We start from the raw sequence: 56869 nt of genomic DNA on the forward strand, positions 1-56869 counted from the left end.
ATGCAGAGGGGAGAGCACCTCGAAGCCACACGCGTCAAGATCATTCCAGGTGGAGCGAAACTACGCGATCACTTCACAGCGAGTGGATCAGAACCAAGAACACGCCCCGGCCGCGGTCAAGGACTTCCACGCCGCCTACGGCGCCAAGTATCCCAAGGCCGTCGCCAAGGTGGTAGATGACCTCGATGAACTGCTCGCCTTCTACGACTATCCCGCGGAGCACTGGGTGCATCTGCGCACGACAAACCCGATCGAGTCCACCTTCGCCACGGTCCGGCACCGCACCAAGGTCACCAAAGTGCCCGGGTCCCGAGCCGCCGGCCTGGCCATGGCCTTGAAACTCATCGAGTCCGCCCAGGCCCGCTGGCGCGCGGTCAACGCACCCCACCTCGTCGCCCTCGTCCGCGCCGGAGCCCGCTTCGAACGAGGCGTCCTCGTCGAACGCGAGCCGGCGACCGCAGCCTGACGTGCGGTGCTAAAACAGAGACACCGTGAGAGAGGCAGCAATGGACCGAGGCACCCGCGGCGAGCTCATCAGTCGGCTGGCCGAGGCGATCAGGTCCGTCACGACCGCGCACCCGCTGCGGGTCGCCATCGACGGGCCGCCCGCCGCCGGCAAGACCACGCTGGCCGACGAGCTCGCCGTCGTCCTGCGCGCGCAGGACCGCGACGTCATCCGCGCGACCATCGACGACTTCCTCTTCCCCCGTGCACAGCGCTACCAACGCGGCCAGTACTCGGCCGAAGGCTGCTACTTCGACGCCCACGACCACGCCGCGCTGTGCCGGGTCCTGCTCGATCCGCTGGGCCCAGGCGGAGACCGAAGGTTCCAACATGCGGTCTACGACAGAGACACCGACACCCCATCGTCCCCGCCGGCCACGACCGCCCCCGCAGACGCCGTACTGCTCTTCGACGGCGTCTTCCTCCTGCGCCCAGAACTCATCGACCGGTGGGACCTGCGCATCTTCGTGTCCGTCCCATTCGAGCAGACGGTAGATCGCGCCCGGGACCGAGGCACAGCGCTGGCCGGATCCACCGCCGACACCGCCGAAATCGAACGGTCCTGGCGCAACCGCTATATCCCCTCCCAACAGCTCTACTTCGCCACAGCCCGCCCAACCGACCACGCCGACATCATCGTGTACAACGATCAACTCCAACTGCCGACCTGGGAAGTCCGACCACACTCATCGATACACAGGATTTGACAATTGCTCAGACGTCGCGGATGCGGCTGGGAAGGTCTAACTAATAACCCTTGAGTTGTTTGAGGCCCTGTGAGCCTCCTCAGCCACTGGACCTGGGCTTATCTGCTGGCAAGAAGGTCTCCACTCTGGAGTGGATGCGTACGGCGGTGACCAGGCTGTCGGGCACCGGGATGGAGCAGGCGCTGGATCGCGCCTCGTACGTGCTGGGGCTGGGCACGGGGGCGGTGGACTGCACCGCGGTGGCGCCGGTGAAGCTGTCCGAGCTGGCCCGCTTCGGGATGATGGCCAAGGCGTTCCGGATCGAACAGCTGGAGAAGGACCGCCGCCTGGCCACCCTGCTGGCCACGGTGCGGCAGTTGGAGGGCACCGCGGTCGATGACGTGCTGCCGCTGTTCGACCTGCTGATGTCGACGGTGCTGCTGGCCCGGGCCGGCCGGGCGGCCGACAAGGAGAAGCTGCGCAACCTGCCCCGGCTGCGGGTGGCCGCCTCCCGGCTGGCAACGGCGTGGACGATCCTGCTGGAGACGCCGCCGTCCGGCCCGGCCAAGGAAGGCGACGGCCCCGAGGACGACAGGCCGGACGGAGAACAGCACGTGCTGCCCCAGCGGTACCAGCAGCCGCCCCGACACCCGGTGCCAGCCCGGCCGCCGGCGGCGGAACCCGCGGGCGAACTGGAAGGCGCCCAGGACTCCGTAGCCGGAGGCGGCGAAGATGTGCAGGATCACGGGGGTCGGCGCGTCGAAGAACCGCGCGTTCGCGGATGTGACCTCCGCACCGGTGAACAACTCGGTCAGCCGGACGGCACCGGCGATCAGCGGGACGACGGTGAGCGCGATCAGCCCGGCGGGCACGAGCCGGCCGTCGCCACGCCGGGAGGCACGCGGACGCGGCCGCGGCGCGGTGGCCGCCACCGGGGAGAGCGTCGGATTCGAGTGCTCGGTCATGGATCGATCCTGCGACGAGAGGCGGGGACGGCTCATCGGGCCACCGGCCCGACCTGCGCCCGCCCCTCGGCCGACCGCGATCTCGTACTTTCGGCCAGGCCCCGGGCCCTGGGCACCCGGCCTCCTCGTCCTACGCCAGAAGGACGATCTTGCCGCGGGCGTGCTCCCGCTCCAGGAGCCGGAGGGCGTCGGCGGTCTCGCTGAGCGGATACGTGCGTTCGATCACCGGTGTCACCTTGCCGTCGGCGACGAAGCCGGCGAGCGTCCGCAGGTCCTCGGCGGTGCTCCGGGAGGTCAGGACGCGGAGCCGCTGCCGGACGAACGGCGTCTGCGCGACCGTGGCCAGCAGCCGGGGAATGGGCCCGAGCACCGGCCCACCCGCGCTGTTGGAGGCGATGTAGATGCCGCCGGGGGCGAGGAGCCGGCGCAGCGCCGAGATCGGGTGGTTGCCGACCATGTCGATCAGGACGTCGAAGCGGCGTGTATCCCGGGTGAAATCCTCGCGGGTGTAGTCGATCACGTGGTCGGCGCCGAGCGAGCGCACCAGCTCGGCGTTGCGGGTGCTGCACACGCCGGTGACCTCGGCGCCGAGCGCCTTGGCGAGCTGCACGGTGAACGTGCCGACCCCGCCGGAGGCGCCGTTGACCAGCACCGTCGTGCCGGGGCGCGCGGCGCCGAGCCGCAGCGCCTGCAAGGCTGTGATCCCGGCCACGGGTAAGGTGGCCGCCTGCTCGAACGTCACCTGCTCCGGCTTCCTGGCCAGGCGTTTCGCCGGGATCGCGACGTATTCGGCGAAGCCGCGCTGGGCCGCCTCGCCGAAGACCTCGTCGCCGGCCTGGAGGTCCTTGACGTCCGGGCCGATCTCCGCCACCGTGCCCGCGACGGCGCGTCCCAGGACGGTGGCCTTCGGCCGCCGCACCCCGAACGCCAGGCGCAGCAGGAGCGGCGTGCCGCGCAGGGTGAGCAGGTCGGCGTGGTTGAGCGCGGCGGCGCGCACCCGGACCAGCACCTCACCCGCGGCCGGGGCGGGACGGTCGACGTCGGCGTGACGCACGACGTCGGGCGAGCCGTACTCCTGATAGACGATCGCTTTCATGCCGGTCTCCTGATTCGTGTGGGTTCAGCGACGCGTGGCTCGGGCGATGCCGTCGATGACGGCGAAGACGATCGTGAGGGCGGACACGACGATGAGCGCGGTGTTGATCCAGGTGGTCGCGCTCTGCGGCCAGGCGGCGGCCTGGGTGAAGCCGGGGTTGAGCACTCGGTCACCGGCGGCGAGCCAGAGCAGCGCGATCGGGCAGGCGATCTCGACCAGTGTCCCGGCCACGGCGAGCGGAACGCTCCACCGGGCGTAGTGCTTGGCGTAGGCGACGGCGAGGTTCAGGGTCACCAGGGCGATGAACGCGTACACGAAGCCGGTCTGCCACAGCCACGGCGCGAACACGCTGATGGGGGCGCCGTGCGCGTCGGTCTCGGTGCTGATCACCGGGGAGAGCAGGATGAGGGTGGTGAACAGCACCATCGCCACGGTGTAGCTGATCAGCTCGCCGTAGCGGGCGCGGCGGGTGGGCGGCTCGGGGAGCGCGTCGGGCGTCCAGCGCCTGGCGGGCGTGCGGCGTCCCGCGGCGCCTCCGGTGACGCGTCCGGCGACGCGTTCGATGGTCGCGAACAGCAGCGTGGTCCAGCAGACCAGGTGCGCGGCGGTGGTGAGCGCCGCACCGAGGGTGTCGCCGATCAGGTCGAGCGCGCCCGCCCCGCGCAGTCCCTGCACGAGCCCCACCGCCACGGCCACGGCGGGCACGATGGTCACGAGCAGGGCGGTCAGTAATCGCGTGTAGTCGAGGTAGAGCGCGGGGCCGATGAGCTGGAGCGGACGGTCCGCGTAACCGGCCGCCAGCCGCGCCGGGTCGCCGAGCTCGGTGAGCACCGCGAACTCGGCCTCGGCCCGGTCGGCGCCGGCCTCCACCCGGTCCTCGACGGCGTCGGCGATGGAGGCCCGCAGCTCGCGTTCGATGTCGATGTCGGGCCGCTGATCCTCGGATCGCCGGCTCCCGCTTCGCCGGCTTCCGGGCAGGTGGCGCAGGACCGCCGCGACATAGCGGTCGGTGAGCGTGTTGGTGGTGGCAGTAGTGGTCATGACGCGCCTTTCAGGGAGCGGAGTACGGTGTCGAGCTCGTCCCAGTCGCGACTGAGCGCGGCGGCGAGCGCGGCGCCCCTGTCGCTGGTGCGGTAGAACTTGCGCGGCCGGGATTCCTCGGTGTTCCAGTCGCTGGTCACCAGACCCTGTTTCTCCAGGCGGCGCAGGAGGGGGTAGAGGGTGTTGGCGTCGACGGCGAGGCCCGCCCGGGTGAGGCGGTCGAGCAGCGCGTAGCCGTAGTCGGGGCGGTCGAGCATGAGCAGGCAGGCCAGGACGACGGTGCCCCGCCGCAGCTCCTGGAGATGGGTGGCAAGCAGCTCATCGTCATCGTGCACATGCCACACGATACTGTGCGGCACACACTATTGCAACGAGTACGGCATAAGCTGAACCATTCAGGGTGGCGCGACAGGGCTCGAAGGGCTCGACAGGGGCTCGACAGGACGAAATAGCTGATAACCCTTGAGTTGCTTGAGGCTTCTTTAGTCTCTAGTCCCTGGACCTGGGCTTATCTGCTGGTGCTCTGGCTTCTTCGGTGATGATGAGATTTCGGGGATTCTGAAGGTTTATCGTCCTGGTCGTTCGTCTTGCTGTGAAGGTGAAGGCGAGGTGGCCGGAGTTGGCGCTGGCTGTGGCGAAGGATCTTCCGGTGGCGCGTGCCCCGGCCACCGCCGAGGACCTGGAGGCGCTGGAGACCGACGTACTGGCCGGGTTCGTGCTGGCCCGGGCAGCGGCGGGGCTGTCGGACGGGACGATCTCCTCCGACGTGGTGCACCTGGAGCAGGTGCGAGCCTGGTTCGGCCGGCCACTGTGGGAGATGGAACCCGCCGACGCCGACGTGTACTTCGGCAAGGCGCTGCGCTCCACCGCGAAGGGGACCCGACTGGCCCGGGCCCAGGCCATCAAGACGTTCTTCCTATTTCTGGAGCTGCGGCACAAGGTCGAGATCCACCAGATGACCGGCCGCGTCATCGAGTGCCCGATCGATGAGATGAACCGGCCGCGCGGCGGCTCGCAGGGCAAGTTGCGCATCCCGCCCACCATTGAGCAGGTGGGCCGGTTGTTCGCCGGGTGGCGGCAGGAGCTGACGACCTGCCGGAAGTTCGTCCCGACCGCACGCAACTACACAGCCTGCCGGCTGATGGCCGAGGTCGGGCTACGCGTGAACGACGCGTGCAAGCTGGACCTGGCCGACCTCAAGTGGGATCTGGGCCGGTTCGGCAAACTGCACGTCCGTCACGGCAAGGGCGCCCGCGGGTCCGGACCGCGCGAGCGGATGGTGCCGCTGATCAACAACGCTGCGGCGACGCTGCGCTGGTTCGTCGAAGACGTGTGGGGCCAGTTCGGCGACGATCACAACCGGCCTGGGGTGGCGCTGCTGCTGTCGGAGCGCAAGAACACCGACGGCTCGGTCGCTCGCGTCGGCGACGAGACGCTCCGGGCCGCGCTGGCCAGGGCCGCCGCCGCTCACTTGCCGGAGTGGGCCGATGTCCTGACTCCGCACGTGCTGCGGCACTTCTGCACCTCACAGCTCTATCAGCAGGGCATGGACCTGATCGCCATCCAGCAGTTGCTCGGTCACGCCTGGATCGCCACCACGATGAAGTACGTGCACGTCACCGGCACCCACATCGAAGACGCTTGGACCGCAGGTCAACAGCGTGCCGCCGCCCGCCTGACGGGATTGCGAAGGGACTGAGACGATGGCCGCACATCCTGCCGAACCAGTCGGCGACTACTGGGAGCGCCACGAGTTGGCGTGCGCGCTCACACTCGGCGCCACCGGACGACCCTGCGTCCAGGCCGGGGTTGAGCTGCTCATCGACACCGACCTCTGGCTGCACCGGCCCGACTTCGTCGACGAGTACATCACCATCGACGCAAGCGTCGCCACCGCGCTGGCGTTCGTCGACTGGGATAAGGCGATCGCGGCCCTGCAGGAGGGCCGCCTGCCCTGCAGTGGCGGCGAACGCGCCGTTCTGCGCATCGCGGCCAGCATGAGCGGCGGCATCCTGGTCGACCTGCGTGACGCGCTCACCAGCCTGGACGGTGTCAACCTCGCCCTGGCCGCGACCGCGATAGGCAACGCCGCCCGGCATCCGGCCGGATCGGCCGGTGCCTGGAAGGAGGCCGAAGACACATGAGATGGAACCTGCGGCTGGCCGCCGCCAATTTTTGACTCACCAGCGCAAATGTCATAGATGGCGGCTGATGAGGCGAACCTTACCGACAGGCCGCTTCCCCGGATCGCCCTGAACCACTAAGGGCCTGTCGGGGAGACCGGCAATCCGTAGGAGCCAGGGCGCAGTCGGCGGCCAGCGCGCCAACTGTGTCGTCGGTGCAGATGCCTTCCCTTGCTGTGCTGGCGTCGGAGTCGGTGATGGTGGGGATCTGACCACCGCGCGCACAGGAGCCCGTCGCTTGTCAGCCAGCTCCGCTACGTTCGGAGAGCCAAACGCCCATCGATCGCATCTCCCCAAGGAGCCCTCCATGACCACCATGACCCGACCGCCATCGTTGTCGACCGCGACCGCACTGGCGAGGACGGCGGGTGGCACTGGGCAGAGGCCGCCACCTCACGGTGGACGACGGCCGCCGAGCAGGCCGGACTCACCGTCGAGGTCGCCTCCGTGGAGGTACCGGATGCGAATCGGGACGCGGTGATCGTCACCGTCAACGGCGCCGGTTACCTGATCACCGTTCGGAATGGCAAGATCCGCGCGATTCGGCAGTAGACGCGTTATCGGTGGTCTCGGCTCTCGTCGAGGTGGTGCGTCGCGGCCACCCTTTGGAAGGATGTACGGGCGAAGCCCGTGCCGTATGGGAGTCGAGCCCCTGCTGCGCTGAGACCAGCTCCCTACCGGCCCGCTGACATGTGCTGCTATCGCAGCTGGAGGATGTGAAGGCCGCCCTGCCGTCGTCAGGGCAGCCGGTCCGCACGAAGGAAGCGCCCAGCCGCACGCTAGGCATCGCACGACCGGGGCCCTACCCGACCCTGAAACGCCCACGCGTCTCTGACGCGCCACCGATGAGCCAACACGCCGCCAAGCCGCGATCGCAGGGCCGCAGCACTAACGGGTCCGAGCATGGGCGTGGTGATCGTAGCGTGGGGCCGTGATATTCCGGATCGCGCATAGTGGCGGTGGCCGTGACTGCTGATCGGCCCCAGACGGAAAGGCGCTGGTGTTTCTCCTGCAAGGCGACGCCCACGAACGCCGAAAGCATGGCCGTGGTGCTTTGGGTGGATAACGGTGTGATCGTCACGCAGGTTCACACCCCAGGCTGCGCAGCCTTACATGCCGTGACGCACCTGCCAGACGGGGTGGACGGCGTCGGCTGCCTCGGCACCAGCCGTGGTTCGTATCAGCCGTAGGCGGGCGCGTTCGGCTCGAGTGCCGCTGCGTAACTGGCGCAGCGTCCGCTGCCTGCCGGGCAGCTCGCCGGTTGTGGACTCGAACAGCTCGCCGGAGTGCCGGCCAGACAGCCGGGGCCAGGCCGGTGCCGGGTCGACGTCGGCTGGCGGCAGAGGCACACCAGCGCGCCAGCAACCTGATGCCGAGGCCACACAGCTGGTCGTTCACCACCAGCGAGACGTCCCCCAGAAACCCGCCGACAGGCAGCAGCGTCCCCGCGGCGCCCAGTCGTGGAGCTGCTGCCACGTTCATGTCAGCGCGTACCGCAACCAGGTCACCCCTGTCCCTCTGCTCGACGGCTTGATCACGGCCAGCGCGAACACCGTGGCGACCTGTTCGGCGGTTGGGCGCGGGCGTAAGTGGGGGCAGACCAAGTACGAGAGAAAGGGATAGTCATGTCGCCGACCAGGGCGATCACACGGCCTCGCCCAGCGTGCCGCACGGCCGCGATGGGTGTGCTCTAGAGCTGACTATGTTCACGCAGGTGCGGCGGAGTCGGCGGGTTGTGGTGACCCACCACCGGCGCAAGGGGGCGGCGCCAGCGCCCTTCGCGAGGGAGCCGTCGGGGTTGCGGTCGGGGGCGCCCAGCAGCTGGCGGGTGATCAGGTCGAGGTCGGCGCGGTGCTGGAGATGGGGGCGGGGTCGTCGACGGGCTGCAGCCAGCGGTAGCCGTACTGGAGCATGAAGGCGATTGACCAGCTCATTTGCTTGACAACCCAAGATAACCATCGAGGCACCCGTTAGTTCGTGGCTACAGCGTCGATGCCGGCCGACGGCCATTGGCGGCGCCCCGCTTCCAGCCGGTCAGCCGAGAACGGCGCCAGCGGTATCCGTGTTGGATGCGCCGTCGGCCAAAGCCCGGTAGACGCTGGCCACAGACGGGTGCCGGCCTTTGTTCTTGCCGGTGGGTATGACGAGCTTGCGGGCGATGTCAGGCACGGCCACGCCGCGCTCGCGCAACGTCCGCGCGTAGGCGATCATGTCGTCGTCGAACACCTTCGGCCGTCCGCCGTGACGGCCACGCTCGCGGGCCGAGGCCTGGCCCTCCAGCGACTTCTCCCGGATGTACTCCCGTTCGGACTCGGCCATCCCGGCGAAGAACGCGAACAACGCCGCCCCGTGCCCGGAGGGGTTGTAGATGCCCTGCAGCGGCCCGGTCAGCAACTCCAGCTCGATGTCGTGCTGGCGCAGTTCCTCGGCGATGGTCAGCAGCTCGGCGGCACCGCGGCCCAGGCGCTTCATCTCGTGCACGGTAAAGATCACCCGCTGGTGCGGGACGGCCTGCTTGATGGTGCGGGCGTACTCCATCGCCTTGGCGAACTCGGGCCGCACCTTGACGCGAGTGCTGATCTTCTCGGAGAAGACCGGCTCGCAGCCCGCCTCACGCAGAGCGTCAAGCTGGCTCTGCAACTCCTGCTGGGCGGTGCTACAGCGGGCGTAGCCGACCCGGGTCGGCTTCGCCTCGGCGGTCGGCAGCGCGGCCTCGATCGCCGGACCTGATTGCCAGGCGCGGCCCGGACCGCGATCAGCGGGCGTCCTGATCTCCAGCGCGGCCCGCAACTGCGGCACCAGCATGAAGCGCGGCGTGTGGTACTTCGGAGCGACCCCGCGCCCTGCGGGCCGGCTTCGGGCCTGGCGGACAGGGCCTGCCACAAGACCTGGATCTGCGCGTCGGTGAACCGGCCACGCAGGTACCCCGTCTTGACGATGAAACGGGAGCCGAGAATCTCCTCACTGTCGCCCGCCGACGTCTGGTTCTCGAGCCAGGGCCGGTACGCCTGCTCAAGGTGATGCGGTGCGCTCGTGCCCGCGGTGAGGGCGGCGACGTAACTCTGTCGCTGTCCCGGCTCCGTCACTGACCGCCCTTGGGGCATGGGCAGGATCGCCGTCGCCGAAGTCATGCTGGTTGAACAGGTCCAGGAGGGCCTGGACGGGGATGGTGCGCTGGCTGGGATGCCGCAAGTGGCGGCCCGGGACGATCCCAATGCCACGACGATGATCTCGGTGCTCATGGGGACGCTGGGGCTGACGGAGCCGGGGCCGACGGCGGGTACCACCCGTTCGCGCAGCGGTTGCGCTGAGGTGTATCAGACTCCGCCGCCCTCGCTCTGGGATGGCGAGGGCGGCGGAGGGAGTGCTCATGTTCGTCGGCAGGACGGCGGAGCTGGCCCTGCTGCGCGCCGAGCTGGCGTGCGGCGTGCGAAGGGCCCGCCAGGAGGGTCGTGGTCGAGGGGCCGGAAGGCATCGGCAAGACGGCGCTCATCCACCGCGTGCTGCGGGGGGACGCGGGTGTGCGGGTGCTGGCCGCCGGCGGCGAGGAGAGCGAACGGCGGCTCAGGCTCGGCGTCCTGCGCCAGCTCACGGACGAGGCGGCCGTACTGGGCCTGCGGGCGGGGCTCGAGCCTGCGGTGGCCGGCCGGCCGCCGGCGGTGGCGGGGGAGGATCCGTGCGTCGCCGGGCAGGTGGTCTGCGACGTCATCGAGGCACTCCAGGCGCGGGGGCCGCTGGTGGTGCTGGTCGACGACGCGCAGTGGGCGGACGGCGCCTCGCTGCGGGCCCTCGGTTACGTGTTGCGGCGGGTGCGGGCCGGACGCGTGCTCGCGCTGGTCGCCTGCCGCGATCTGGCCGGTCCGTGGCTGCCCGAGGGGCTGCGGCGGCTGCTGACCGGCGACGAGACGCTGCGCATCACGCTGTCGGGGCTGAACGCCGCCGACCTGGCCGAGCTGGCCGCCCACCTGCCCGAACACGCCTGTGATCGGGCGCTGGGCGGGCCGGGCGCCGCTTTCGGCTCGAGGTCGGGAGCAAACGACACCGTCGACACCGCCGCAGCCGACGTGCTGTCGGGGGCTCCCGGGGCGCGGGGCCTCGCCGAGCCGGCGGCTGCGCGGTTACGCGACCACACTCTGGGCAATCCGCTGCACGCCCGTGCCCTGCTGGCCACCGTACCCGAGCGGGTGCTGGCCGACCGCGGGGTCCGGCTGCCCGCGCCCGGCACGTACGCGCTCCCCTTCGCCCGCCGCCTCCATGCCTGCACCCCCGCCGCCGGCCGGCTCGTCGCCGCGTGCGCCGTGCTGGACGGGAGCTGCCCGCTGCACGTGGCGGCCGCTGTCGCAGGCGGGCTGGACGGGCCGCTGGAGGCGCTGGAAGAGGCGGTGAACGCCGGGCTGCTGCGGGAGCTGCCCGGCCGTCTGGTCGGCTTCCTCGAGCCGCTGGCGCGGGCGGCCGCCTACGACGGGCTCGGCGCGGGCGTCAGAGCGCGGCTGCACCTGGCGGCCGCCCGCGTGGTCGACGACATCGGTACGGCCCTGCGCCACCGGGCTGCGGCGGCCGGCGGACCCGACGAAGCCCTGGCCGAGGAACTGGCCAGTTTCGCCGCCAAGGCCGCCCAACACGGGCAGTGGCACGAGGCCGCCGCCCACCTCGACCTGGCCGCCGGGCTCACGGAGTCGGCCGCGCGCCGGGACGAGCTGCGTACGGCAGCGCTGGAACACGTCCTCATCGGGGGCGATGTGCTCCGCGCCGCCGAGCTCGCCACCACGCGCAACGCCGATCCCCGCCCGGTGCGCCAGTACGTGCTGGGACGACTCGCGCTGGCCTCGGGACGCTTCGAAGCGGCGGCCGGGCTGCTGGCCGAGGCGTGGCGGCACAGGGAGCCCGGCTTCGCCGCCGACGTGGCCGAGCAGCTCGCGTGGCTGCACCTGGTCACGGGGGACCGAGACGCGGCGGCGAGCTGGGCCCGCCTGGCGATCGACCAGCCCATCGAGGGCACGGTCGGCAGGCCGTACGACGTGCTGGCGCTGGGAGGCGCACCCGGCGCCGGCCCGCACTCCGGCTACGGTGCCGGCCCGCAACCCGGCCCCGGCGTCGATCCAGGATCCGGCCCCCGCGCCAGCGCGCAATCCGGCCCCGGCGCTCCGCCAGACAGCCTCGCGGCGGCCGTCCGGCTCCTGGCACAAGGCGTCCCCGATGAGGCGTGCACGGTGCTCAGGAAGGTCGTGAGCGGGACCGCGACGGCGGGACTGCCGCACCACCGGCTGCTCGCCTCTGGGCTGCTCGCCGTCGCCGAGCACGAGACGGCGCGCTGGGACGCCGCCGCCGCCCGGGCGGAGGGGGCGCTCGCCGAGGCGGCGGCGCTTGGACAGGCTTGGCTGCTGCCGTGCCTGGAGGTGGCGTGCGTGGCACCGCTGGCGGCTCGCGGCGAGCACGAGCGGGCACTCGCGCACGCCATCGCCGCCCGCGCCACCGCCCGCCGCCTGCGCCACGCGATGGGCGAGCGGCAGGCGGACCTGGCCCTGGCCCTCCTCGGCGCTGAGCCCACCTCTTCGGGCGCGGGCGACATTTTCCCATCGGACGCACGACAGCGCCGGACAAGCGGTGCTCCCGCAAAGCAGCCCCGCCGGACCAGCGGCGCGGCCGGGAACGAGCAAGGCCGTGCGGATGAGGCGGCGAGGCCGGATCGGGGCCGTGTGGGTGAGGCGGCAAGGCCGGGGCGAGGCCGCGCAGCGGGTGAGGGGGCCGGGACGGGTCGAGGTCAGCCGCTTGACGTGGCGGAGCGCGAGGCGCGCCCGGTGGGTGACGTGGACGGGCGGGACCCGTGGTCGGGGTGGGCGGGGGACGTCTTCGTGCCCGACCCGCGTCCTGGGCGGGTCGAGGCGCTGGTGGCCGATGGGCGGCTGGAGGAGGCGGAGCGGGCTCTGGCCGCGTACGAGGAGGCCGGACCGGGGCTGCGCGGGCAGGCGGAGCAGCTGAGACTCCACGGGCTCTTGCTCGCCGCCAGGAACGTTCCAACGGAGGCGGAGGAGACCTTCGGGCGCGCGCTCGCGCTGGTGGAAGGGGAGTGGCCGCTGGAAGAGGCGCGCATGCTGCTCGACCTCGGCAGGCTACTGCGCCGCACGGGCCGGCGCAGGGTGGCGGCGGAACGACTGGGCGCCGCCCGCGCCATCTTCGAACAGCTGGGTGCGCGCCCGCTCGCGGACCGCTGCGTGCAGGAGCTGGAGGCGTGCGGGCTGGAACCACCGGCCACGGTACGGCTCGGGCTCACGCCCCAGGAGCTCAGCACCGCCACGCTGGTGGCCGGCGGGCTGACGAACCGGCAGATCGCCAGGGAGCTGCTGATCAGCGTCAAGACCGTCGAGTACCACATCGGCAAGATCTACGCCAAGCTCGGGATCGGCTCCAGAGTGGCGCTGGCCGCCAAGCTCGCCTCCTACGGCCCGGCGAGCTAGCGACCGCGGCCCGGCCGAGTTGGCGCCGCGGTCAGTCAGGCGAGGCGGTGTCGATCCGCCACGCGAGCCGGTGTGCGGCGGCAGGCCACCCGGCTCGCGGCGGTCGGTGGCGCTGCAGGCCCGGGCGTCGGCCGCGCCTCGCCTCACCGGCCACCGAAGCGGTGGTGCCGGTCGCCGAGGCGGTGGCGTCGCCCGCCCAAGCGGTAGCGCCGGTCGCCCAAGTGGCAGCCCCGGCCGCGCATCGATGGGCGAGGTCAGATCAGGATCCAGGTGGTCACCACCGGGCCGCCGCGTTCGGGGCTGACCCGCAGCCGCAGCGGCCCCGGTGCCAGCCGGCCCGTGGTGAACCGGCCCAGCTCGTCGGCGCGCACGCGCGTGCCGCCGTCGCGCCGCTGCACCACGATGTCCGCCGGCCCGCCGCCCGACAACCGCCCCACCAGCCGCCCGCCGGACACCTCCAGCTCGACCACCACCTCGCCCGCCGCGAACGACAGCAGCCGCGCCCGCCCCCCGCCTCGCACCCGGGTCGCCGACAGCTGGTCCCATGAGTCGAACGTCAGCTCGGCCAGCTCGGCGTCCAGTGACCTGAGCGCGTACGCCCTCATGGCCTCCTCGAACAGCTCCGCCGGGACCGGGTCGAGCCGCTCGGCGGCCGCCCGGAGGCGTTCCTCCAGCTCCATGCCGGCGTCCTCCATGGCGCCGTCGATGGCGTCGTCCATGGCGTCCTCCATGGCGTCGTCCATGCCGTTCACCCCCGGATGCCGCTCACGCCGCGCCGGTTCATCAGCGCGCCCAGCCGCTTGAGGCACCGCCCCCTGTTGGGGCCGATGCTGCCGACCGGCATGTCCAGCCCGTCCGCGATCTCCTGATAGCTCGGCCGCGGCGAGGCGATGAGGACGCGCAGCAGCCGCCGGCAGCGCTCGGGCAGCTCCTCGAACACGCTCCACAGCGCCCGTTCGCGCACGGCCTGCTCGCTCTCCTCCTCGGCTTCCAGCAGCAGGAGCTCGGGCGAGCGGTCGTCGACGTCGATCCCGAGCAGCTCCAGGTCGCCGACCGGCAGGGCGCGGCCGCTGGTGCGCAGCACCCGCAGCGCCTCGTGCCTGGCGGTGCTGGCCAGCCAGGAGCCGGCCCGCGCGGGATCCCTGAGCCGGGTCAGGTGCTCGGCGAAGCGGTACCAGGTCGTCTGGCACACGTCCTGGGCGTCGGCGGCGTTCACGAGGTAGCTCCGCGCCACGGCCCACACCAGCCCGCTGAAGCGCTGGTAGAGCTCCTTCCACGCGCCCGCGTCGCCGTCCGCGGCAGCCGCGACCAGAGTTGCGGTGTCGTCCACGGCGGCGGCTCCCTGTGTTCGGGCGGGAAGCCCAATATATTTGGCGTACCGCCGCTGGGCCGCGAACTCCGCGTCATCGGAGAAAACCGCTCAAATTCGGTACGGTCAGCCGCCCCGCCATGAGGTGCGCCGCGGCCACCCGAGACGACACCTTCTCCTGCGACATCCGGGCCGCGACCAGCCCGGCCACGATCGGTGTGGCGAACGACGTGCCGCTCCACTCCGCCAGGCCGGTGAAGGTCGCCTTGTCGCCGTCCTGCAGCGTCGCCAGGCAGGTGCAGCCCGGGTAGAGGCCCTGGCCGGAGAAGCGGCAGGTGGTGCGGTGCGGGTAGCCGTACTGGTAGGAGCCGGAGGTGAAGGCGTTGACCAGGCGCTCGCCCGGCGCGTACATCGTGACCCAGTCCCCGTGGTTGCTGAAGCAGGCCCGGCCGCGCCCGTCCTCGCGCAGCGCGCCCACTGAGATCACCACGTCGCCGGAGGCGTTGACGGGCTCGGCGGCGTAGGCGGCCGGCCAGAACGGCAGCGTGTCGCCGTCGTTGCCCGCCGCGGCCACCAGGAGCGTGCCCGGGTGGGCGGCGAGCTCGTCCATGAAGGCGGCCAGGCCGAGCAGCGCGCCGGCGTTCTCGGTCCTGGTGCCGGCGGACAGGGCGACGATGTCCGGCCATCCGTGGGTGTCCAGGATCCGCAGCAGGGTCAGGCCCAGCTCGTCCTCCAAGGCGGCGCCGGCGTACGGGAAGGCGTTGTGGACGCGAACGTCGGCGGCGGGGGCCACGCAGCGCAGCACGCCGGCGATGAAGGTGCCGTGGCCCACGTACGGCTTGATGAGGCCGTCGGCGTCCAGCTCGTCGCCGGGACCGGTGACGTCGCCGGTCACCGCGGGGATGTCGGGCAGTCCCGAGCTCTGGGCCAGCCACTGGTGGTCGAGGTAGTCGTGGACGAGGCCCGTGTCGAGGACGGCGACGGTCACGTTCGCGCCCCGGTCGCGGCCCGACAGGGGCGGGTTGAGCGGCCCCGCGCTCGGGACCGGCTCGTCGCCCGGGCACAGGTTGACGCCCGCGACGGACACGAAGTGCACGAGGCTCGACTCGATGTCCTCGCCGGCCAGGCGCTCGACGGTGCGGTGGAGATCCCTGGAGCCGACGCGGAGCCTGCGTACGGAGCTTCGGCCCGCGCCCCCCGGATCGGCCACGCGGACCTCGTCGTGGCCCGGCAGCAGGCCCTGGACGGCCGCGGCGGCCCGGTGCGCGTCGGCATCGCGTACCAGGATGTGCCCGTCGAGATGGGCGAAGCGCGGCTGGACGGCGGAGCCGGGGGCGGCCCCCTCCGGGCCGGCCACCGCGCGCATGCCGTCCGGCAGGGCGGCGTTGAGAATCTCCAGCTGCTCCCAGAACCGGGTGTCCGATGTGGCCATGCTCTCCGTCGCTCTCCGTTCAGCTTCGCGTGTACGTGTGTATGAGCGGCCAGAGAGCCCGCTGATACAGCACGGGTCTACCATCGACTCGTGTCCCGTGAAGATCCGCATGACCTGCTGGCCATGGTCTTCGCGAGACCCCGGGAGGCCCTGGCGTCCGCCAGGGCGGTGTTGGCCGCGGGGCGCGGGCCGTACGAGTCGTCGATCGCCAGGCAGGCGCTCGGGATCCTGCACCGCGAGTTCGGCGACCTCGAGGCGGCCATCCGGGAGCTGCGGCAGGCCGTGCGCCTGGCACGGCGCTCGGGCTCGGCCGACCGCGAGGCCGACGTGCTGGCCACGCTGGGCATCGCGCTGCTGCACGCCGGGCGCACCAGAGCGGGACTGACGGCGCTCGACTCGGCGGCGGCGCGGGCGGACGGGAAGACGCGGGCACGGGTGCTGTTCCGCCGCGCGGGGGCCCGCTGGATCCTGGGACGGCACGCCGAGGCGCTCGAGGACCTGCGGGACGCGGTGCCCGCCCTGCTGGCGGCGCGCGACACGGTGTGGGCGGCCCGGGCGCTGACCCTGCGCGGGCACGTCCAGCTCGCCCTGGGCTCCGTCGCCGCGGCCGAGGCGGACTTCCGTACGGCTCAGGAGATGCTGGGCACGACCCGGCAGGAGCACGACTCGGCCGTGGCCGTGCAGAACCGCGGGGTGGCGGCTTTCCGCACGGGGGACCTGCCCGCGGCGCTTGACCTGCTGGACGAGGCGGAGCGGCGCTTCAGCGCGCTGGGCACGCCGATGTTCGACCTGATCGCCGACCGGTGCGCGGTCCTGCTCGCCGCAGGGCTCGCCAGGGACGCCCTGGAGCAGGCCGACGGGGGCCTGCGCCTGCTGGCGCGGTTGCGCGGGCAGGCGACCCGGCGGGCCGAGCTCCTGCTCATCGCCGCCCGGGCCGCGCTCCAGAGCGCCGACCCGGTCACGGCCATGGAACGGGCGGGGGAGGCCCGGCGGTCGTTCGCCCGCCAGCACCGCACCTGGTGGTCCGAGCACGCCCGCCTCATCCTCCTCCAAGCCGAACACGCCACCCTGACGTCATTCAGACCTTCAGGCATGGCTGAGATGCCCCTCGGGGTGCCGGCCGCCGGTGGGGTGCGCTCGCTGGGCGGCGGGGGCGCTGCGGCTCCTGACGGAGTGGGCGCCGTCGCCCCGGACGCGGCGGCCTTCCCGGACGTGGCGGCGGACGGTGCCGCGTGGCGGCGCCTGCTGGGCGAGGCCCGGCGGCTTGCCGGGCGGCTGGCGGGGCTGGGGTCGCCCGAGGTGTGGCAGGCGCACCTGCTGGCGGGCCGCATCGCGCTCGTCCTGGGCCGGCCCGGCGTGGCCGAACGGCACCTGGCCAGGGCCGCGGACGTCCGGCACAAGGGGCCCGCCACGACCCGCGTGGGCGGCTGGCTGGCGCAGGCGCTCAGGGCCGAGGCGGCAGGGGAGCCGCGCCGCCTGCTGCATGCGTGCCGCGCCGGACTGGCGCTCATCGAGGAGCACCGCCTCACGTTCGGGTCGTCCGAGTTACGCGCGCTGGCCACCGCCCAGGGCGCTGAGCTGGTCACGCTCGCGCAGCGGCACCTCCTGCGTGCCGGACGGCCGCGCCGCCTGCTGGCCTGGACGGAGCGGTGGCGCGCCACCGAGCTCGCCGTGCCCGCCGTGTGCCCGCCCGAGGACGACCGACTGCATGCCGAGCTCGCCGCCCTGCGGCAGGCCGAGCACCTGCTGGCCCACGCCCGCCAGGACGGCGCCGCCTCGGCCGCGGCCCTCGAGCGTGACCGCGGCCGCCTGGAGTCCCGCGTACGGGCCACGACACTGCGCACCCGCGGCGGGCGCGAGCGCGGGGACCGCGACGGAGACCGGACGGAACGGCTCCTGGCCGCCCTGGGCGAGGGGCGGCTGGCCGAGCTGGTCGTCATCGACGGCACCCTGCACGTTCTGCTCTGCGGCGACGGCACCGTGCGCCGGCACGCCGTGGGGCCGATGGACCGGGCCGCCGCCGAGGTCGAGTTCGCCCGCTCCAGGCTCCGCCGCCTCGCCTACGAGCGCCACCCCGGCCGGCGCGAGCTGCACGACCTCGGCGCCCGCCTGGAACAGGCGCTCCTCGGCCCGATCGCCGGCCGGCCGGGCGACGGGCCGCTGGTCATCGTGCCGCCGAGCACCCTGCACACCACCCCCTGGGCCCTGCTGCCGTCCTTGCGCCGCCGGCCCTTCACCGTGGCTCCTTCCGCGGGGGCGTGGCTGCGCGCCAGAGCCGCCCGCCGCCCCGACGGCGGCCGCATCGTCCTCGTACGCGGCCCCGGCGTCCCCCACGCCGACAGCGAGATCCGCCAGATCGCCCGCCTGTACGGCGAAGCCCCCGCGAGCGGCCACGACGCGCCTCCGTACGGCGACGTCACCGTCCTGGCGGGTGGCCAGGCCACCGCGCCCGCCGTGCTGGCCGCCATCGACGGCAGCCCGCTCGCCCACCTGGCCGCGCACGGCACGTTCAGGGCAGACAGCCCGCTGTTCTCCTCCCTTCACCTCGACGACGGCCCCCTGACCGGCTACGACCTGGAACGCCTGCGCCGCGCACCCCACCACCTCGTCCTGTCCAGCTGCGACTCCGGCCAGATGGCGGCGGTCGGCGCCGACGAGCTGCTGGGCCTGGCCACCGCCCTGCTCCGCCTCGGCACCGCCGCGATCGTCGCCAGCGTCGTCCCCGTGAACGACGAGACCGCCGTGCCCGTCATGGCCGGCCTGCACGACGGGCTGCGCCGCGGGCTCGGCCTCGCCGAGGCGCTGTGCCGGGCCAGAGGCGACGACGTGTCGTTCATAGCCATCGGAGCGGGCTGATCGGCCACGCTGCTGATACCTTGATCGGAAGCTCGTGATCATGAAACAATTCGCTGAACAGGTGTATATCCGGGGTATTGGGGGACGGTCGCCCATGATCCGCGAGCTCATCGAGCGGCCCTAGGATGCCCGACCATGAGCTGGACGAGGCGTTCGAGCTCGGCAGGACGTGCGCGCTGGCCGCTGAGTGCGGCAGGGACCTGCGGCGCTGCGCCCAGATGTACAGCGGGCTGTTCCCCGCGGCGGCCTTCGGCGCCGACGACTTCAGCGCACTGACCCTCTCCATGGCCTTCAGCGCCCCCTGGGCCAGTGCCGCGCGCCTGAAGGTCGCCAACCGGGCCGCTCTGTGGGTCCTGGCCGTCGACCGGCTCGTGGACCACACGGCGACCACCCGTGAGCAGGTGAGCCGCCTGACCAGCGAATGCCTGTCCGTCGCCGACGGCGCCGTGCCCCGCTCGGCGGTCACCCGGTTCCTGGCCGACCTGCGCGACGAGCTGGCCACCGTCAAGGAGTTCGACGGCCTGCGGTGGCTCTGGCGCGACCAGCTCGCCAGGATGCTGGCGGGCATGGCCAGGGCGTGGGTGTGGCGCGACACGCGCGCCGTCCCCACGCTGGACGGCTACCTCGACAACGCCGACAGCCGCGGCTCGTGCTTCGTGGACGTGTCGCACTGGATCTACACGGCCGACGACTGGGCGAAGGCCAACCTGGAGGAGCTGCGGGCGGTCAGCCGCCGCGTCCAGCGCTACCTGCACCTGCTCGGCGACGTGGCCTCGTACCGCAGGGACATGAGCTGGGGCGACCTGAACGTGCTGGCGCTCGGCGTCAGCCGCGCCGAGGTGAGCGAGGCGATGGCCGAGCTGGCGCGCGAGACGGCCGTCCTCATCGAGCCGGTACGGGCACGCAGCCCCCGCACGGCCGTCTACCTGCGAAGACAGATCGGATTCAACGCCGGTCTCATCGGGATTTCGGGCTACGGTCCGGCCCGCTAAAGGGCGTGTCGGATTCCATGACAGACTCACTTGACAGATTGCCGGTGAGTCAGGCGAATAAGGGTGCGCTAAGCGACAAACCGTGACATTTAGTTTCTTGTAAATGATTGCGGCTTGAGTGGAAAATGTGGCGTTGCTAGGGTGTCTCGATGCCAGGCATGTGGAGCGACCTTCTCGACAACACCTTGACAGGTACCACTGACCACGGCACCTCAGGGGCGGGTTGTGCATGCGCGGGAGATGTACAGGCGGTGCTGGATGGAATTCGGTCGCTCTGACCATTGGCGGCTGCCGACGGCGATCAAGATCTTGATCGCCGGCGGTTTCGGTGCGGGCAAGACCACCATGGTCGGTGCCGTCTCCGAGACCCGCCCGCTGCGCACGGAAGAGGCACTCACCCAGTTAGGGACCCACATCGACGACCTGTCGGGGGTCGAGCGGAAGCTCACCACCACCGTGGCCATGGACTTCGGCCGCATCACGATCGCCAACGACTACATGCTCTACCTGTTCGGCACGCCCGGCCAGGAACGGTTCTGGTTCGTGTGGGACGAGCTGGCCATGGGCGCGCTGGGCGCCGTCGTGCTGGCCGACACCCGCCGCCTCGACGACTGCTTCCCGGCCGTCGACTATTTCGAGAAGCGTGAGCAGCCGTTCATCGTGGCGCTCAACCACTTCGACGGCACGCGGCAGTTCACCGTGGGCGAGGTGCGTTCGGCGATCGGCCTGGAGCCCGAGATCCCCATCGTCCACTGCGACGCCCGCAGGCGCGACTCGGGCAGAGAGGTGCTCGTCACGCTGATGGAGCACGCGATGCGCATGGGCGCCTCGCCCGTCGGGACCATGTCGTGACCATGACCGGCTAACCTTTTGGCGATGGAGGAGATCGACCGCCGGATCGTCACGCTGCTGGCCCGCGACGGCCGCATGAGCTTCACCGACCTGGCCAGGGAGACCGGGCTCTCGGTCTCAGCGGTGCACCAGCGCGTACGCCGCCTGGAAAAGCGCGGGGTCGTGCGCGGCTACGCCGCGATCATCGACCATGACGCGGTGGGGCTGCCGCTGACCGCGTTCGTGTCGATCAAGCCGATCGACCCGGCCGCGCCCGACGACGCCCCCGAGCGGCTGGCCCACCTGACGGCCATCGAGGCGTGCCACAGCGTGGCGGGCGACGAGAGCTACATCCTCAAGGTCCGCGTGGCCTCACCGACGGCGCTGGAGGACCTGCTGCAGCAGATCCGCGCCTCGGCCAACGTCTCGACCCGCACGACGGTCGTGCTGAGCACCCCGTACGAGCACCGCGCCCCCGAGGTGGCCGCCGAGCCCCCCTCCGGCCAGGACGCCTGACCGGTTCACTCCAGGCCGCCGCGCTTGACGAGCTGGGCGGCGATGACGTTGCGCTGGATCTCGTTGGTGCCTTCGCCCACGATCATCAGCGGCGCGTCACGGAAGTAGCGTTCGACGTCGAACTCGGTGGAGTAGCCGTAACCGCCGTGGATGCGCACGGCGTTGAGCGCGGCTCTCATGGCGGCCTCGGAGGCGAACAGCTTCGCCATGCCGGCCTCCATGTCGCAGCGCTGGCCGCTTTCGTGACGCTCGGCGGCGTGCAGGATGAGCTGGCGGGCGGCGGTGAGGTCGGTGGCCATGTCGGCGAGGTAGTTGCCGACGGCCTGGTGCTGCCAGATGGGTTTGCCGAAGCTCTCGCGTTCCTGCGCGTAGCGCAGGGCGTCGTCGAACGCCGCACGGCCCACCCCGAGCGCGCGGGCGGCGACCTGGATGCGGCCGACCTCCAGCCCCTTCATCATCTGCGCGAAGCCGTGACCTTCCTCGGGGCCGAGCAGGGCGGTGCGCGGTGCCCGGTAGTCGTCGAAGGCCAGCTCACAGCTCTCCACGCCCTTGTAGCCGAGCTTGGGCAGGTCGCGCGAGACCGTCAGGCCCGGCAGGTGTTCGACGAGCAGGATGGAGACGCCCTGGTGGCGGGGGCGTGCGGTGGGATCGGTCTTGCACATCAGGGCGATCAGCTGGGAGCGGCGGGCGTTGGTGATCCACGTCTTGGCGCCGTTGACGACGTACCCGTCGCCGTCCCGGCGCGCGGTGGTGGTCATGGCCTGCAGGTCCGAGCCGCCGCCCGGCTCGGTGAGCGCCATGGTCGCGCGGATCTCGCCGGTCGCCATCCTGGGCAGGTAGTGGTCCTTCTGCTCCTGCGTGCCGAAGGCGAGGATGAGCTTGGACACCACGGTGTGCCCGCCCATGGCGCCGGCCAGGCTCATCCAGCCGCGCGCCAGCTCGGCGGTGACCAGGGCGTAGCACGGCATGGACACCGGCGCCTCGCCCCAGGGCTCGGGGATGGCCAGGCCGAAGACGCCCAGCTGCTTCATCTGCTCGATGAGCTTGCCGGGGTACTCGTCGGCGTGTTCGAGATCGCGGGCGACGGGCCGGACCTCGCGGTCGACGAAGTCGCGGACCGTGTCGACGACGGCCTGTTCTTCGGCGGTGAGCATGGTCATGCCTTCCCCGTGCTGGTGCCGGTGCGTTGAGCCGCCTTGCCGGCGAGCCCCGTCTCAGTGTGCCTGACGCCTGCTGCCCCCGATCACCGGCCGCGGACGGCCTCAGCTTGCCCGCGGCGGCTCGTAGTAGGCCCGCAGGCGCGTCCTGGCGGCCTCCGTGGCCCCGAGGTGCTCCAGGCCGAGCAGCGCCGCGCCCACGAGCGGGGGCACGTCGGCCAGCACCAGCTTGGCCCGCGGGGCGCGTACCGCGAAAGCCGCGTCCAGCAGCGACATCAGCAGCGGATCCCGGGCCGTCAGCACGCCACCGCCCAGCACCACCTCCGCCGGGGTCTCCAGCAGGCCGAGGCGGCGCAGGCACACCTCGGCCAGCACCGTCACCTCCTCCGCCTGCCGCTCCACCAGCGACCTGGCCACGGCGTCCCCGTCCGCGGCCACGGCGAGCACGCCCGGCGAGAGCTCGTGCAGGCGTTCCTCGGCCAGGCGGCCGAAGTGCAGCTCCAGCACGAGCTCCTCGACCGTCGCCGTGCCGAAGTGGGAGGTGATCAGGCCGGTCAGCGCGGTCGGCGCGCCCCGGCCGTCCTCGGCGCGGGCCGCGTACCACAAAGCCTCCTCCGCCAGGCCCTGGCCGCCGCCCCAGTCGCCGCTGATCCGGCCGAGCGCGGGAAAGCGGGCCACCGCGCCGGTGGGGGAGACGCCGACCGCGTTGATGCCCGCGCCGCACACCACCGCCACCCCCCACGCGGCCGACGCGCCGGCCCGCAGCAGCGCGAACGTGTCGTTACGCACCACCACGTCCCCGCCGAGCCCTCTGGCCGCGAGCTCCCGTGCCAGGGCCTCCTCCTCGACGGGCAGGTCCGCCCCCGCCAGGCAGGCCGACACGTGGTCGAACCCGGCCGCGGGCGGCGGCAGCGCCGAGAGCGCCTGCTCCACCACGCTCACCGCCGCCGCCACCCCGTCGCGCTGCGGCGCGAACCCGCCGGAGCGGCCCGTGGCGAGCACCCGGCCGTCCTCCGACACCACCGCGACGTCGGTCTTGCTGTTGCCGCCGTCCACGGCCAGCACAAGCCGCGTCACCGGCCCACCGTCCACGGCAGGTGCGCGCGGCCGGCCTCCAGCAGCAGGCCCGTCAGCTCCTCGGCGATCTCGTCCTGCCCGACCAGGGGATGGGCGAGCAGCGCGTCCCGCACCCGGTCCGCCCCGCCGTGCAGGGCCGCCTCCAGGGCGAGCGTCTCGTACGCCGACACATGCGCGATCAGCCCGGCGTACAGCGGCTCGACGGCGGGCACCGGCAGCGGCGCCGCCCCGCCCGCCCCGACGGTCGCCGGCACCTCGATCACCGCCGAGTCGTCGAGGAACGGCAGCGTGCCGGCGTTGCGCACGTTGACGACCTGGGTGTCGCCCCGATCCCCGAGCAGCGACGCGATCAGCGCCACAGCCGCCTCCGAATAGAACGCCCCACCCCGCTGCGACAGCAGCTCCGGCTTCGTCACCACGGCGGGGTCGGCGTACAGCTCCAGCAGCCGCCGCTCCAGCGCCGCGACCTCCGCCGCCCGCGACGGCTTGGAGCGCTGCTCGCGCACCACCGCGTCGTGCGCGTAGAAGTAGCGCAGGTAGTACGAGGGGATCGCGCGGAGCCGCTCCAGCAGCCCGAGCCGCAGCCCGAGGCTGTCGGCGATCTCCTGGCCGTGTGTGCGCAGGATGGACGGCAGGACGTCCTCCCCGTCCAGGTAGACGGCCCGCTCCCAGGTCAGGTGGTTGAGCCCGACGTGGCCGAGCGAGATCCGCGAGGGGTCCACCCCCAGGCCGGCGGCGAAGCGGCGCTGGAAGCCGATCGCCACGTTGCACAGCCCGATCGCCCGGTGCCCGGCGTCGAGGAGGGCGCGGGTGACGATGCCGACGGGGTTGGTGAAGTCCACGATCCACGCCTGCGGCGCGAGCTCGCGTACCACCGAGGCGATCTGCAGCACGACCGGCACCGTGCGCAGCGCCTTCGCCAGCCCGCCCGCGCCCGTCGTCTCCTGCCCCACGCACCCGCAGCGCAGCGGCAGCGTCTCGTCCACCTCGCGGGCCGCCTGCCCGCCCACCCTGAGCTGGAAGAGCACCGCCCTGGCCCCCGCGACCCCCTCCTCGACCGAGGACGTGGCCAGCACCCGCGCCGGGTGGCCCGCGTGCGCCAGCATGCGCCGCGACACGCCCGCCACCAGCTCCAGGCGCGCCGCGTCAGGGTCTATCAGGGCGATCTCGGTCACCGGCAGCTCGTCGCGCAGCCGCGCGAAGCCGTCCACCAGCTCAGGTGTGTACGTCGAGCCGCCCCCGACCACGGCCAGTCTCAACCCTTCACTCCCGTCAAAGTCACGCCCTCGATGAACACTCGCTGGGCGAAGAAGAACACGATGATCACTGGTGCGGTCACCAGCAGCGTGGCGGCCATGGTGAGGTTCCACTGCACGCTGTGGAAGGCCTTGAACGTGGCCAGGCCGAGCGACAGCGTCAGGTGGTCCTGTTCGACGCCGGCGTACAGCAGCGGCCCGTAGTAGTCGTTCCAGCAGTAGAAGAACTGGAACAGGGCGACCGCCGCGATGGCCGGGCGGGCCATCGGCAGGATCACCCTGACCAGGGTCGCGAGGTCGGAGCAGCCGTCCACCTTGGCCGCGTCGGTGTACTCGCGCGGGATCGTGACCAGGAACTGCCGGAGCAGGAAGATCGAGAACGCGTCCCCGAGCAGCATCGGCAGGATCAGCGGCCACAGGCTGTCGGTCAGCCCCAGCCGCGCCCACACCAGGTAGATCGGCACCGCGACGACCTGCGGCGGCAGCATCATCGCGGTGACCACCAGAAGGAACGCCGGCCGCCGCCCGCGGAAGCGGAACCTGGCCAGCGCGTACGCCACCGGGACGGACGACACCACGGTGAAGACCGTCCCCAGCACCGCGTACATGAGCGTGTTGGCCGCCCACCGCAGCAGCATCGACTTCTCGAACACCACGGCGAAGTTGTCCCAGTTCCAGCTGCGCGGCCACAGGTCGCTGGTCAGCGCCTGCTGGTCGCTCATCAGCGCGGTCAGCCCGATGAAGACGACGGGCGCCAGGAACATCAGCGCCAGCGCGATGGCCAGGGCGTGGGTGGCGATCCAGACCAGCACCCGCCGTCTGCGGGCCCGCAGGCCGTCCCGCCGCGCATGCGCGGCCACCGTGCGGGGCGGCGCGGTGATCGTGGCGCTCATGACGCCTCCTCGGCCCGGCGGAACTGCCTCAGCAGGATCAACGTGAAGATCATCGAGGTGGCGAACAGGAGCAGCGCGAGGACGCACGCGTACCCCATGGAGTAGTCGCGGAAGCCGACCTGGAAGAGCCATTGCGGCAGCGTGAGCAGCGACTCGTCCGGGTAGCCGGGCGAGAACGAGCTGCCCGGCGAGTCGGTCGAGCCCGAGGCCACCCGGGAGGCGATCATCGCCTGCGAGAAGTACTGCAGGGTGTAGATGACGGTCGTGACCAGGGAGAACAGCAGCACGGGCGCGATCGAGGGCAACGTCACGCTGCGGAACTGCCGCCACGGTCCCGCCCCGTCGATGGCGGCGGCCTCGTACAGGTGCTTGGGCACGTCCAGCAGCGCCGCCATGAAGATCACGACGAGCTGGCCGCAGCTCCACATCGACAGCAGCGTCAGGCTCGGCTTGGACCAGGCCGGATCGCCGAACCAGTCGGGGCCGTGGATGCCGAACAGGGCGAGGAACTGGTTCCACGGCCCGGTCGCCGGGTTCATCAGGAAGACGAACGTGATCGTGCCCGCGGCCAGCGGCACCAGGGACGGCAGGTAGAAGATCGTGCGGAACAGCCCGGCCCCGGCCTTGAGCCGGACCACGAGCTGCGCCAGCGCCAGCGAGGACAGCACCGTCGCCGGCACCATGACGAGCACCAGCCAGAGCGTGTTCCTGGCCGAGGTCACCACCCGGGGGTCCTCGAACAGGTACCGGTAGTTGTCCAGGCCCGCGAACTCGAGGGTGTACATGTCGTAGCGGAAGAAGGAGAAGTACGCCGTGGACAGCAGCGGATAGACGAAGAAGATCGACACTCCGGCGATCCACGGCGACAACCACACGAGGGCGCGCAGCCCCTCCTTGCGCCGCCACGCGTGAGCGAGCGAGGCCACCTCAGCCTCCGGACAGCTTCAGCTTGTCGTTGATCTGCTTGTCGACGCCCTTCAGCCCGGCGTCCAGGTCCGGTACGGAGCCCTTCTCCCACTTCGTCATGAAGGTGGACATGGCCTCCTGGTTGAACACGCTGTTCACGCTGGGGGGAATGGTCACGGTCTTGGGATGGGCGAAGATTTCCAGGAATGTCGTGAAGTTGGCGTCCTTGGCGAGGTCGGGGGAGTCCATCGACGCCTTCGTCGTGGGCACGTTGCGCAGCGCGTTCGACAGCGTCACCAGCGAGGAGGTGTCGGTGGTGAGGTATTTGACCAGCTCCCACGCCTGCTGCGGGTGCTTGGCGCCCTTCGGCACGCCGATCACGGTGCCCGCGGTGAAGCCGCTACCGTACAGGTCGGGCCGGTCGTCGGCGACGGGCAGGGGAGCGGTGCCGTAGTCGAGGTCCTTCGCCTCGTTGGCGATCATGGCGTTGCGCCACTCGCCGTCCAGGACCATGGCGACCTTGCCCTGGTAGAACGGGTGCTTGGCGCTCCACTCGTCGCCCAGGCTCTTGCGGAACTTCTCCATGTTGGCGTAGCCGTACCAGTCGACGAGCTCCTTCTGCCAGGTCAGCAGCCGCTTCCAGGCCGGGTCGGAGCCGATGGCCGAGGTGCCGTCGTCGTTGTACCACTTCGCGCCCACCATGGGGGCCAGGTGGCTGGGGCTGTTCTCGTAGTACTGGACGCTCGGGATGAAGCCGGCCACCTTGATCGTGCCGTCGGCGTCGCGCACCGTGAGCTTCTTGGCCAGGGCCGTCAGCTCGCTCAGCGTCTTGGGCGGCGCCTCGCCCTTCATCAGCTTCTTGTTGTAGTAGAGCCCGTACGCGTCGGCCAGCAGCGGCAGCGTGCACTGCTTGCCGTCGAAGCCCGAGTAGGAACGTGCCACCGCGGGCAGCACGGACAGGTCGATGCCGTCCTGCTTGATCACCGGGGCGAGATCCTGGAACGATCCCGACCTGCACCATTGGGCGACGTTGTCGGTGGTGAACGAGGCCGCCACGTCGGGAGCGTTCCCGCCGCGGATGGCGTGGGTGATCTGGTCGTCCTGAACGCCCTTGACGGCCTTGACGGTGATCTGGGGGAACTTCTTGTTGAAGCCGGCGATGGCATCCTCGAACGCCTTCACCTCGGCGTCGGTCGAGAAGCCGTGCCAGAGCTCCAGCGCGGCCGCCGGAAGCGCCGGCGAGGCGGAGCCTGAGGGTCTGGGCTGGGCGCCGAGCGACGGCCCTGCCTCCTTGCCTGCTGTGCATGCGGTCAGCGCGAGAGCCGCGGCGACCGCCAGAGGGACGAAGCGCACGGGGGGTGCCTCCTGCCATGGATCATGTCGGAACAGTTGAGCTGAAGACCTCGTCGCGTACGGTGCCGAGGGCGAGGTGCAGGGCGCCGGCCAGGACCGGGTTGCCTTCGACGCTCGACAGGCGGACTCGGGGTTGCGGGATGGTGAGCGCGTGCAGCTCGTGCTCGACCAGCTCGCGCAGGGGCTCGCCGCCCGACAGCACGATGCCGCCGGTCAGCACGATCAGCCCGGGATCGACCACGGAGGTGACGGCGGCCAGGCCCACGGCCAGCCGGGCGGCGATGTCGCGCAGCCCGGCCCTGGCGTCGTCGGCCTTCTGCCCCTTGCCCTCGGCCGCCTTGACCGCGTTGGCGACGGCGTGCCGGAAGTCGGCGCCGCGCACGCCGTACGAGCGCAGCAGCTTCAGCACGGCCGGGCCGCCGGTGAGCGCCTGGTAGCCGTGGTTGGCGTAGCGGCCCGCCTCGCGGGCCGTGGGCGCGCCCGGGGTCGGCATGTAGCCCACCTCGCCCGCGCCGCCCGTGGCGCCCCGGTGCATGCGCCCGCCCAGCACGACGGCCGCGCCGATGCCCTCGTCGGCCCAGAGCAGCACGAAGTCCTGATGGCCCTGTGCGGCGCCGTGCGCCTGCTCGGCCTGCGCGACGAGGTTGACGTTGTTCTCCACGTCCACAGGCACGCCCAGGCCCGCGCTGAGGGTGGGCACGAGGTCGGGGATCTGCCAGCCGGGCACGTCCTTGGCGGCGGCGTACCCGAGCCTGCCGGTGGACGGGTCGATCGCGGCCTGCACGCCGATCACGACCCTGCGCAGCTTGTCGGGCGGGTTCGCGCCCCGCAGGGCGGCGTCGAGGCGGTCCACGAGCTCGCCGTGGGGCCGGCGCGTGGTCGGCAGCGTGTGCTCGCCGACGATCGCACCGGTGATGTCGGCCACCTTGGCCTCGATCCGGTCCGGGGTGACGTCGAGCGCGGCCACGTACGCCGCCGCCGGGTTGATGCGGTAGACCTCGGCCGTGCGCCCGGGCAGGCCCTCCCTGATGCCGTCGAGCACCACCAGCCCCGCCTCCTGCAGCCGGGAGAGCAGCTGAGATGCTGTCGGCTTGGACAGTCCGGTGAGGGTGCCGATCTCGGGGCGGGTCAGCGGGCCTCGTTCGAGGAGGGCCTGCAGGGCGGCGCGATCATTGATGGCGCGTAGCAGACTAGGGGTCCCCGGGACCGGACCGCTCACGGTCGAATCTCCTTGCTCACGAGTTAGGAAAGTTTCCTAACTCGGAACATAAGGAGTCGGCCCGTAACGGTCAAGGGGTGACACCAAGACGTAACGGGAGGGAAAGAAGAGGAAAGCGATGGGAGTGCCTCAACAGGCATGCTAATGTCGTCGTTTGTCGTAACAACAAGCAGAATGGCCCGGAGTGTCCCATTAACCACAATAATGGTCAGGCGGCAACTCGTCAAACAGAGCTCGCCAGGGAGCAGGCTTACGTCACCCGACTCTACGGCCGCCTCGACGAGCTGCGCGAGCGTACCCAGCGGCAGCTCAAAGAGGTGCTGGCCGCGGGGGCCGTCGGCACGATGCAGAACAGGTCCGAGCGCGACACGTTCGCCGACATGTACGCCTCCAGGCTCGCGCGGCTGTGGGCGGTCGAGCGCGGGCTGGTTTTCGGTCGTCTTGATCACGTCGACGAGGGCCGGCTGTACATCGGCAAGATCGGCATGACCGACGACGAGCAGCTGCGGCTGCTCATCGACTGGCGGGCGCCGGTCGCACAGCCGTTCTACCGCGCCACACCCGCCGCCCCGATGGGCGTGACCAGGCGCCGCCACCTGCAGACCAAGGGCCGCACCGTGGTCGGCGTCGACGACGACCTGCTCGACCTCGACTCGCTCACCGACGACGACCGCGCCACGCTCAACGGCGAGGCGGCGCTGCTGGCCGCGCTCGACGAGCGGCGCACGGGCCGCATGCGCGACATCGTCGCCACCATCCAGGCCGAGCAGGACCGAGTCATCCGCAGCGACCTGAACGGCGTGCTGGTCGTGCAGGGCGGTCCCGGCACCGGCAAGACCGTCGTGGCCCTGCACCGCGCCGCGTACCTGCTCTACACCCACCGCGAACGCCTCGAGCGCCGCGGCGTGCTCATCCTCGGGCCCAACCTCACCTTCCTGCGCTACATCGAGCAGGTCCTGCCCTCGCTGGGCGAGACCGACGTGCTGCTGTCCACGGTGGGTGAGCTCTATCCGGGCGTGACCGCCACCGCCAGGGAACGGCCCGAGGTGGCCGCGATCAAGGGCGACATACGCATGGCCGAGGTGATCGCGAAGGCCGTGCGCGACCGGCAGCGGGTGCCGCGCAAACCCGTCGAGCTCACCGTCGGGCGCATCACGCTCACCATCGACCGGTCCATGCTCGACGCCGCCAGGAACAAGGCCACGCGCTCCCGCCGCCCGCACAACCAGGCGCGGGCCGTGTTCGTGCGCTCGCTGCTGAACGCACTGGCCAGGCAGCAGGCCCGCAAGATCGGCAAGGGGCTCATCGACGAGGAGGAGCTGGCCGACCTGCGCGAGGAGCTGCGTACCGAGCCGGCGGTCAAGTCCGCGCTCAACCGGCTGTGGCCGTACCTGACGCCGCAACGGCTCCTGCTCGGCCTGTACGGCTCCCCTGAGCGGCTCGGATACGCGGCCTCGGCGCTGAGCCCGGAAGAGCGTGCGCTGCTGCGGCGCGACGGCGGGGCGTGGACCGAGTCGGACGTGCCGCTGCTGGACGAGGCCGCCGACCTGCTCGGCGACATCGACGAGCAGGTGCTGCGCGCCACCGCGATGCAGGCCGAGGAGGAGCTGGCCGCCGCCAGGCAGGCCGAGGAGCACGAGCGCGAGGCCGAGCTCGCCTACGCCCGCGAGGTCCTGGAGCTGACCGGGTTGTCCGACATCATGGAGGCCGAGCGCCTGGCCGAGCGCCAGCGTGACGCGGGCCCCTACCTCACCACCGCAGAACGCGCCGCGGCCGACCGCACGTGGGCCTACGGGCACGTGATCGTGGACGAGGCGCAGGAGCTGTCGCCGATGGCGTGGCGGGCGGTCATGCGGCGGTGCCCGACGCGGTCGATGACCATCGTCGGGGACATCGCGCAGACCGGGTCAGCCGCCGGGGCGCGCTCGTGGGAGCAGGTCCTCGACCCGTACGTGGCCGGTCGGTGGCGCCAGGAGCGGCTCACCGTCAACTACCGCACGCCGGTGGAGCTGATGGCGGTGGCCGCCCGCGTCCTGGCCACCATCGACCCCTCGCTGCAGGCTCCGACCTCTGTGCGTGAAGCGGGCGTGGAGCCGTGGTCGGCGCCGCTGCCGGCGCTGCCGGAGCTGGCCAAGGCGGAGGTGGGGGAGGGCGGCAAGGTCGCCGTGGTGGTGCCGGACGCGCTGCTGGAGTCGCTGGGCGCCGAGGTGGCCGCCACGGTGGAAGGCGCGGTGGTGGTGACGCCCGGCTCGGGCGACTCCTCGGGCTCGGGGCGGACCGGGGCGGCGGCGGCTCTCGACGCGCCGGTGGCCGTGCTGGCGGTGGCCGACGCGAAGGGGCTGGAGTTCGACTCGGTGATCGTGGCCGAACCCGACCTCATCGCCGCCCAGTCGCCACGAGGGCCGAGCGACCTGTATGTTGCTCTCACCCGTGCCACGCAACGGCTCGGAGTGGTGCACGAGCAGCCGCTGTCGCAGGCCCTGAGCGGCCTGCCAAGCCGCTCACCAGCACGCAAATGAGCTTTGATCGGCTTGCGGCCCATGTCCTACCTGCGAAAACTTGATGTTTCTGCTGATCGGGACACGGTTGACATCTGAGGTGGAGTCGGTAGTTTGCTGCGCAGTCCAGCACGGGACTTGGCCGGTTGGCCGTCTCTGACATCGCCGGATCCTGCGTCCGTGACGGAGCGTGACTTCGTCCACACAGCCAGGTGCAGGGCCGTCGGTCCGTCGAGTCGGGGCACCCCAACCGGGCGGGGGGTTGGACCCGGGACGGGTCCGGGAGCCCAGTAGACAACGGAATTCCGAGCTCGCCGCCGACGAGACGGGTCCGGTCCGAAGGGTTTCCGGGCCCTCTTCCCGCTCTCGTGCGCAGGACCGACATGTGCGCCGGGTGGTCCCGTCGGCCGCGGGATCACCCTGCCGCGTTTCCATGAAACGCCGATTCTTTCGATCTTCCCGTGCCGTGCTGGCCTGAGCGCGCCCGCGGGGCGGTAGCGTTTTCGCAAGCAGGCGTGCGATTCGGCGGAGGAGACCCCGGAGTGGTTCAGGAAAGAACGAACCTACCGCCCATTCCCGGGCGCGACTCGCCGCATGCCGACGCGCCACCTCCGCCCGCCGCCGCTGCGCCGCAGGCGCCTCTGGACGGAACGCTCTCCGACGGGCCGCCTTCGACCGGCGGCACGGGGTCGTCCACGCCCGACGCGGCGCTCCCAGCCGACGCCACGCCGGCGTCTGTCACGTCCGATGTCGCGCCGCTCCCTGACGCCGCCCCCGGATCCGCAGCTGCCGCGTCCGATGCCGCTCTTTCTTCTGATGCCTCGCTCGCCTCTGATGCTGTGCTTGCGTCCGATGCCGCGCCCGTGGGCGAGCAGGACGGGCGCGCCGTGGACGGGGCTGTGGGCGTCGTGGTGTCGGAGACCGAGCCGCCGTCCGGCGCCGCATCGACGCCTGCGCCCGAGGCCACGCCTGCACCAACGACCGCCTCTGCACCAACGACCGCCTCTGCACCGACGTCCGCGTCAACGACCGCGTCAACGACCGCGTCAACGACCGCGTCAACGACCGCGTCCGCGCCGACCACCGCGTCAACGACCGCGTCCGCGCAGGGCGGGCGCGGTGAGGGGCGGTGGGTGCTGCTCGCACGCGTGGCGGCGGGCGTGGCCGGAGGGCTGGCGCTCTACACCGCCTTCCCCCCGCTCGACTGGTGGCTGTGCGCCCCGCTCGGCATCGCCCTGATCGTCGCGTCCCTCTACGGCGCCAGGCCCAGGAGGGCCGCCTGGCTCGGTTACCTGACGGCCGTGGTGTTCCTTTTGCCCACCCTCGCCTGGGTACGGGCCATCGGTGACGACGTCTGGCTCATGCTGGTCGGCACGGAGAGCGTGTTCTACGCCGCCATGGCCGCGCTGGCCGCGCTGGTGTTCAGGCTGCGGGCCTGGCCGTTGTGGTTCGGCGGGCTGTGGGTGGCCATGGAGTGGGCGCGCGGGTTGGTGCCCATCGGCGGGTTCCCCTGGGCGCGGGTGGCCTTCAGCCAGAGCGAGTCGCTGTTCACCGAGTACGCCGCGCTGGGCGGCGCGCCGCTGGTGTCGTTCGCCGTCGCCCTGTGCGGCGCCCTGCTTGCCTACGCCGCCCTGGCCGGGTCCAGGGCCGGGTCCAGGGCTGGGTGGCGCAGGGCTGCGCCCGTGGCGCTGGCGCTGGCCGTGCCGGTGCTGACCCTCGCGATCCCCAGACCCGGCGACGAGGGACGCACCGTCAACATCGGCATCGTCCAGGGCAACGTCCCGGGAAGGGGCATGGGCTTCCTGGGCGACGAACCCGCCGTTGTCCTGAGAAATCATGCCAACGAGACGAAACGCCTGGCCCAGGCCGTACGCGAGGGAAAGCTCCCCAAGCCCGACCTGGTCGCCCTCCCCGAGAACTCCACCGACATCGACCCCTACCGCGACCCGTACGCCCGCCAGATCATCCAGGAGTCCGTCCAGGACGTCGGCGTGCCCACGCTGATCGGAGCCGTGGTCGCGATCGGCGAGGAGAACCGCGCGACCCGCAGCCTCGTGTGGGACCCGAAGAACGGGCCCGGCGCCTACTACGACAAGCAGCACCTGGTCCCGTTCGGGGAGTACACGCCGTTCAAGGACATCGTGCTGGCCCTGTGGCAGCGGGCGAACCTGGTCGGCAGGCAGTCGATCGCGGGGGACAAGCCGGGCGACCTGAAGATGGGGCCGGTCACGATCGGCGCGGTCAACTGCTACGAGGTCGCCTACGACGAGACGGTGCGCGGCACCGTACGCGCCGGCGGCACCCCCCTGGTGATGCAGGCCAACAACGCCACCTACGCCCTGTCCAACCTGCCGCCGCAGCAGCTGGCCATGTACAAGCTGCGCGCCGTCGAGCACAACAGGGCCGTGGTGGCCGCCGCCACCACGGGGATCTCCGCCTACATCAGACCTGACGGTAAGGTCTCCTGGCGGACCCGCGAACTGGTCGCGGACATGAACGTGGTCAAGGTGCCCGTACGCACCCAGGAAACGATCGCCACGAGAGTGGGCGCGGCTCCTGAGTGGGCATTGATGATGATGGGAGCGGCGGCGGCAGGAGTCGCCGCGTGGCGTGGCAGGCGGCGAGGCGATCGGATGAGGAACGACTGATGATGGAGACTCTCGGCCGGGTGCTCGTCGTCGTGCCCACCTACAACGAGCGCGACAATCTGCCCATGATCGTCGAGCGGGTCCGGGCCGCGGTGCCGGAGGCCCACGTGCTCGTGGCCGACGACAACAGCCCCGACGGCACCGGCGAGGTCGCCGACGGGCTGGCCGCCGGCGACGATCACGTGCACGTCCTGCACAGGGAGGCCAAGCAGGGCCTCGGCGCCGCCTACATCGCGGGGTTCCACTGGGGGCTGAGGGAGGGCTACGACGTCCTGGTCGAGATGGACGCCGACGGCTCGCACCAGCCCGAGGAGCTGCCCAAGCTGCTGGGGGCGCTGGCCGACGGCGCCGACCTGGCGATCGGCTCCCGTTACGTGCCCGGCGGCAAGGTGGTCAACTGGCCCCACCGGCGTGAGCTGCTGTCCAAGGGCGCCAACCTCTACACCCGGGTCATGCTCGGCCTGCCCGTACGCGACGCGACCGCCGGGTTCCGCGCCTACCGCGCCGCCACCCTGGAGAAGGTGGGCCTGTCAGGCGTCGAGTCGCAGGGCTACTGCTTCCAGGTCGACCTGACGCTGCGCACGTCCAAGCACGGGCTGCGGGTGGTGGAGGTGCCGATCACGTTCGTGGAGCGCACGGTCGGCAAGAGCAAGATGAGCGGCAAGGTCATGTCGGAGGCGCTGTGGCGCATCGGCATGTGGGGCGTCACCGGGCTGCCCAAGCGGTTGCGCGGCGGCGGCCGTAGCTGAGCGAGGTCTCAGGCGGGGCGGAACGCTTTCCGCCCGCCGGGCGTTGTTCCTGCTGTAGCGCGCGTGTGCGGAATCGAGGAAACGATGCGGCTCCTGCTCTTCCTGGCCTTCCTGGTCGTCCCCGTCCTGGAGATCTGGCTGCTGATCCAGGTCGGCTCGGTCATCGGCGGGCCCGCGACCGTGGCCCTGCTCATCGCCGACAGCCTGCTCGGCGCGTGGCTGGTGCGCCGTGAGGGGCGCAGGGCCTGGCAGGCGCTGCAGGAGGCGTTGCGCTCCGGCCGGATGCCCGACCGTGAGCTGGCCGACGCCGGCCTGGTCCTGGTGGGCGGCGCGCTGCTGCTGACGCCGGGGTTCTTCACCGACGTGTTCGGGTTCCTGTGCGTGCTGCCGTTCACCCGGCCCCTGATGCGCCGCCTGGGCGGCTGGTTCTTCGACCGCCGGGTCAAGAAGCTGGCCGCGAGCTCCCCGTACTCGCACCTCTTCCCGCCCGTGCAGGACGCCGCGGCGCCGCACGGCGGACGGGTGGTCCACGGCGAGGTCATCCGCGAGGACCGCGACTGACTCCTTGAACACGGGGCATGCGTCCGGGATCGGATGACTCGCGGGAGGACGCATGCCGCACGTGGACAGGATCGCCGAGCCGTGGGGGACTCGGACGCCGTACGGTCCGGGGGCGCCCTGGCCGGTCCGCGTCGACTCCTTCCTCGAGGCCGGGGTGCACGCGCAGGACGTGGACCGCTGGGTGCAGAGCGCCACCATCTTGCACAGCAACGGCGACGGGCTGGACATCGCTGTCAAGGACGGACGTGTCGTCGGGGTGCGCGGGCGCGCCGAGGACCGCGTCAACCACGGCCGCCTCGGGCCGAAGGACCTGTACGGCTGGCAGGCCGTCAACGCGCCCGACCGGCTCGTACGACCGCTCGTCCGCCAGAACGGGCGGCTGGTCGAGACCGACTGGGACACCGCGATGGAGCGGGTGGCCGACCGGGCCAGGCGGCTGCTCGACGAGCAGGGGCCGAGCGCCCTCGGCTTCTACACCACCGGCCAGCTGTTCCTGGAGGAGTACTACACGCTCGCCGTGATCGCGCACGGCGGCATCGGCACCAACCACCTGGACGGCAACACGCGGCTGTGCACGGCGACGGCGGCGGCCGCGCTGAAGGAGTCGTTCGGCTGCGACGGGCAGCCCGGCTCCTACACCGACGTCGACCACGCCGACGTCATCGCCCTGTACGGGCACAACGTGGCCGAGACCCAGAGCGTCCTGTGGACGCGGATCCTCGACCGGCTCGCCGGCCCGAACCCGCCCAAGCTGGTCTGCGTGGACCCCCGCCAGACCCCGGTGGCCCGCGCCGCCACCGTGCACCTGGCCAACCGCCCCGGCACCAACGTCGCGCTGATGAACGGCCTGCTCCACGAGATCATCGCCAACGGCTGGATCGACGAGCGCTACCTGCGCGAGCACGTGGTCGGCTTCGAGGAGCTCGAGAAACGGGTGCACGACTTCCCGGTGGCGGAGGCCGCGCGGATCTGCGACGTGCCCGCGGACGCGCTGCGCGAGGCGGCCCGCCTGATCGGCACCGCGCAGCGGCTGCTGTCCACCGTGCTGCAGGGCTTCTACCAGGCCCACCAGGCCACTGCAGCCGCCGTCCAGGTGAACAACATCCATCTCGTACGCGGCATGCTGGGCAGGCCCGGCTGCGGCGTCCTGCAGATGAACGGCCAGCCGACCGCCCAGAACACCCGCGAATGCGGCGCCGACGGCGACCTGCCGGGCTTCCGCAACTGGTCGAACGACGCCCACGTGCGCGACCTCGCCCGCATCTGGAACGTCGACCCCATGGACATCCCGCACTACGCCCCGCCGACCCACGCCATGCAGATGTTCCGTTACGTGGAGGAGGGCTCGATCCGCTTCCTGTACGTGACCGGGACGAACCCGGCCGTGTCGCTGCCCGAGCTGGGGCGGATCCGGTCGATCCTCGGCCAGGCACGGCTGTTCCTGGTCGTACAGGACATCTTCCTGTCCGAGACCGCGCAGCTGGCCGACGTGGTGCTGCCGGCCGCGACGTGGGGCGAGAAGACCGGCACGTTCACGAACGCCGACCGCACCGTCCACCTGTCGGACAAGGCCGTCGAGCCGCCCGGCGAGGCCCGCCCCGACCTGGACATCTTCCTGGACCTCGCGCACCGGCTCGATCTGCGCGACAAGGACGGCGCGCCGCTGGTGAAGTGGAGCGACCCGGTGGGGGCGTTCGAGGCGTGGAAGGAGTGCTCGCGCGGCCGCCCGTGCGACTACAGCGGACTGTCGTACGCGCGCTTGCGGGGGAGTGGCGGCATACAGTGGCCGTGCGACGCCGAGCGCCCCGGCGGGACCGAGCGCCTGTACGCCGAGGGCCGCTTCTGGAGCGCCCCAGGCTACTGCGAGGACTACGGGCGCGACCTGGTCACCGGGGCGCCGCTGTCGGACACCGAATACAAGGCGCTCAACCCCGACGGCAAGGCGATCATCAAGGCCGCCGAGTACGTCCCGCCGCACGAGCAGGCGGGCGGCGAGTTCCCGTTCTGGTTGACGACCGGGCGTACCCTCTACCACTTCCACACCAGGACCAAGACCGCGCGGGCGCCGCAGCTGCAGCGGGCGGCCCCGGAGCCGTGGGTCGAGATGTCGCCGGAGGACGCCTCTCGCGACGGCTTCGCCGAGGGCGATCTGCTGGAGATCGCCACGGCCAGGGGAGCGGTGCGGGCGCGGCTGCGGATCACCGCGATCCGGGACGGAGTGATTTTCCTGCCGTTCCACTACGGCTACTGGGACCTGCCCGGCGGCTGCGGGCCCGGCGCCGGAGCGGGCCGGGCGGCCAACGAGCTGACGATCACGGACTGGGACCCGGTCTCCAAGCAGCCCATCTTCAAGGCGGCCGCGGCACGGGTCTCGCTGGCGGAGGTCTGCCCCGGCACGCCGTCCCTGGCGCCGACCACCACGGCGTCCCGCCCCGTCTCCGCCGAGGTGCCCGCGACGGTCGGCGGCGCCGAGGCCCAGGCCGAGGAGTCCCTGTCATGAACCTCGATCTGCTGATCCGCGAACTGCACCGGTCGGAGAACGAGCTGGCCCACGTGCTGCTGCGGATGTCAGAACGGCACAAGACCGACCACGAGACGTACCATGTCGCCCGCGACCTCGCGGGCTGGTGCCACGACCACGTCCGGGACCTGGCCGAGCTGGGGAAGGACTACGGGCTGGACCTGGATCCGTCTCCGGCGGGCGACCCCTCGATGGTGGAACGCCTGCGCGAGAAGGCCGCCGAATGGCTCGGCCGCCGCCCAGGACCCGGACTGGTCCTGCTGGCCGACTTCCGCCACCTGTACCTGGTGGCCTCCGAGGTGTCCCTGGACTGGGAGCTGCTGGCCCAGGGCGCCCAGGGGGCGAAACGGCAGGATCTGCTCGCGCTGGCGCAACGCTGCCATCCCCAGACGCTGCGGCAACTCCGGTGGGCCAACGCCCGTCTGAAGGAGTCGGCTCCCCAGGCCCTGATGTCGTGAGCATGCGGGCATGAAGAACCCCCGGGCGGCAAGCCCGGGGGTTTCACCGTGAGAGAAGGTCAGGCGCTCTTACGACGCTGGGCCCGCAGTACTGCGAGCCGCTCGTTGAGCACCTCCTCCAGATCTTCGATGGACCGCCGCTCCAGGAGCATGTCCCAGTGTGTCCGCGGGGGCTTGACCTTCTTGGACTCCGGCTGCTCGCCGTCCACGCGTACCGCGGTCACGCCGCACATGCGGCACTCCCAGGTCGCTGGGATCTCAGCCTCGGCTGCAAGCGGAACCTCGAAGCGATGGCCCTTAGGACAGGTGTAGGACACCTCCTGGCGTGGGGCCAGATCCGTGTTACGGTCGTTCTCGTAGCTGGTTGCCCCGAGCCGGGTGCCACGAAGTGCGCGCTCGCCCATGTCTAAATGCCTCCTACAGGGCCCCCTTGCGTGGGGGGTCTGTCTCCCACGGTGTCTAACGCTTGGTACCGTGATGGGATTCCCACCCGCGGGGTGATCCAATCGCGCTTGGGGCTTCGGTTCTTCAGACCTTCGCCGATTGGGCCCGCGTCCCGGCTCCGACCAGGGCCGCGGCCAGCCAGAGCCCGCCAAACATGATCAGGGCGCCGTGCGCGATGCGCAGCGGGTACGGGCCGAAGAACTGCGGGATGAACAGCACGAACCCCAACGCCAGCGCCATCCCGCTCCACCTGTGCAGCGTGCCGGACCGCCAGACGGAGATCGCGGCCATGACCGTGCCGGCGGCGAGCAGCACAAGCCCGGCGGCGAACATGGTGACCGCGACGGGCCCGTACCTGAACTCCTGAGCCAGCTCCATCAGCGCCGGCGCCTGGTCGCGGAGCGAGCGCCGGGCGATCACGTTCAGGCCGAAGTCCTCGGCGCCGTAGTACGGCAGGGTGAGGCCCGCGCCCACCCAGGTCACCGCCGCGGCGCGCAGGGAGAGGCGGTCGCCGAGCACCTGGTGCAGGCCGAGCACGGCCAGGCCGAGCAGCACGAACCCGAGCATGGCGGCGGCGTGCCCGGCGACCCACGCGGTGGAGGCCATGGCCGCGGCGTCGTCGCCGGAGGGGCGGATCGCGGGATAGACGAGGAAGAGGATCCCGCCGGCGGCGAAGGCTGCGGAGGTGAGTCTGGGGGCCATCAATGCTCCTTTAAAAGGGCAACGCTCTGTTGCGAGAGCAATGCTCTCGTGGGGTGGCACTGATGTCAAGAGCGGTGCTCTCTCTTTGGAGCGGTGAGCGCCGGCTTCGGAGAGGGGGGAGCGCCGGCCGGGCCTGCTGGAGCCTGTCCTGTGCCGGTTGCCCTGACGGGCGGGGGGCGTCACGGGACCCGGAACGCCCGCCGCTCAACCGCGCAGCTGCGTGTTGAGCCGTGCGGCCTGTCGCGTGAGGTGTTCGCGTTCGGGGAGGTTGGGCGCTGATCGGGCGGCTTCGGCGTAGAGCCGTGCTGCGGTCACCAGGTCACCGTCACGCTCGTGCAGGTACGCCGCGGCGGCCGTGTGGCGAGGCAGGGAGGGGTCGAGCTGCGCCAGGGCGGCCAGGCCGGCCCGCGGGCCGTCGGCCTCGCCGATCGCGACGGCCCGGTTGAGGCGGGCCACCGGGTTGTCGGTGAGGCGCACCAGTTCGTCGTACCACTCGACGATCTGCACCCAGTCGGTCTCCTCGGCCGTCTGGGCGTCGGCGTGGAGCGCGGCGATGGCGGCCTGGGCCTGGAACTCCCCCAGCCGGTCACGGGCGAGGGCCGCCTGGAGCACGTCGACGCCCTCGGCGATCAGGCGGGTGTCCCACAGGCCGCGGTCCTGCTCGGCGAGCGGCACGAGCCTGCCGTCGGTGGCGGTCCGTGCCGGGCGCCGTGCGTGGTGGAGCAGCATGAGCGCGAGCAGGCCCGCCACCTCCTCATCCTTGGTCCTGGCCGCCAGCTGGCGAGTGAGCCGGATCGCCTCGGCGGCGAGGTCGACGTCGCCGGAGTAGCCCTCGTTGAAGACGAGGTAGAGCACGCGCAGCACCGTGGCGACGTCACCTGGCTGGTTGAACCGGACGGAGGAGACGGTCCGCTTGGCCCGGCTGATGCGCTGGGCCATGGTCGCCTCCGGCACCAGGTAGGCCTGCGCGATCTGACGCGTGGTCAGGCCGCCGACCGCGCGCAGCGTGAGCGCGACGGCCGAAGACGGTGTCAGGGACGGGTGCGCGCACAGGAAGTACAGCTGGAGCGGGTCGTCCACCGCCTCAGCCGGGCCGGGCACCGGTTCGCCCTCGACGCGTACCTCGCGGTGCCGCCGGGAGGTGTCGGCGCGGGCGGCGTCGAGGAACTTACGCCAGGCCACGGTGACCAGCCAGCCCTTGGGGTCCCGCGGCGGATCGTCCGGCCACACACGCACGGCCTCGACCAGGGCGTCCTGCACGGCGTCCTCGGCCGCCGCGAAGTCGGCTCCGCGACGGACGAGGACACCGATCACCGCGGGCACCAGCTCCCGCAGCAGCGACTCGTTCACTCGGTCACCGTGGGCGGCGCGGACAGGAACGGGCGCACCTCGAGCCACTCGTGGATCGGCTTCCCGCCCGCGCCCGGAGCCGCGGACAGCTCGCCGGCCAGCTCGAGCGCCCGCTCGTAGGTCTCGACGTCGATCACCATCCAGCCGGCGATCAGGTCCTTGGTCTCCGCGAACGGGCCGTCGGTGACCGGCGGCCGCCCCTCGCCGTCGTAACGGACGAACGTGCCCTCCGGGGAGAGCGCCTGACCGTCGACGAACTCGCCGGTGGCCTCGAGCCGGGCGGCGAAGTCATCCATGTACTTGATGTGCGCCGAAACCTCCTCCGGCGTCCACTGGTCCATCGGCACGTCGTTGACCGCTGCCGGCGCGCCACGGTAGTGCTTCAGCAGGAGGTACTTGGCCATCATGTTCTCCTTGGTGCGGTACGGCCCATTGTGGCCGTGTTCACTCCGGGGACGAAGCCGAGCGCGGGTTCTCGACATCCCACTGCGAGATTTCTCTGGCGGATTTCAAAGAGACCGCGGCGCCGCAGATGGATGGCGTTGAGGCGATTCACCCCGGCGCGGGGGGCCGCGCGCTGCTCAGGCGCGCTGACGCTGCTCCCGCTGTCTGACCAGTTCCTCGACCGCGCTCGGCAGAGTCGTCTCGAAGTCGATCAGCTTCGCCCACGTCGGGGTCACCACGATCCGGACCATGCCGTCGTGGTAGAGCGAACGCACCTCCGCCTCCCACTCGACCCGCTGCTCCGGTGTCATCTCGTAGGTGCTGTTCGCCCGGAGATATTCGTCCGGGATGCCGTCGACGAAGTCCAGCTCGGCTCGGCCGCGGATGAGCAAGATCTTGGGCGGGTGCACCTCGGTGTCGATCGTCAGGGCGACCATCGGGTTCTCGCGCAGGGCTGGGAGCTTCGGGGCGTTCTTCGTGGTGCACATGACGATCTCCGACCCGTTCCAGGTGAACCCGATCGGGACATTGCGGGGTGTGCCGTCCTTGGCGACGTAGGCCAGGCGGGTCAGGTCGCGGGCCAGCAGTTCCTGGCTGATCGGCCGGTTCAGAACCTCGGTGATCTCGTTCGGTTCCACGGTCATCCCTCTCATTGTCGTTTTCTCGGTCGCAGGCCGGGCGCGAGTTCCGCGCCGCAGTCTCGCAGGCCGGCGACGACGGCGTCGATGTATTCGACGGCGAAGCCCACCTGGTCCATCCGTACGATCATGGTGGCTCTCCTTCGTCGCGCGGCCCGTCGTGGCCGCCGGTGTCCCTGGGACGGAGCCGGCGCCACATTCTCGACACCCGGCAGCGACGATTTCCCGACCGGCAGCCGCAGGCCAGGATCGAGCGCCGCGGCAGGCCCGACGTTCGGTAGCTGCCATGAGCCCCGAACCAGCAGCGGTCACATGGCGTAGCCGTTGGCGCGGTACGGGCCAACGCGGCACAGCGCCGCGCCGGCCCGCGACCACGCCCGCAGACCGGCTACTGGGCGGGCGCCTCCGCGAGCGACAGGCTGTTGCCGTCCGGGTCGAGGACTTCCACGTGGCGCACCCCGTTGCCGTAGGTCTCCACGGGCTCGTGCTCGATGCCGTGCGCGGCCAGCCGGGCCAGGATGTCGTCGAGGTCGGTCACGCCGAACGTGATCATGGTGCCGCCCACCCGCGCGGCCCGCACCTGCCGGTCGTCGAGGACGACCCACGCGTTCTCACCGACCTGCCACAGAAGCTCCTCGCCGATGATCTCGTCCGCCGGCCGCCCGAAGAACACCTCGAACCACTTCTGCGATGTCGCCAGGTCACGCACGCACACGACACTGTGCAAGTCCACCGGAGCCGCTCCTTCCAGTCGTTTCGAGAGTAAGACCACTCCCGCCACCCAAACTCATCTGCTGCCGGCCGTCGGCGGAGGGTCCGGCGTCCGCGGACATCGAGGATGGCATCAGACGTCGTGTGGGCCGGCACGGCGCCGCTCGCGCCGGCGTGCGTGTGACAGCCGCTGGAATGCCACCGCGCGCCTTCGCTGATCCGCGCGTGGGGCCGGTCCGCGATCAAGGGCGCGCGGCGGACTTGCGGTGGTGAGAGGCGCGGGCTTCGGCGCGGTTCCCGCAAATGTCCATTGAGCACCAGGTCCGGCGCCGATTGCGGGAGTGGTCGTAGTAGGCCCACAACGGCCGGCCGCTGCGTCCGGCCCCCATCGAAACGCTCCATGCGTGAGGGAAGGCGCGTGCAGGTCTGATCACCTGCTGAAGATCAGCTGGTCGCGCGTGTGTACCGGTCGGCGAGACGGCGCAGGTGCGTGAGGAGTTCCGGCGGCCCGGTGACGTCGAAGTCCTCGCCGAGCAGGCCCAGGTAGACGCCGAGGGTCTCGACGGTGTCCGCGCCGGTGTGCAGGACGCAGGTGCGTTCGTCGACGCGTTCGACTGTTCCGACTGCTGGGCTGATTCGATCGGCGACGACGTCGGCCGGCGCGTGCACGGTGACCTGCGCCCGGTAGCGCCAGGCGGCGGCGGACACCCGGCGTGACACGTACGCGGCGACGTCGTCGCCGGGCAGGTCGCGCGGTGTGAAGCGGGGGCCGGTCGGGGTGCGGGGCTGTATCCGGTCGACGCGGAAGGTACGCCAGTCGCCCCGCTCGACGTCCCATGCCAGCAGGTACCAGCGGCGGCCCCAGTTGACCAGCCGGTACGGCTCGACGGTGCGCACGGTGGTCGCACCGGCATGGTCGTGGTAGTCGAACCGGAGCCGTTCCCGGTCGCGGCAGACCGCGGTCAGGGTGGTCAGGATCGACGGGTCGACGCTGGGGCCGGCGTCGTCGCGGGGAACCGGCACCGTGTAGGCCTGCAGGGTGTTGACCCGGCGCCGCAGCCGGGACGGAAGCACCTGCTCCAGCTTCGCCAGCGCCCGCAAGGACGCCTCCTCGATCCCCGCGATGGCGCCACCGGTCGCGGTCCGCAGGCCGACGGTGACGGCGACCGCTTCCTCGTCGTCGAGCAGCAGCGGCGGCAGAGCCGCGCCGGCGCCGAGACGGTAGCCGCCGGTCGCGCCGCGCGTGGCCAGTACCGGGTAGCCGAGGGTGCGCAGGCGCTCCACGTCGGTACGCACGGTCCGCCCGCTCACCCCGAGGCGCTCGGCGAGTTCGGCGCCGGTCCACTCGCGCGGGGTTTGCAGGAGGGAGAGCAGCCGCAGGAGGCGGGCGGAGGTTTCCAACATCTCTCAAGAATCCCCGACAATTAGGAATTAGACCTTCCTAATGGCCCGGCAGGGTCGATGACATGACCGAGATCCACGAATTCCGCATCGATATCCCGCAGTCAGACCTGGACGACCTGACCGAGCGCCTGGCCCGGGTCCGCTGGGCCGACGAGTTGCCCGCCGCCGGAACCGGCTACGGCGTCTCGCTGCAGTACCTGCAAAGCCTCGTCCAGCGGTGGCGCGACGGGTACGACTGGCGCGTGTGGGAGGCGAAGGTCAACGAACACCCCCAGTTCACCACGGTCATCGACGGGCAGAACGTGCACTTCCTGCACGTCCGCTCACCCGAGCCGGACGCCACGCCACTGCTGCTCACGCACGGCTGGCCGACCACGATCGTGGAGTTCCTGGATGTGATCGGCCCACTGAGCGACCCGCGAGCCCACGGTGACGACCCGGCCGACGCCTTCCATCTGGTGATCCCGTCGCTGCCCGGTTTCGGGTTCTCTGGCCCCACCGCCGAGCGGGGGTGGAATCGGTACCGGATCGCCAGGGCGTGGGCCGAGCTGATGCGCCGCCTCGGGTACGAGCGCTACGGCGCGCACGGCAACGACTGCGGCTCGGTCATCTCGCCCGAAGTCGGCCGTCACGATCCTGAGCACGTGATCGGCGTGCACGTCACCCAGATCTTCTCCTTTCCCTCGGGCGAACCGGCCGAGCTGACCGGCCTGTCCGAGGAGGACCAGAAGAAGGTCCAGTTCCTGCAGTGGTGGACGGACAACAGCGGCGCGTACGACAAACTGCAGTCCACCGCGCCGCAGACCCTGGCACACGCGCTGGCCGACTCGCCGGTGGGGCAGCTGGGCTGGAACGCGCAGCTGCTCGGCCCGAACCTCGACCCGGACTACGTGCTGACCAACACGATGATCTACTGGCTGACCAACACCGCCGCGTCATCCGCCCGCCTCTACTACGAGGACTTCCACGCCACCGACAAGCCGGCCGAACCCACCACCGTGCCGCTCGGGCTGGCGAACTTCGCCTGGGACTTCCAGTCGATCCGCCCGTTCGCCGAACGCGACCACAAGAACATCGTGTCCGGGAACGTCTACGACAAGGGCAGCCACTTCGCCGCGCACGACGTGCCCGACCTGCTGGTCGACGACATTCGCGGCTTCTTCCGCCGGCTCCGCTGACCTCGGCCGGCCAGGTACGGGTGGCGAGCGCCCGCCACCCGTACCCCTGATGTGACAGACGATCATCTTTGGCGGCGGGTCAGCGTCAGCACGCGGCAACTCGCCGCAAGCAGCTTGTTCCTGAACGCCTTTGATCCCCATATGGAGCTGACGCCGTGACATCCCCCTCGAGTCCCTCCTGGAGCAGCACGCCGCTGCACGCACGCGGATGGCCGACGATCACATGTTCACCGTTGAGCGGACCAGTTTTCTCGCCAGCAACTGTTCACCGCTCCTGGCGTTCACCCCGTCGCAGTCTGGCGCCGTCACTGTCCGGGCGAGAGCGAGCCAACTCTTTGGCGACAGCACGTTCAATCTGCTGCCCCCAGTAGGCCCGGATCACCGAGGATGAGCTGACGCGGCTGGTGGGCAGCACGGTGGACTCCGATCGCGGCGACGGTTGTGTGCCACGCCTGCCTGAGCCGGAAGACGAACCACGGTTCCGCACGATCTGAACGGTGCGGCTCCTCCGCCCCACCTGTTCCGCGCACTCCGGCCTGCATGTCCACCGGGATCAGCTGGGTCCGCCGCATCGCCCGCCAGTTCGCTCCACCTCACCAACCACGCCAGTGCTGCCGGTATCACGGCGGAGATTGGCATCGCGTGGGTGCCGCCGCGATCCGGCTGGTACGGCAGGCCCAACGCGCAGGCGCGGCAGCCACGACGTCCACGACTTCGTTCGCAACGCACCGTTGCGCCACATCGGATACGGGTCTTGATCTCTTGGAGCGAGACCGACGCGAGCCCATAGCCGCCGTGAACGTCCGCGGGTGCGAGGGCCTGTCCGCTTGTGGCCACTTGGCCCTTCTGGGGTGGACGGGCGGGGATGTAGCACTGATGCTGATGGACAGTGCTGTCGTGATCATCGGCCGACTGGGAGAGCCGTATGAAGACCCGTACCTGGACTCGCCGTGCCGCCGCTACGGCCGCCGGCCTGGCCGCCGTGCTGGCGCTGAGCATCACTCCTGCGCATGCGGATACCGTGATCCGCAAACCGCAACAACCATCACCGCCGCAAGGGACCATGGTGCCGGCCGACGGCGAATCGGGTGGCAAGCGCCTGGTGTGAGGCGCGGCGGTCCATTGTCCCCCTGTCCGGCAGGACGGGGGGACGTTCCGTCTTCATAGCCACTCGTCCGGCGGCAGGCGGACCGTGGCTCGACGAGCGGCGGACAGCCCTGGACTGTGAGCCCTGCAGGGTTTCCACCAGTCGTGAGCCCTAATGGCTGGTCAGCGACAATCCGCTACGGACGTAGTTGCGGCGGCTTCCCGGGACTGTTCCGGAAACGATTCTTGACGGCACCCCGTACTGGGCGCCTGTTCCGGGGCTAGCGAGGGCGTCGGCGGGTCAGGAGGGGGACCAGGGTCCGGTCGCCGAGGCGGGTCATCGCCGCCAGTGGCTTGACGGCGGCGCCCACCAGCCAGGGAAGGCCCGGCTTGCCGGTGGCCCGGGCGAGGCCGGGGCCGAGCGCGGCCATCATCGCCGTCAGTCCGGGCAGGGGACGGATCCACATGGTGATCTCCTTGATCAGGCCGTCCTCGCCCACCTCGACCAGGCTCGCCTCGTGGATCTCCTGGCGGCCCAGCCGGGCGGTCGCGGTCAGGGCCCGCCGGCGATCGTCGCCGATGTCGTTCTGGTAGCGCAGCTCGGACAGAACGCCGAACGCGACCGAGAACAGCTCCCGCACCTGCTCCTTGCCCGCGAAACGGGCCGTGGCGCTGAGCGGCGAGCGGAAGACCACGTCGTCGGCGAGCGTGGCGACGAGGGCGTCGACGTCGTGCGCCTCGCCGGCCTCGCGGAAAGCCCTGGCGGGTGAGTCCTGAATGTGAACTGTCATGAGTTCACTTTATCAACCCTCTATCCTGGGTGCATGAACAGGTTCGGTGAGATGCACTGCTCCATCGCCCAAGCCGTCGGCGTGGTCGGCGAGCCGTGGACGCCGCTGATCCTGCGCGACCTGTTCCTGGGGCTGCGCAGGTTCGACGATCTGGTGGAGGACCTGGGGATCTCGCGCAACCTGCTGACCCGCCGCCTGGAGCACCTGGTCGCGGCCGGGGTGGTGGAGAAGCGGCCGTACCAGGAGCGTCCGGTGCGTTACGAGTACGTCCTCGCCGAGGCGGGCCGTGACATCGTGCCGGCCCTGCTGACGTTGATGGCCTGGGGCGATCGCTGGTCCACGCCGCCGGGCGGCCCGCCCGCGCTCCTGGTGCACTCCTGTGGCGAGCGCTTCACCCCCGTGGTCACCTGCCCGCACTGCGGCGGGGAGGCCACGGCCGACACGGTGACGGCCGTGGGGGGCCCGGGCGCGGCCCAAGGCCCGGGCACCATGCTCCTCGCGGCCCCTCCTGACTCAGAGGCGCGCCGGGACCTCGTTGCCCGCCGCGCGGATGGCCTTGGGCAGGTTGGTCAGGGCCAGCAGGACGAAGCCGATGACGAAGAAAATGATCATGGAGACGATGGCGATGCGGTAGCTGTTGGTCAGCTGCAGCGCGATCGTGACCGTCAGTGAGCCGATGAACGCCGACCCCTTGTCGCTGATCTGCAGCAGGCTGAAGTACTCGGCCTCCCGGCCCTTCGGGATCACCTGCGAGAACAGCGAGCGCGACAGCGCCTGAGTGCCGCCCAGCACGATCGCGATCGCGAACGCCATCAGGTAGAACTGCAGCTCCTGCCCCTCCGCCACGAACATCGCCGCCACCACGATCGCCGTCCACAGCACCAGGCTCGCCAGGACGGTGCGCTTGGTCCCGAAGCTGCGGGCCAGCCACCCCAGCAGCAGCGCCCCGAAGAACGCCACGAACTGCACCATGAGGATGGCGGTGATCTGCACCGTCTTGTCCAGCTTCAGCGCCTCGGAGGCGAAGGCGGCGCTGTTGCCGATGACCGTCTGCACGCCGTCGTTGTAGACCAGGTACGCCACCAGGAACAGCAGCGTCAGCGGATAGCGGCGCAGCTCGGCCAGGGTGCGGCCGAGCTGGCGGAAGCTGCCGCCGACCGAGCGCAGCGCCGTGCTCTCGTGGACGGGTACGGGCCGGTTGCGCAGCCGCAGCAGCGGGATGATCGTGAAGATCGCCCACCACAGGCCCGCGGACATCATGCTGATGCGCACCGCCATGCCCTCGCCCAGGCCCAGGCTCTCGTGCTGCAGGTAGAGCACGAGGTTGAGCGCCAGCAGCAGACCGCCGCCGAGGTAGCCGATGGCCCAGCCGCGCGAGGACACCCCGTCGCGCTCCTCGGGGGAGGAGATCTGCGGCAGGAACGAGTCGTAGACCACGACCGAAGAGCCGTACGCGAGGTTGGCCAGGATGAACAGCACCCCGCCCAGCAGGTAGCGGTCGCCCTCGACGAAGTACAGGCCCATCGTGGCCAGCGCCCCGACGTAGGCGAAGCCGCCGAGCAGCTCCCGCTTGCGCCCGGTGTGATCGGCCAGCGCGCCCACCACGGGTAGCGCGACGATCTGCAGCAGCACCGCGATCGTCAGCGTCAGCCCGAAGAACGCGGCCGGCCTGATGTCGGCGCCCAGCACGTCGACGTACCCCAGGCCCGGGTTGGCGGCGGCCAGCTTGTCGAAGTCGGCCACGCACGTGTCGGACGCGACTGCCGGGAAGTCCTTGGCGCAGGCCGCGGTCTTGGCGACCGGGATGAGGTACGGGCCGAGGAAGACCGAGATGATCGTGGTGTAGAAGGCGGAGTTGGCCCAGTCGTAGAGGTACCAGCCGCGCTGCTCGCGCCTGCGCGCTGCGGGGGAGTCGTCGACGGCCGCGGGGAGGGGGGGAGTGTTCATCGAGGAAGGCATTCCTGTGTATGAGCTCGCTTGAGTAAGTGTTTGCGCTGACAGGCTGACATCGGACCTATACGGTGCGTATGCGATCTACGACCTGCTGGTGCCAACTCGCCGCCCTGGACCGGACCGCACGCGGGACGTGTGTCGCCGCCCAGGGTTGTACGTGGGGGACCAGTGCGCCCGAGACCGTTCGGGGCGTGCCACTGTGCGGGACTCACTCTTGCTCAGTGTCCAGGGACGGTGCGGGTACGGGCATGGTTTGCTCGCTCCTAAGTGGCCATTCGGCGGGTCGGTCGCGTCGCTGCGGATGCGGCCGACCTGGGCCCGTCATGCGGCCAGGCTGCCGGGGTGCCACTGGCCGCGGCGCTCCAGCACGCCGCGCAGGGCCGTGACGTTGTCGGTCATGATGCCGTCCACGCCCAGGTCGAGCAGGCGCTCCATGCGGGCGGGGTCGTTGACGGTCCACACGTGCACCTGCATGCCGATGGCGTGGGCCGTACGCACCAGGCGTCGGGTGGCCACGCGCAGGCCGCGGAAGCCCACCGGCACCTGCGCGCACGGGACGCCTGAGCGTGACAGACCGGCCAGCAGGCGGCCGTAGCCGGAGGTGGAGGCGGCGGCCCGCAGCGCGGCGACGCCGCGCGGGCCGAGCGCCGAGCACACCTCCCGGCCCAGCGCCGCCCTGGCCAGCACCAGGCGCTCGTCGGAGAAGGAGGTCAGGCAGATCCGGTCATAGGCGTTGGTACGCCGGACCGCCTCGGCCAGGGGGGCGATGGCGGCCGCCTCCTTGACGTCGATGTTGAACCGGATCTCCGGCCAGGTGCCCAGCAGGTCCTCAAGCAGCGGGATCTCGTGGACCCCGCCGATGCGGGCCTGCCTGACCGCCCGGTAGGGCAGCTCCGAGATGCGGCCCCGGTGGCCGGTCACGCGGTCGAGCGTGTGGTCGTGGAAGGCGACCAGCACGCCGTCGGAGGTGGCGTGCGCGTCGGTCTCCAGGTAGGTGTAGCCGAGCGCGACCGCCCGTTCGAAGGCCGCGACGGAGTTTTCCGCGCTCTCGGCGGCGCCTCCGCGGTGGGCGAAGGCCAGCGGGCCCGGATGGTCGAGAAAGGCGAATCGACGGCTCAGCACGTCCTGAGTATGCCTTCCGTGGGTGAACGGTTCGGTTACGGTTCGGGGAGATTCTCCCACTCCTGGCGGCGGGTCTCGGCCAGCGCGATGGCCGCCGCCACCGCCACGTTGAACGAGCCCACCCGCCCCACCTGCGGGATGTAGCAGACGCCGTCCACGGCCTCGAGCAGGGCGGGGGAGCAGCCGTGGTCCTCGCTGCCGACCACCAGGCACACGTCGCGGGCCAGGTCGGCGCGGTGCAGCGGCACGGCCTCCGCGGTCAGCTCGATGGCCAGCACCGCGTAGCCCTCCTCCTTGGCGGCCTTGACCGCGTCGGCGGCCGGGATCGGCTCGTGCCAGGTGACCAGGCGTTCCGTGCCGAGCGCCGTCTTGCCCGCCTTGGGGTTGGTGGGCGGGGTGGCGTTGCCCGCGAGCCAGATCTCGTCCACGCCGAACGCGGCCGCGCTGCGGAAGATGGAGCCGATGTTGAACGGCCCCGTGACCGATTCGATGATCAGGCTGAGGCGGTTTCCGGTGTTCCTGCGCCAGGTGCGGTTGAGTCGCTTGACGTCGGTGGGGCGCAGTTGCCTTCTCATCGGGTCACCTTCAGGATGCGGTAGGCGGCCCGGCTGGCCTCACGCGAGACCTGCCAGCCCTGCTCGCCGAGCCAGCGCTGCAGGGAGTCCGAGCCGAGGTGTTTCTGGACGACCAGGTAGGCCACGCCGTCGGGAGTGAGCCTCGTCAGCCACCTGGTGAGCATCTCGTGCAGAGCCTGCTTCCCTATTCGGATCGCAGGATTAGACCAGATTGCCCGAAATTTCACATCATCTGGCACTTCATCGACATGCACTGACCTTACTTTGTAAAGGCGGGCGGCTTCGGCGTTCCTAGCGGTCAGCTCCAGGCTGCGCCGGTTCACATCGACGGCCCACACCGTCGCCTCCGACGCCCGCGAGGCCATGGTCAGCGCGATCGGGCCGTACCCGCAGCCCAGGTCGAGCAGGTCGCCCTCCTGCGGAGGCGGCGGAACGGTCTCCAGCAGGATGCGCGTGCCCACGTCGACCCGCTCCGGCGAGAAGACGCCGCTGTCGGTCTCCAGCCGCAGGTGCAGATCGGGCAGGACCAGGTCGACGGATCCCGGCCTGCTCGCGGTCTTCGGCTGCTCGGAGAAGTAGTGGGCCACATCGCAAAACGTTACCGGACCGCCCCGTGACCTCAGCCCACGCCGACGTCCCCGCGCTCGGCACTAGGGCGGTCGCGGGGTACGGCGGAAAGGGGGCGCTAGGTGATCGCGGTCGTGCCGGCCGAGGGAGACCTGCCCACCCACACGAACCGATCTGGCCCTGGTCAGCTTGCAGACGCAGCGTCGTCGGGTGCACGCCTAGACGCTTGGCCGCCGCCCCAAGCCTCAACAGAGCCATGTAGAGACGGTGTTCAGGTTCGTGGACGGTCACATCGACCGGCCCAGCGGACCGGGCCTCGGCATCGATGTCGACGAGGCCGCGGTGCGATCCGCCGCGGAGCAGGGTCACGCCTGGCGCCCACCGCTCCTGCGCCACAGCGACGGCTCCTTCGCCGAGTGGTGACTCACGCCACTCCGCTGCCCGGTCAGGGGATCCTGGACCCGAACAGCACCGCCGCCCCCGCCACCAGCAGCCCGGCCACGATCGCGGCCACGATGAACCACTGGGTGATCTCCTGGCTGACCAGCTTGTAGCCGAGGGAGGTGCCGATCTGCTCGTAGACCTCGCGCAGCTCGCTGCCTGACTCGGCGGCGTAGGCCCGGCCGCTGGTGCCGTCGGACAACGACTGCAGGGTCTGCTTGTTGACCGGCACGTTCACCGGCCGGCCGTCGATGTTGACGGTGCCCTCCTGGGTGCCGTACGCGATCGTGGAGACCGGCACGCGGGCCTGCTGGGCCGCGTCGATGGCCTCGTTCACTGACCTGCCCGAGGTGTTGTCGCCGTCGGAGAGCAGCACGATCGCGGCCGGCGGCGGGTCCGTGGCGGCCTGCTGGTCGAACGAGCGCAGCGAGTCGAGCGAGTTGAAGACCGCCTCGCCGATCGCGGTGCCCGGGCGGGTGGTGAGATTGCCGAGGGCGGTGACCACGGCCTGGTGGTCGGTGGTGGGCGAGATGACGACGTTGGCGGAGCGGGCGAAGGACACCACGCCGACGTTGAAGCGGTCGGGCAGCTCCCTGACGAACGCCTGCGCGGCGGCCTTGGCGGCGCTGATGCGGTTCGGCTGGACGTCGTCGGCGTCCATGGACAGCGACACGTCCAGCGCGATCATGATGGTGGCGCGGTCGCGCGGCACGCGTACCTGGTCGGCGGGTTTGGCCGCGCCGACGACCAGGAGCGCCATCATGGCCAGGAACAGCGCCGGTGCTACGTGGCGGCGCCAGCTGGGCCCGGCGGGGGCGACCAGGTTGAGCAGGGCCAGGTTCGTGAAGCGCACGGTGTAGCGGCGGCGGGCGAACATCGACGCGATGTACCCGGCCACCAGCAGCCCCACCAGCAGGAACAACCAGAGCCAGCCGGGGGCGAGAAACGTCACGTGGGTCTCCTGTGTGCGAGGTGGCTCATGCGGCGCTGGCGCAGGACGAACTGCGCCACGTCGAACACCCAGTCCCGGTCGGTGCGCAGCACCAGGTGTGCGATGCCGGCGCGGCGCAGCGCCACGCGGGTGCCCTCACGCTGCAGGGCGGCCGCCTCCGCGTATGCTTGCCGAACTTTGGGGGAAAGATGCACTTCGCGTACGTTCCCGGTCTCGGGGTCGGTGAACGCTACCCGGCCCACGTCGGGCAGCTCAAGCTCGCGCGGGTCGATCACCTCCACGGCCAGCACCTGGTGGCGGGCCGCCAGGCGCCTGATGGGCCGCTCCCAGGGGCGTTCGGCGTCGGGGTCCAGGTCGGGGTGAGCGTCGAGGAAGTCGGAGACGATCAGCCGCACGCCGCGCCGCCTGCGGCTGGCCGACAGCACCTCGATGCCCTCGGCCAGGTCGGGAGGGTCGGGCACGACCCGGCCGCGCGGGGCGTCCATGAGCGAGTGCAGCAGCCCGTAGAGGGCGGGGCGGCCGGTGCGGGCGGGCATGCGGTGCAGGTACTCGTCGTGCAGCACCAGCGCGCCGAAGCGGTCGCCCATCCTGCTCGACAGGAACCCGATCGCGCCGACGGCCGCCACCACCAGGTCGCGCTTGTCGGTGTCGGCGGTGCCGAAGTCCATGCTGGGCGACAGGTCGGCCAGCGCCCACGTCTCCAGCTCGCGGTCGGCGATCAGGTCGCGTACGTGGGGGACCGTGGTGCGGGCGGTGACGTTCCAGTCCATGCGGCGCACGTCGTCCTCGCCGGGCACGTAGACGCGGCTGTCGCCGGCCTCGCTGCCCGGCCCCGGCAGCAGCCCCTGGTGGGCGCCGTGCAGCAGCCCGTCCAGCCGCCGGGTGACCGTGAGCTCCAGCCGCCGTAGTGCCTGCTCCGCTGTCGTGCTCAACGGTTCTGGTTCCAGACGACGAGGGGCGGGGGCACGGCGTGCAGGATCTGCCTGACGACCTGTTCGGGATCGACGCCGTCGGCCAGGGCGTCGAAGGTGAGCATCAGCCGGTGCGACATGACGTCCACGGCCACGTCGCGCACGTCGTCGGGCAGCAGGTAGTCGCGCCCGCGCAGCAGGGCCAGTGCCCGGCCGGCCGCGACCAGGCCCAGGGTGGCCCGCGGGCTGACGCCGATCTCGATGGTCTCGGCGAGGTCGGCCAGGCCGTACTCGGCGGGGTTGCGGGTGGACATGACCAGCCGTACCACGTAGTCGGCGACGAGCTGGTGCACCGAGACCTGCTCGGCCGCCTCCTGCAGGCTCAGCAGCTTGTCCGGGTCGAGCACCCGCTCGGGGACCGGCGGGGTGACGCTCATCCGCTGGAGGATCTCCAGCTCCTCGTGCGCGCTGGGATGCGGCACCCGTACTCGGAACAGGAAGCGGTCGCGCTGCACCTCGGGCAGCGGGTAGACGCCCTCGGACTCGATCGGGTTCTGGGTGGCGAGCACGATGAACGGCTTGGGCAGCGGGTGGGTGACGCCGGCGAGGGTGACCTGCCGCTCGGCCATGACCTCCAGCAGCGCGGACTGGACCTTGGCGGGGGCGCGGTTGATCTCGTCGGCCAGCAGGAAGTTGACGAACACGGGGCCGAGCTCGACATCGAACTTCTCGTTGGACGGGTGGTAGACGCGGGTGCCGACGATGTCGCTCGGCACGAGGTCGGGGGTGAACTGGATCCGGGCGAACGTGCCGCCCACGACAGTGGCCAGGGTGGAGGCGGCGAGGGTCTTGGCGACGCCTGGGACTCCTTCGAGCAGGCAGTGCCCGCGGGCCAGCAGGGCCACGATCAGCCTTTCGACCATGTGGTCCTGGCCGACGATGACACGCCGGACCTCGTCGAGACTTTGACGCAGCAGCCCCACGTCGTTTCCGCCTGGCAACTCTTCGGCGACGCTCATGACGCCATTCCACCAAACGCGCCGCAAACGTGCACGACGCCACGTCTGTGCTTTCATGGCAAACGTGGCAAGTCCCCTGCAGTACGGCGATCCGCCCCGGCTGGGTCCATACGTGGTCCAGGCCCGCTTGCACACGGCTCCGGCCGGTTTCGTGTACCTCGGGCAGGGACCCGACGGGCGCGCGGTGTCGCTGGCCGTGCTGACCAGAGGGGCCGCGTTCGACGCGGCGGCGCGCGACAGGTTCGTGACCGCGGTCAAGGAGGCCGGCGGCGAGCGGTCCGGGATGCGCGGCTGGTTCGCACGTTCCGGCCGGTCGCGGGGCGCGGTGCTGGACGGCACGCCCGAGGTGCTCGACTTCGACGCCGGGCACGCGCCGTGGGTGGCGGTGCCGTACGTGCCGGGCCGTCCGGGGGCGGAACGTTTCCTGGAGCCGGTCATGGTGGGCGGGACGCTCATCGGGCATGCTCATGGGCCCGACTTCGTGCCGTACTGGCTGACCGACCGCGCGCCCGCCCTGCCCGGGCCGGCGCGGCGGCGCAGGCCGCTAACCGAGACCCGCAAGCGGGTGCTGATGGCCGCGCTCGCGCTGGTGCTGTTGGTGCTGCTGGTGACGGCGATCCTGCTGCTGCTCCTGCTCGGCAGGCGCGACAGCGAGCCGCAGCCCAGGCAGCTGCCGCCGACGGTGTTCATCCCGACGCCGCCGCCCACGCCGGCGAGCCCCGAGCCGCGGCCCACGCAGTCCCCGTCCCCGTCGCCGTCGCAGAGCGGGCAGGTCACACCCGGGCAGACACCCGGCGACGACGCGGGCGAGGGGTCTCCGCTCTTCCATTGATCCGCGGGGCCCCCTTCCCTTGCACTCTCCAGAGGGACCCCAGCCCCGCGCGGCGGCAGGGTATCCAAGGGGGGTGTCAGCCGGGTGAGACGAAACCGGACTCGTAGGCGGCGATCACGGCCTGGGTGCGGTCGCGGGCGCGCAGCTTGCCCAGCACGTTGCCGACGTGCGTCTTGACCGTCTCCTGGCTGACGACCAGTTCGGCGGCGATCTCGTTGTTGGACAGGCCCTTGGTCATCAGGCGCAGGACGTCGCCCTCGCGGCCGGTCAGCCGGTCGATCCCGGGCACTCGCGCGGGGCTCTGCGGGCGGCGCCCGGCCAGCGCCCGGATCGCGGCGGGGAACAGCAACGACTCGCCCGCGGCGACCAGCCTGACGGCCCGCACGAGGTCATCCGGTTTGGCCCGCTTGAGCAGGAAACCGCTGGCCCCGGCACGCAGCGCGTCGTAGACGTAGTCGTCGTTCTCGAACGTGGTCACCACGAGCACCTTGGGCGGGTCGTCGAGGGCCAGGAGGCGCTCGGTGGCCTGGATGCCGTCGAGTGCTGGCATGCGTACGTCCATGAGGACGACGTCGGGCCGTTCGCGGCGCACCACGGGCACGACCGCGGCGCCGTCGGCGGCCTCGCCCACCACGGTCAGGTCCGGCTCGGCGTCGATGATGATCCGCAGGCCGGCACGGATGAGGTCCTCGTCGTCGGCGATCACGACTTTGAGCGTCATGGGCTCGACCGTAGCGGCAGGCGTACCGAGACCTTCCATCCGGCCTCGGTCGGTCCGGCCTCCAGCTCGCCGCGGAGCAGCCGGACGCGCTCCCGCATGCCGGTCACGCCCCTGCCTCCGGAGCGGGCGCCGTTCCCGTGTCCGGGGTTGGTGACCTCGATCCGCAGGTCGCCGCCCTGTACGGCGGCGGTCAGGCGTACGGGGCCGCGGCCGTGCTTGATGGCGTTGGTGAGCGCCTCCTGGACGATGCGGTAGGCCTCCCGGGAGACCACGGCGGGCACGGCGGACAGGTCGCCCACCTCCTGCCGCACCTGCGCACCCGAGGCGGCGACCAGCTCGTCGAGATTGGCCAGCGTGGCCTGCGGCGCCCTGCCGCGGACCGGCGCGGCCACTCCCTGCCCCGCCCTGTCCGTGTCCTGCCCCGCCTCTTCCGCGCCCGGCCCGCCGAGCCCGCCACGCTCGCGCCCGGGCCGCGCCGTACTCTGGCCGCCCCGATCGAGCGCGCTCTCCTCAGCTGGATCGCAGCCCTCCCGCCCTCCGGCTGAGGCTCCTGCCGGCAGGGAACGCAGGAGTACGCCCCCTGAGGCGTCGGGCGGGGCGCCTCCGGGCCGTGGGACGCCGGCTGGGGCACCTTCAGGGCGTGGGACGTCGGCTGGGGCACCTTCAGGGCGTGGGACGTCGGCTGGGGCCCCTTCCGGCCGCGGGACGCCGGGCGGGGCGTGGCGGCCCCGGGACTCGGCGGCCGGCTGTTCTTCTCGTAGCAGGCCCAGGACGTGGTCGAGGTCCTCCAGGGCGGCGCGGGCCGACTGTTCGATGGCGGCCAGGGCGGTCCTCGCCGTCTGGGGGTCACGGTCGAGGACCCGGCC

General features: G+C 71.3%; 52 protein-coding genes and 2 pseudogenes (1 of these 54 cut by a window edge). 21 read left to right on the forward strand and 33 right to left on the reverse strand.

The features are described 5' to 3' along the window. Positions 1-100 precede the first annotated feature (100 nt). From ACIBVN_RS41690 to ACIBVN_RS41700, 3 genes and pseudogenes are all read left to right on the forward strand, one after another. A pseudogene (locus ACIBVN_RS41690) lies at positions 101-466 on the forward strand (transposase); the annotation flags it as partial. 40 nt (positions 467-506) lie between these two features. Then, a complete protein-coding gene (locus ACIBVN_RS41695; protein WP_397145824.1) occupies positions 507-1211 on the forward strand; it encodes a cytidylate kinase family protein in 705 nt (234 codons plus the stop codon). Positions 1212-1345: 134 nt separating this feature from the next. After that, positions 1346-2359 (forward strand): hypothetical protein, encoded by a 1014-nt coding sequence (locus ACIBVN_RS41700; RefSeq protein ID WP_397145825.1) that lies wholly within the window; start codon positions 1346-1348, stop codon positions 2357-2359. Here the strand turns inward: ACIBVN_RS41700 and ACIBVN_RS41705 are convergent. From ACIBVN_RS41705 to ACIBVN_RS41715, 3 genes are read right to left on the reverse strand one after another with little or no spacing between them, the layout of a single operon-like run. Continuing rightward, entirely contained in the window at positions 2286-3251 is a 966-nt protein-coding gene (locus tag ACIBVN_RS41705; protein WP_397145826.1) for an NAD(P)-dependent alcohol dehydrogenase, read from the reverse strand. The two genes, ACIBVN_RS41700 and ACIBVN_RS41705, sit on opposite strands and share 74 nt — an antisense overlap. 24 nt (positions 3252-3275) lie before the next feature. Then, positions 3276-4292, reverse strand: coding sequence for a permease prefix domain 1-containing protein (locus ACIBVN_RS41710; protein ID WP_397145827.1), 1017 nt, complete (start codon positions 4290-4292; stop codon positions 3276-3278). Next, positions 4289-4627: a PadR family transcriptional regulator gene (locus ACIBVN_RS41715; RefSeq protein WP_218156036.1), complete on the reverse strand. Its 339-nt coding sequence runs from the start codon at positions 4625-4627 to the stop codon at positions 4289-4291. Before ACIBVN_RS41715 ends, ACIBVN_RS41710 begins: the two co-directional genes overlap by 4 nt. A gap of 314 nt (positions 4628-4941) precedes the next feature. Here ACIBVN_RS41715 and ACIBVN_RS41720 point away from each other — a divergent pair, with 314 nt between their 5' ends. Both ACIBVN_RS41720 and ACIBVN_RS41725 read left to right on the forward strand, forming a co-directional pair. Further along, positions 4942-5991, forward strand: coding sequence for a tyrosine-type recombinase/integrase (locus tag ACIBVN_RS41720; protein ID WP_397145828.1), 1050 nt, complete (start codon positions 4942-4944; stop codon positions 5989-5991). Positions 5992-5995: 4 nt separating this feature from the next. Then, on the forward strand, positions 5996-6436 hold the full coding sequence (locus ACIBVN_RS41725; protein WP_397145829.1) for a hypothetical protein: 441 nt from the start codon (positions 5996-5998) through the stop codon (positions 6434-6436). 1148 nt (positions 6437-7584) lie between these two features. Here ACIBVN_RS41725 and ACIBVN_RS41730 read toward each other — a convergent pair. Next, positions 7585-7824, reverse strand: coding sequence for a hypothetical protein (locus ACIBVN_RS41730; RefSeq protein ID WP_397145830.1), 240 nt, complete (start codon positions 7822-7824; stop codon positions 7585-7587). A gap of 685 nt (positions 7825-8509) precedes the next feature. Then, the gene (locus ACIBVN_RS41735) at positions 8510-9280 is read right to left on the reverse strand and encodes a recombinase family protein (protein ID WP_397145831.1); all 771 of its coding nucleotides are present in this window, start codon (positions 9278-9280) and stop codon (positions 8510-8512) included. Positions 9281-9813: 533 nt separating this feature from the next. On the opposite strand from ACIBVN_RS41735, the gene ACIBVN_RS41740 reads away from it, so the two are divergent. Further along, positions 9814-12930, forward strand: coding sequence for an AAA family ATPase (locus tag ACIBVN_RS41740; protein ID WP_397145925.1), 3117 nt, complete (start codon positions 9814-9816; stop codon positions 12928-12930). Between the two features lie 254 nt (positions 12931-13184). Here the strand turns inward: ACIBVN_RS41740 and ACIBVN_RS41745 are convergent, their stop codons facing one another. The 3 genes from ACIBVN_RS41745 to ACIBVN_RS41755 form a co-directional block, all read right to left on the reverse strand. Next, positions 13185-13673: a hypothetical protein gene (locus tag ACIBVN_RS41745; RefSeq protein WP_397145832.1), complete on the reverse strand. Its 489-nt coding sequence runs from the start codon at positions 13671-13673 to the stop codon at positions 13185-13187. Between the two features lie 5 nt (positions 13674-13678). Further along, on the reverse strand, positions 13679-14260 hold the full coding sequence (locus tag ACIBVN_RS41750; protein WP_397145833.1) for an RNA polymerase sigma factor: 582 nt from the start codon (positions 14258-14260) through the stop codon (positions 13679-13681). 73 nt (positions 14261-14333) lie between these two features. Further along, positions 14334-15671, reverse strand: coding sequence for a S8 family peptidase (locus ACIBVN_RS41755; protein ID WP_397145834.1), 1338 nt, complete (start codon positions 15669-15671; stop codon positions 14334-14336). 90 nt (positions 15672-15761) lie between these two features. On the opposite strand from ACIBVN_RS41755, the gene ACIBVN_RS41760 reads away from it, so the two are divergent. From ACIBVN_RS41760 to ACIBVN_RS41775, 4 genes are all read left to right on the forward strand, one after another. After that, positions 15762-18527, forward strand: coding sequence for a CHAT domain-containing protein (locus ACIBVN_RS41760; protein ID WP_397145835.1), 2766 nt, complete (start codon positions 15762-15764; stop codon positions 18525-18527). 125 nt (positions 18528-18652) lie between these two features. Continuing rightward, entirely contained in the window at positions 18653-19519 is an 867-nt protein-coding gene (locus ACIBVN_RS41765; RefSeq protein ID WP_397145836.1) for a terpene synthase family protein, read from the forward strand. Between the two features lie 258 nt (positions 19520-19777). Further along, a complete protein-coding gene (locus ACIBVN_RS41770; protein WP_397145837.1) occupies positions 19778-20371 on the forward strand; it encodes a GTP-binding protein in 594 nt (197 codons plus the stop codon). Positions 20372-20395: 24 nt separating this feature from the next. Beyond that, a complete protein-coding gene (locus ACIBVN_RS41775; protein ID WP_397145838.1) occupies positions 20396-20866 on the forward strand; it encodes an Lrp/AsnC family transcriptional regulator in 471 nt (156 codons plus the stop codon). 5 nt (positions 20867-20871) lie between these two features. Here ACIBVN_RS41775 and ACIBVN_RS41780 read toward each other — a convergent pair whose 3' ends face one another. From ACIBVN_RS41780 to ACIBVN_RS41810, 7 genes are all read right to left on the reverse strand, one after another. Further along, positions 20872-22026 carry an acyl-CoA dehydrogenase family protein gene (locus tag ACIBVN_RS41780; protein ID WP_397145839.1) on the reverse strand — a complete coding sequence of 385 codons (1155 nt, stop codon included), beginning with the start codon at positions 22024-22026 and terminating at the stop codon, positions 20872-20874. 102 nt (positions 22027-22128) lie between these two features. Beyond that, positions 22129-23100: an N-acetylglucosamine kinase gene (locus ACIBVN_RS41785; RefSeq protein WP_397145840.1), complete on the reverse strand. Its 972-nt coding sequence runs from the start codon at positions 23098-23100 to the stop codon at positions 22129-22131. Then, complete coding sequence (locus ACIBVN_RS41790; RefSeq protein WP_397145841.1) at positions 23097-24359, reverse strand: 6-phospho-beta-glucosidase; 1263 nt, start codon at positions 24357-24359, stop codon at positions 23097-23099. Before ACIBVN_RS41790 ends, ACIBVN_RS41785 begins: the two co-directional genes overlap by 4 nt. Then, a complete protein-coding gene (locus ACIBVN_RS41795; RefSeq protein WP_397145842.1) occupies positions 24356-25249 on the reverse strand; it encodes a carbohydrate ABC transporter permease in 894 nt (297 codons plus the stop codon). The genes ACIBVN_RS41790 and ACIBVN_RS41795 overlap by 4 nt, the downstream gene beginning before the upstream one ends. Then, positions 25246-26175, reverse strand: coding sequence for a carbohydrate ABC transporter permease (locus ACIBVN_RS41800; RefSeq protein WP_397145843.1), 930 nt, complete (start codon positions 26173-26175; stop codon positions 25246-25248). The genes ACIBVN_RS41795 and ACIBVN_RS41800 overlap by 4 nt, the downstream gene beginning before the upstream one ends. Before the next feature lies 1 nt (position 26176). After that, positions 26177-27508 (reverse strand): ABC transporter substrate-binding protein, encoded by a 1332-nt coding sequence (locus ACIBVN_RS41805; protein ID WP_397145844.1) that lies wholly within the window; start codon positions 27506-27508, stop codon positions 26177-26179. Between the two features lie 22 nt (positions 27509-27530). Then, positions 27531-28727: an ROK family protein gene (locus tag ACIBVN_RS41810; protein ID WP_397145845.1), complete on the reverse strand. Its 1197-nt coding sequence runs from the start codon at positions 28725-28727 to the stop codon at positions 27531-27533. Positions 28728-29044: 317 nt separating this feature from the next. Here ACIBVN_RS41810 and ACIBVN_RS41815 point away from each other — a divergent pair, with 317 nt between their 5' ends. The 6 genes from ACIBVN_RS41815 to ACIBVN_RS41840 all read left to right on the forward strand — a co-directional run bounded on the left by ACIBVN_RS41815 (position 29045) and on the right by ACIBVN_RS41840 (position 38162). Continuing rightward, positions 29045-31246: a HelD family protein gene (locus tag ACIBVN_RS41815; protein ID WP_397145846.1), complete on the forward strand. Its 2202-nt coding sequence runs from the start codon at positions 29045-29047 to the stop codon at positions 31244-31246. A 1112-nt stretch (positions 31247-32358) separates the two neighbouring features. Continuing rightward, positions 32359-33873 carry an apolipoprotein N-acyltransferase gene (gene lnt / locus ACIBVN_RS41820; protein WP_397145847.1) on the forward strand — a complete coding sequence of 505 codons (1515 nt, stop codon included), beginning with the start codon at positions 32359-32361 and terminating at the stop codon, positions 33871-33873. After that, the gene (locus ACIBVN_RS41825) at positions 33873-34622 is read left to right on the forward strand and encodes a polyprenol monophosphomannose synthase (RefSeq protein WP_397145848.1); all 750 of its coding nucleotides are present in this window, start codon (positions 33873-33875) and stop codon (positions 34620-34622) included. The genes lnt and ACIBVN_RS41825 overlap by 1 nt, the downstream gene beginning before the upstream one ends. An 84-nt stretch (positions 34623-34706) precedes the next feature. Next, a complete protein-coding gene (locus tag ACIBVN_RS41830) occupies positions 34707-35183 on the forward strand; it encodes an FxsA family protein (RefSeq protein WP_397145849.1) in 477 nt (158 codons plus the stop codon). Between the two features lie 52 nt (positions 35184-35235). Next, a complete protein-coding gene (locus ACIBVN_RS41835; RefSeq protein ID WP_397145850.1) occupies positions 35236-37683 on the forward strand; it encodes a molybdopterin oxidoreductase family protein in 2448 nt (815 codons plus the stop codon). Next, positions 37680-38162, forward strand: a complete 483-nt coding sequence (locus ACIBVN_RS41840) for a hypothetical protein (protein ID WP_397145851.1) — start codon at positions 37680-37682, stop codon at positions 38160-38162. Before ACIBVN_RS41835 ends, ACIBVN_RS41840 begins: the two co-directional genes overlap by 4 nt. Positions 38163-38221: 59 nt before the next feature. Here ACIBVN_RS41840 and ACIBVN_RS41845 read toward each other — a convergent pair whose 3' ends face one another. The 8 genes from ACIBVN_RS41845 to ACIBVN_RS41880 form a co-directional block, all read right to left on the reverse strand. Continuing rightward, entirely contained in the window at positions 38222-38566 is a 345-nt protein-coding gene (locus ACIBVN_RS41845) for an RNA polymerase-binding protein RbpA (protein ID WP_364846137.1), read from the reverse strand. Between the two features lie 124 nt (positions 38567-38690). Continuing rightward, on the reverse strand, positions 38691-39308 hold the full coding sequence (locus ACIBVN_RS41850; RefSeq protein WP_397145852.1) for a hypothetical protein: 618 nt from the start codon (positions 39306-39308) through the stop codon (positions 38691-38693). Between the two features lie 204 nt (positions 39309-39512). Beyond that, positions 39513-40658 carry an RNA polymerase sigma factor gene (locus ACIBVN_RS41855; RefSeq protein ID WP_397145853.1) on the reverse strand — a complete coding sequence of 382 codons (1146 nt, stop codon included), beginning with the start codon at positions 40656-40658 and terminating at the stop codon, positions 39513-39515. Further along, positions 40655-41062 (reverse strand): YciI family protein, encoded by a 408-nt coding sequence (locus ACIBVN_RS41860; RefSeq protein WP_397145926.1) that lies wholly within the window; start codon positions 41060-41062, stop codon positions 40655-40657. Before ACIBVN_RS41860 ends, ACIBVN_RS41855 begins: the two co-directional genes overlap by 4 nt. Positions 41063-41239: 177 nt before the next feature. After that, the gene (locus tag ACIBVN_RS41865) at positions 41240-41746 is read right to left on the reverse strand and encodes a pyridoxamine 5'-phosphate oxidase family protein (RefSeq protein ID WP_397145854.1); all 507 of its coding nucleotides are present in this window, start codon (positions 41744-41746) and stop codon (positions 41240-41242) included. Positions 41747-42128: 382 nt separating this feature from the next. Continuing rightward, positions 42129-42473, reverse strand: coding sequence for a VOC family protein (locus tag ACIBVN_RS41870; protein ID WP_397145855.1), 345 nt, complete (start codon positions 42471-42473; stop codon positions 42129-42131). A gap of 220 nt (positions 42474-42693) precedes the next feature. After that, complete coding sequence (locus ACIBVN_RS41875; protein WP_397145856.1) at positions 42694-42840, reverse strand: CGNR zinc finger domain-containing protein; 147 nt, start codon at positions 42838-42840, stop codon at positions 42694-42696. 55 nt (positions 42841-42895) lie between these two features. Continuing rightward, positions 42896-43855 carry a helix-turn-helix transcriptional regulator gene (locus ACIBVN_RS41880; protein WP_397145857.1) on the reverse strand — a complete coding sequence of 320 codons (960 nt, stop codon included), beginning with the start codon at positions 43853-43855 and terminating at the stop codon, positions 42896-42898. Between the two features lie 62 nt (positions 43856-43917). Between ACIBVN_RS41880 and ACIBVN_RS41885 the strand changes: the two genes are divergently transcribed. Together ACIBVN_RS41885 and ACIBVN_RS41890 are read left to right on the forward strand one after the other, a co-directional pair. Continuing rightward, entirely contained in the window at positions 43918-45033 is a 1116-nt protein-coding gene (locus ACIBVN_RS41885; RefSeq protein ID WP_397145858.1) for an epoxide hydrolase family protein, read from the forward strand. A 925-nt stretch (positions 45034-45958) separates the two neighbouring features. Then, entirely contained in the window at positions 45959-46141 is a 183-nt protein-coding gene (locus ACIBVN_RS41890; protein ID WP_397145859.1) for a hypothetical protein, read from the forward strand. A gap of 259 nt (positions 46142-46400) precedes the next feature. Here the strand turns inward: ACIBVN_RS41890 and ACIBVN_RS41895 are convergent, their stop codons facing one another. Continuing rightward, positions 46401-46910, reverse strand: coding sequence for a nuclear transport factor 2 family protein (locus ACIBVN_RS41895; protein ID WP_397145860.1), 510 nt, complete (start codon positions 46908-46910; stop codon positions 46401-46403). A 51-nt stretch (positions 46911-46961) separates the two neighbouring features. Between ACIBVN_RS41895 and ACIBVN_RS41900 the strand changes: the two are divergent. Further along, positions 46962-47240 (forward strand): annotated as a pseudogene (locus ACIBVN_RS41900) (winged helix-turn-helix transcriptional regulator); the annotation flags it as partial. Positions 47241-47423: 183 nt separating this feature from the next. Here ACIBVN_RS41900 and ACIBVN_RS41905 read toward each other — a convergent pair. The 4 genes from ACIBVN_RS41905 to ACIBVN_RS41920 form a co-directional block, all read right to left on the reverse strand. Beyond that, entirely contained in the window at positions 47424-48857 is a 1434-nt protein-coding gene (locus ACIBVN_RS41905) for an MFS transporter (protein WP_397145861.1), read from the reverse strand. A gap of 327 nt (positions 48858-49184) precedes the next feature. Further along, positions 49185-49982 (reverse strand): glycerophosphodiester phosphodiesterase family protein, encoded by a 798-nt coding sequence (locus tag ACIBVN_RS41910; RefSeq protein WP_397145927.1) that lies wholly within the window; start codon positions 49980-49982, stop codon positions 49185-49187. A gap of 38 nt (positions 49983-50020) precedes the next feature. Then, entirely contained in the window at positions 50021-50560 is a 540-nt protein-coding gene (locus ACIBVN_RS41915; RefSeq protein WP_397145862.1) for a TrmH family RNA methyltransferase, read from the reverse strand. Beyond that, positions 50557-51147: a class I SAM-dependent methyltransferase gene (locus ACIBVN_RS41920; RefSeq protein WP_397145863.1), complete on the reverse strand. Its 591-nt coding sequence runs from the start codon at positions 51145-51147 to the stop codon at positions 50557-50559. Before ACIBVN_RS41920 ends, ACIBVN_RS41915 begins: the two co-directional genes overlap by 4 nt. A gap of 247 nt (positions 51148-51394) precedes the next feature. On the opposite strand from ACIBVN_RS41920, the gene ACIBVN_RS41925 reads away from it, so the two are divergent. Then, positions 51395-51550 carry a hypothetical protein gene (locus ACIBVN_RS41925; RefSeq protein WP_397145864.1) on the forward strand — a complete coding sequence of 52 codons (156 nt, stop codon included), beginning with the start codon at positions 51395-51397 and terminating at the stop codon, positions 51548-51550. Between the two features lie 22 nt (positions 51551-51572). Here ACIBVN_RS41925 and ACIBVN_RS41930 read toward each other — a convergent pair whose 3' ends face one another. Genes ACIBVN_RS41930 through ACIBVN_RS41940 form a run of 3 tightly spaced genes read right to left on the reverse strand, consistent with a single transcriptional unit; the run spans position 51573 to position 54450 of the window. Further along, complete coding sequence (locus tag ACIBVN_RS41930) at positions 51573-52520, reverse strand: VWA domain-containing protein (protein ID WP_397145865.1); 948 nt, start codon at positions 52518-52520, stop codon at positions 51573-51575. Beyond that, positions 52517-53452, reverse strand: a complete 936-nt coding sequence (locus ACIBVN_RS41935; protein WP_397145866.1) for a DUF58 domain-containing protein — start codon at positions 53450-53452, stop codon at positions 52517-52519. The genes ACIBVN_RS41930 and ACIBVN_RS41935 overlap by 4 nt, the downstream gene beginning before the upstream one ends. After that, positions 53449-54450, reverse strand: a complete 1002-nt coding sequence (locus ACIBVN_RS41940; protein ID WP_397145867.1) for an AAA family ATPase — start codon at positions 54448-54450, stop codon at positions 53449-53451. Before ACIBVN_RS41940 ends, ACIBVN_RS41935 begins: the two co-directional genes overlap by 4 nt. 55 nt (positions 54451-54505) lie before the next feature. On the opposite strand from ACIBVN_RS41940, the gene ACIBVN_RS41945 reads away from it, so the two are divergent. Next, entirely contained in the window at positions 54506-55282 is a 777-nt protein-coding gene (locus tag ACIBVN_RS41945) for a hypothetical protein (protein WP_397145868.1), read from the forward strand. A 76-nt stretch (positions 55283-55358) separates the two neighbouring features. On the opposite strand, the gene ACIBVN_RS41950 is transcribed toward ACIBVN_RS41945, so the two are convergent. Together ACIBVN_RS41950 and ACIBVN_RS41955 are read right to left on the reverse strand one after the other, a co-directional pair. Continuing rightward, positions 55359-56003 (reverse strand): response regulator, encoded by a 645-nt coding sequence (locus ACIBVN_RS41950; protein WP_397145869.1) that lies wholly within the window; start codon positions 56001-56003, stop codon positions 55359-55361. Continuing rightward, positions 56000-56869, reverse strand: the 3' portion of a protein-coding gene (locus tag ACIBVN_RS41955) for a histidine kinase (protein ID WP_397145870.1). 684 nt of this gene lie beyond the right edge of the window; the window shows 870 of its 1554 coding nt (coding positions 685-1554); its start codon lies off the right edge, out of view — the gene reads right to left on this strand; the stop codon is at positions 56000-56002. Before ACIBVN_RS41955 ends, ACIBVN_RS41950 begins: the two co-directional genes overlap by 4 nt.

Source organism: Nonomuraea sp. NPDC049400 (assembly GCF_044466425.1).
Taxonomy (GTDB): domain Bacteria; phylum Actinomycetota; class Actinomycetes; order Streptosporangiales; family Streptosporangiaceae; genus Nonomuraea.

Coding starts and splice junctions, on each gene's coding strand:
- ACIBVN_RS41695 (WP_397145824.1), top strand. CDS start 507: ATGGACCGAGGCACCCGCGGCGAGCTCATCAGTCGGCTGGCCGAGGCG.
- ACIBVN_RS41700 (WP_397145825.1), top strand. CDS start 1,346: ATGCGTACGGCGGTGACCAGGCTGTCGGGCACCGGGATGGAGCAGGCG.
- ACIBVN_RS41705 (WP_397145826.1), bottom strand. CDS start 3,251: ATGAAAGCGATCGTCTATCAGGAGTACGGCTCGCCCGACGTCGTGCGT.
- ACIBVN_RS41710 (WP_397145827.1), bottom strand. CDS start 4,292: ATGACCACTACTGCCACCACCAACACGCTCACCGACCGCTATGTCGCG.
- ACIBVN_RS41725 (WP_397145829.1), top strand. CDS start 5,996: ATGGCCGCACATCCTGCCGAACCAGTCGGCGACTACTGGGAGCGCCAC.
- ACIBVN_RS41735 (WP_397145831.1), bottom strand. CDS start 9,280: ATGCTGGTGCCGCAGTTGCGGGCCGCGCTGGAGATCAGGACGCCCGCT.
- ACIBVN_RS41745 (WP_397145832.1), bottom strand. CDS start 13,673: ATGGACGACGCCATGGAGGACGCCATGGACGACGCCATCGACGGCGCC.
- ACIBVN_RS41755 (WP_397145834.1), bottom strand. CDS start 15,671: ATGGCCACATCGGACACCCGGTTCTGGGAGCAGCTGGAGATTCTCAAC.
- ACIBVN_RS41765 (WP_397145836.1), top strand. CDS start 18,653: ATGCCCGACCATGAGCTGGACGAGGCGTTCGAGCTCGGCAGGACGTGC.
- ACIBVN_RS41770 (WP_397145837.1), top strand. CDS start 19,778: ATGGAATTCGGTCGCTCTGACCATTGGCGGCTGCCGACGGCGATCAAG.
- ACIBVN_RS41775 (WP_397145838.1), top strand. CDS start 20,396: ATGGAGGAGATCGACCGCCGGATCGTCACGCTGCTGGCCCGCGACGGC.
- ACIBVN_RS41780 (WP_397145839.1), bottom strand. CDS start 22,026: ATGACCATGCTCACCGCCGAAGAACAGGCCGTCGTCGACACGGTCCGC.
- ACIBVN_RS41795 (WP_397145842.1), bottom strand. CDS start 25,249: ATGAGCGCCACGATCACCGCGCCGCCCCGCACGGTGGCCGCGCATGCG.
- ACIBVN_RS41825 (WP_397145848.1), top strand. CDS start 33,873: ATGATGGAGACTCTCGGCCGGGTGCTCGTCGTCGTGCCCACCTACAAC.
- ACIBVN_RS41830 (WP_397145849.1), top strand. CDS start 34,707: ATGCGGCTCCTGCTCTTCCTGGCCTTCCTGGTCGTCCCCGTCCTGGAG.
- ACIBVN_RS41835 (WP_397145850.1), top strand. CDS start 35,236: ATGCCGCACGTGGACAGGATCGCCGAGCCGTGGGGGACTCGGACGCCG.
- ACIBVN_RS41840 (WP_397145851.1), top strand. CDS start 37,680: ATGAACCTCGATCTGCTGATCCGCGAACTGCACCGGTCGGAGAACGAG.
- ACIBVN_RS41845 (WP_364846137.1), bottom strand. CDS start 38,566: ATGGGCGAGCGCGCACTTCGTGGCACCCGGCTCGGGGCAACCAGCTAC.
- ACIBVN_RS41850 (WP_397145852.1), bottom strand. CDS start 39,308: ATGGCCCCCAGACTCACCTCCGCAGCCTTCGCCGCCGGCGGGATCCTC.
- ACIBVN_RS41860 (WP_397145926.1), bottom strand. CDS start 41,062: ATGGCCAAGTACCTCCTGCTGAAGCACTACCGTGGCGCGCCGGCAGCG.
- ACIBVN_RS41865 (WP_397145854.1), bottom strand. CDS start 41,746: ATGACCGTGGAACCGAACGAGATCACCGAGGTTCTGAACCGGCCGATC.
- ACIBVN_RS41875 (WP_397145856.1), bottom strand. CDS start 42,840: ATGGGGGCCGGACGCAGCGGCCGGCCGTTGTGGGCCTACTACGACCAC.
- ACIBVN_RS41880 (WP_397145857.1), bottom strand. CDS start 43,855: ATGTTGGAAACCTCCGCCCGCCTCCTGCGGCTGCTCTCCCTCCTGCAA.
- ACIBVN_RS41885 (WP_397145858.1), top strand. CDS start 43,918: ATGACCGAGATCCACGAATTCCGCATCGATATCCCGCAGTCAGACCTG.
- ACIBVN_RS41890 (WP_397145859.1), top strand. CDS start 45,959: ATGAAGACCCGTACCTGGACTCGCCGTGCCGCCGCTACGGCCGCCGGC.
- ACIBVN_RS41895 (WP_397145860.1), bottom strand. CDS start 46,910: ATGACAGTTCACATTCAGGACTCACCCGCCAGGGCTTTCCGCGAGGCC.
- ACIBVN_RS41905 (WP_397145861.1), bottom strand. CDS start 48,857: ATGAACACTCCCCCCCTCCCCGCGGCCGTCGACGACTCCCCCGCAGCG.
- ACIBVN_RS41915 (WP_397145862.1), bottom strand. CDS start 50,560: ATGAGAAGGCAACTGCGCCCCACCGACGTCAAGCGACTCAACCGCACC.
- ACIBVN_RS41940 (WP_397145867.1), bottom strand. CDS start 54,450: ATGAGCGTCGCCGAAGAGTTGCCAGGCGGAAACGACGTGGGGCTGCTG.
- ACIBVN_RS41945 (WP_397145868.1), top strand. CDS start 54,506: ATGGCAAACGTGGCAAGTCCCCTGCAGTACGGCGATCCGCCCCGGCTG.
- ACIBVN_RS41950 (WP_397145869.1), bottom strand. CDS start 56,003: ATGACGCTCAAAGTCGTGATCGCCGACGACGAGGACCTCATCCGTGCC.